Annotated in this window: 40 protein-coding genes (1 of these 40 only partly in view); 17 read left to right on the top strand and 23 right to left on the bottom strand. The window is 65.9% G+C overall.

Annotated features, from left to right (window positions below):
- Positions 1 to 271 precede the first annotated feature (271 nt).
- Positions 272 to 1,714: a short-chain fatty acyl-CoA regulator family protein gene (locus Q2M23_RS12625; RefSeq protein ID WP_316395769.1), complete on the bottom strand. Its 1,443-nt coding sequence runs from the start codon at positions 1,712 to 1,714 to the stop codon at positions 272 to 274.
- A gap of 426 nt (positions 1,715 to 2,140) precedes the next feature.
- On the opposite strand from Q2M23_RS12625, the gene Q2M23_RS12620 reads away from it, so the two are divergent.
- The 3 genes from Q2M23_RS12620 to Q2M23_RS12610 all read left to right on the top strand — a co-directional run bounded on the left by Q2M23_RS12620 (position 2,141) and on the right by Q2M23_RS12610 (position 3,904).
- Complete coding sequence (locus Q2M23_RS12620) at positions 2,141 to 2,350, top strand: hypothetical protein (RefSeq protein WP_016839740.1); 210 nt, start codon at positions 2,141 to 2,143, stop codon at positions 2,348 to 2,350.
- Between the two features lie 210 nt (positions 2,351 to 2,560).
- Positions 2,561 to 3,136, top strand: coding sequence for a hypothetical protein (locus Q2M23_RS12615; protein WP_057016972.1), 576 nt, complete (start codon positions 2,561 to 2,563; stop codon positions 3,134 to 3,136).
- Between the two features lie 21 nt (positions 3,137 to 3,157).
- On the top strand, positions 3,158 to 3,904 hold the full coding sequence (locus Q2M23_RS12610) for a glycine-rich domain-containing protein (RefSeq protein WP_141340522.1): 747 nt from the start codon (positions 3,158 to 3,160) through the stop codon (positions 3,902 to 3,904).
- Here the strand turns inward: Q2M23_RS12610 and Q2M23_RS12605 are convergent.
- Positions 3,901 to 4,788 carry a metallophosphoesterase family protein gene (locus Q2M23_RS12605; protein WP_076830260.1) on the bottom strand — a complete coding sequence of 296 codons (888 nt, stop codon included), beginning with the start codon at positions 4,786 to 4,788 and terminating at the stop codon, positions 3,901 to 3,903. The genes Q2M23_RS12610 and Q2M23_RS12605 overlap by 4 nt on opposite strands.
- Before the next feature lie 147 nt (positions 4,789 to 4,935).
- Between Q2M23_RS12605 and Q2M23_RS12600 the strand changes: the two genes are divergently transcribed.
- The 3 genes from Q2M23_RS12600 (at position 4,936) to Q2M23_RS12590 (ending at position 6,407) form a co-directional block, all read left to right on the top strand.
- A complete protein-coding gene (locus Q2M23_RS12600; RefSeq protein ID WP_016839736.1) occupies positions 4,936 to 5,424 on the top strand; it encodes an NUDIX domain-containing protein in 489 nt (162 codons plus the stop codon).
- A 39-nt stretch (positions 5,425 to 5,463) separates the two neighbouring features.
- Positions 5,464 to 5,976 (top strand): GNAT family N-acetyltransferase, encoded by a 513-nt coding sequence (locus Q2M23_RS12595; RefSeq protein WP_057016974.1) that lies wholly within the window; start codon positions 5,464 to 5,466, stop codon positions 5,974 to 5,976.
- 113 nt (positions 5,977 to 6,089) lie between these two features.
- Entirely contained in the window at positions 6,090 to 6,407 is a 318-nt protein-coding gene (locus Q2M23_RS12590) for an EthD family reductase (protein WP_016839733.1), read from the top strand.
- Between the two features lie 175 nt (positions 6,408 to 6,582).
- Here the strand turns inward: Q2M23_RS12590 and Q2M23_RS12585 are convergent, their stop codons facing one another.
- The 6 genes from Q2M23_RS12585 to Q2M23_RS12560 form a co-directional block, all read right to left on the bottom strand.
- Positions 6,583 to 8,952 (bottom strand): TonB-dependent receptor, encoded by a 2,370-nt coding sequence (locus Q2M23_RS12585; RefSeq protein WP_057016975.1) that lies wholly within the window; start codon positions 8,950 to 8,952, stop codon positions 6,583 to 6,585.
- Between the two features lie 122 nt (positions 8,953 to 9,074).
- Positions 9,075 to 9,497: a DUF2946 family protein gene (locus Q2M23_RS12580; protein ID WP_168855849.1), complete on the bottom strand. Its 423-nt coding sequence runs from the start codon at positions 9,495 to 9,497 to the stop codon at positions 9,075 to 9,077.
- Positions 9,498 to 9,660: 163 nt separating this feature from the next.
- Complete coding sequence (locus Q2M23_RS12575) at positions 9,661 to 11,724, bottom strand: hypothetical protein (RefSeq protein WP_057016977.1); 2,064 nt, start codon at positions 11,722 to 11,724, stop codon at positions 9,661 to 9,663.
- A gap of 120 nt (positions 11,725 to 11,844) precedes the next feature.
- A complete protein-coding gene (locus Q2M23_RS12570; protein WP_076830466.1) occupies positions 11,845 to 14,655 on the bottom strand; it encodes a DUF4159 domain-containing protein in 2,811 nt (936 codons plus the stop codon).
- Complete coding sequence (locus tag Q2M23_RS12565) at positions 14,655 to 15,596, bottom strand: DUF58 domain-containing protein (protein ID WP_316395768.1); 942 nt, start codon at positions 15,594 to 15,596, stop codon at positions 14,655 to 14,657. The genes Q2M23_RS12570 and Q2M23_RS12565 overlap by 1 nt, the downstream gene beginning before the upstream one ends.
- The gene (locus Q2M23_RS12560; RefSeq protein ID WP_038386028.1) at positions 15,596 to 16,600 is read right to left on the bottom strand and encodes an AAA family ATPase; all 1,005 of its coding nucleotides are present in this window, start codon (positions 16,598 to 16,600) and stop codon (positions 15,596 to 15,598) included. The genes Q2M23_RS12565 and Q2M23_RS12560 overlap by 1 nt, the downstream gene beginning before the upstream one ends.
- Before the next feature lie 241 nt (positions 16,601 to 16,841).
- Between Q2M23_RS12560 and Q2M23_RS12555 the strand changes: the two genes are divergently transcribed.
- From Q2M23_RS12555 to Q2M23_RS12540, 4 genes are read left to right on the top strand one after another with little or no spacing between them, the layout of a single operon-like run.
- Complete coding sequence (locus Q2M23_RS12555) at positions 16,842 to 17,483, top strand: DUF1285 domain-containing protein (RefSeq protein WP_057016979.1); 642 nt, start codon at positions 16,842 to 16,844, stop codon at positions 17,481 to 17,483.
- A gap of 32 nt (positions 17,484 to 17,515) precedes the next feature.
- Positions 17,516 to 18,151 (top strand): CoA pyrophosphatase, encoded by a 636-nt coding sequence (locus Q2M23_RS12550; RefSeq protein WP_371852161.1) that lies wholly within the window; start codon positions 17,516 to 17,518, stop codon positions 18,149 to 18,151.
- Positions 18,148 to 18,411 (top strand): DUF6111 family protein, encoded by a 264-nt coding sequence (locus Q2M23_RS12545; RefSeq protein WP_057016980.1) that lies wholly within the window; start codon positions 18,148 to 18,150, stop codon positions 18,409 to 18,411. Before Q2M23_RS12550 ends, Q2M23_RS12545 begins: the two co-directional genes overlap by 4 nt.
- The gene (locus Q2M23_RS12540) at positions 18,408 to 19,664 is read left to right on the top strand and encodes a CCA tRNA nucleotidyltransferase (protein WP_316395767.1); all 1,257 of its coding nucleotides are present in this window, start codon (positions 18,408 to 18,410) and stop codon (positions 19,662 to 19,664) included. The genes Q2M23_RS12545 and Q2M23_RS12540 overlap by 4 nt, the downstream gene beginning before the upstream one ends.
- A 144-nt stretch (positions 19,665 to 19,808) precedes the next feature.
- Here Q2M23_RS12540 and Q2M23_RS12535 read toward each other — a convergent pair whose 3' ends face one another.
- From Q2M23_RS12535 to Q2M23_RS12510, 6 genes are all read right to left on the bottom strand, one after another.
- On the bottom strand, positions 19,809 to 20,057 hold the full coding sequence (locus Q2M23_RS12535; protein ID WP_244558905.1) for a DUF2158 domain-containing protein: 249 nt from the start codon (positions 20,055 to 20,057) through the stop codon (positions 19,809 to 19,811).
- Positions 20,058 to 20,198: 141 nt separating this feature from the next.
- On the bottom strand, positions 20,199 to 20,939 hold the full coding sequence (locus Q2M23_RS12530; protein WP_076830275.1) for an HAD family hydrolase: 741 nt from the start codon (positions 20,937 to 20,939) through the stop codon (positions 20,199 to 20,201).
- Entirely contained in the window at positions 20,930 to 21,826 is an 897-nt protein-coding gene (hemF, locus tag Q2M23_RS12525) for an oxygen-dependent coproporphyrinogen oxidase (protein ID WP_200844447.1), read from the bottom strand. The genes Q2M23_RS12530 and hemF overlap by 10 nt, the downstream gene beginning before the upstream one ends.
- 2 nt (positions 21,827 to 21,828) lie before the next feature.
- A complete protein-coding gene (locus Q2M23_RS12520) occupies positions 21,829 to 22,194 on the bottom strand; it encodes a 6-pyruvoyl trahydropterin synthase family protein (protein WP_076830472.1) in 366 nt (121 codons plus the stop codon).
- Positions 22,195 to 22,221: 27 nt separating this feature from the next.
- Positions 22,222 to 22,854 carry a 7-carboxy-7-deazaguanine synthase gene (queE, locus tag Q2M23_RS12515; RefSeq protein ID WP_076830475.1) on the bottom strand — a complete coding sequence of 211 codons (633 nt, stop codon included), beginning with the start codon at positions 22,852 to 22,854 and terminating at the stop codon, positions 22,222 to 22,224.
- 10 nt (positions 22,855 to 22,864) lie between these two features.
- On the bottom strand, positions 22,865 to 23,335 hold the full coding sequence (locus tag Q2M23_RS12510; protein ID WP_076830277.1) for a tRNA (cytidine(34)-2'-O)-methyltransferase: 471 nt from the start codon (positions 23,333 to 23,335) through the stop codon (positions 22,865 to 22,867).
- A 277-nt stretch (positions 23,336 to 23,612) separates the two neighbouring features.
- On the opposite strand from Q2M23_RS12510, the gene petA reads away from it, so the two are divergent.
- From petA to Q2M23_RS12495, 3 genes are all read left to right on the top strand, one after another.
- Entirely contained in the window at positions 23,613 to 24,143 is a 531-nt protein-coding gene (gene petA / locus Q2M23_RS12505; RefSeq protein ID WP_016839713.1) for a ubiquinol-cytochrome c reductase iron-sulfur subunit, read from the top strand.
- 72 nt (positions 24,144 to 24,215) lie between these two features.
- Complete coding sequence (locus tag Q2M23_RS12500; protein ID WP_316395766.1) at positions 24,216 to 26,288, top strand: cytochrome c1; 2,073 nt, start codon at positions 24,216 to 24,218, stop codon at positions 26,286 to 26,288.
- A gap of 184 nt (positions 26,289 to 26,472) precedes the next feature.
- Complete coding sequence (locus tag Q2M23_RS12495) at positions 26,473 to 27,147, top strand: dienelactone hydrolase family protein (protein ID WP_253589310.1); 675 nt, start codon at positions 26,473 to 26,475, stop codon at positions 27,145 to 27,147.
- Positions 27,148 to 27,314: 167 nt separating this feature from the next.
- Here Q2M23_RS12495 and Q2M23_RS12490 read toward each other — a convergent pair whose 3' ends face one another.
- A complete protein-coding gene (locus Q2M23_RS12490; protein ID WP_316395765.1) occupies positions 27,315 to 28,313 on the bottom strand; it encodes a VOC family protein in 999 nt (332 codons plus the stop codon).
- A 355-nt stretch (positions 28,314 to 28,668) separates the two neighbouring features.
- Between Q2M23_RS12490 and Q2M23_RS12485 the strand changes: the two genes are divergently transcribed.
- Both Q2M23_RS12485 and Q2M23_RS12480 read left to right on the top strand, forming a co-directional pair.
- Positions 28,669 to 30,834: an anthranilate synthase component I gene (locus Q2M23_RS12485; protein WP_316395764.1), complete on the top strand. Its 2,166-nt coding sequence runs from the start codon at positions 28,669 to 28,671 to the stop codon at positions 30,832 to 30,834.
- A gap of 115 nt (positions 30,835 to 30,949) precedes the next feature.
- The gene (locus Q2M23_RS12480) at positions 30,950 to 31,489 is read left to right on the top strand and encodes an adenine phosphoribosyltransferase (protein WP_018273383.1); all 540 of its coding nucleotides are present in this window, start codon (positions 30,950 to 30,952) and stop codon (positions 31,487 to 31,489) included.
- A 157-nt stretch (positions 31,490 to 31,646) separates the two neighbouring features.
- Here Q2M23_RS12480 and Q2M23_RS12475 read toward each other — a convergent pair whose 3' ends face one another.
- The 8 genes from Q2M23_RS12475 to Q2M23_RS12440 all read right to left on the bottom strand — a co-directional run bounded on the left by Q2M23_RS12475 (position 31,647) and on the right by Q2M23_RS12440 (position 41,649).
- Positions 31,647 to 32,315 carry a hypothetical protein gene (locus Q2M23_RS12475; protein WP_057016987.1) on the bottom strand — a complete coding sequence of 223 codons (669 nt, stop codon included), beginning with the start codon at positions 32,313 to 32,315 and terminating at the stop codon, positions 31,647 to 31,649.
- 60 nt (positions 32,316 to 32,375) lie between these two features.
- Positions 32,376 to 33,119, bottom strand: a complete 744-nt coding sequence (locus tag Q2M23_RS12470) for a hypothetical protein (RefSeq protein WP_016839706.1) — start codon at positions 33,117 to 33,119, stop codon at positions 32,376 to 32,378.
- A gap of 163 nt (positions 33,120 to 33,282) precedes the next feature.
- A complete protein-coding gene (locus Q2M23_RS12465; RefSeq protein ID WP_168855842.1) occupies positions 33,283 to 34,500 on the bottom strand; it encodes a M48 family metalloprotease in 1,218 nt (405 codons plus the stop codon).
- 167 nt (positions 34,501 to 34,667) lie between these two features.
- Complete coding sequence (locus Q2M23_RS12460; protein ID WP_016839704.1) at positions 34,668 to 35,228, bottom strand: LemA family protein; 561 nt, start codon at positions 35,226 to 35,228, stop codon at positions 34,668 to 34,670.
- A 215-nt stretch (positions 35,229 to 35,443) separates the two neighbouring features.
- A complete protein-coding gene (locus tag Q2M23_RS12455) occupies positions 35,444 to 36,439 on the bottom strand; it encodes a small ribosomal subunit Rsm22 family protein (RefSeq protein WP_316395763.1) in 996 nt (331 codons plus the stop codon).
- Positions 36,440 to 36,591: 152 nt separating this feature from the next.
- A complete protein-coding gene (smc, locus tag Q2M23_RS12450; RefSeq protein WP_316395762.1) occupies positions 36,592 to 40,056 on the bottom strand; it encodes a chromosome segregation protein SMC in 3,465 nt (1,154 codons plus the stop codon).
- A 334-nt stretch (positions 40,057 to 40,390) separates the two neighbouring features.
- Positions 40,391 to 41,047 carry a DsbA family protein gene (locus Q2M23_RS12445; protein ID WP_076830481.1) on the bottom strand — a complete coding sequence of 219 codons (657 nt, stop codon included), beginning with the start codon at positions 41,045 to 41,047 and terminating at the stop codon, positions 40,391 to 40,393.
- A gap of 122 nt (positions 41,048 to 41,169) precedes the next feature.
- A complete protein-coding gene (locus Q2M23_RS12440) occupies positions 41,170 to 41,649 on the bottom strand; it encodes a DUF721 domain-containing protein (RefSeq protein ID WP_316395761.1) in 480 nt (159 codons plus the stop codon).
- A 142-nt stretch (positions 41,650 to 41,791) separates the two neighbouring features.
- On the opposite strand from Q2M23_RS12440, the gene mutY reads away from it, so the two are divergent.
- Both mutY and Q2M23_RS12430 read left to right on the top strand, forming a co-directional pair.
- On the top strand, positions 41,792 to 42,883 hold the full coding sequence (mutY, locus tag Q2M23_RS12435; RefSeq protein ID WP_076830294.1) for an A/G-specific adenine glycosylase: 1,092 nt from the start codon (positions 41,792 to 41,794) through the stop codon (positions 42,881 to 42,883).
- A gap of 147 nt (positions 42,884 to 43,030) precedes the next feature.
- Positions 43,031 to 43,306 carry the 5' portion of a PaaI family thioesterase gene (locus Q2M23_RS12430; RefSeq protein WP_253625576.1) on the top strand. It continues 144 nt past the right edge of the window, so 276 of the gene's 420 nt are visible here — the first part of the coding sequence; its start codon is at positions 43,031 to 43,033; its stop codon lies beyond the right edge, outside the window.

Raw genomic sequence — 43,306 nt, 5'->3', positions numbered from 1 at the left:
CCCAAGGCCGCCTCCCAAAAAGAAGCCTTGAATCTGATTTGCTCTCAAAAGGGAATCCTTAGAGTCCACACCACCTAGCGCACGTCGTCCTCGGTCGAATCCTCCTCCGTTTTCGGCGGCCAGGCGCCGCGCCGGACCAGCGCCTCGTGCAGGAGATGTGCACGCCGTTCGTCGCACCCGATGGCTGCAAGGTGGTCGAAGGTGCGATCAGCAAGGACGGCTGGTGCAAGGCCTTTGCCGCGGTGGATTGATCGGTGGATTGATCCTTGGCTCACAACTCCCGCGCATTCGAGAACGCGAACGAGGACACGCGCCGCGTGGTCTCGTCCAGGATCAGGGTGCGTGTGATCGGCGGCTCGGCGCGCTGGCTGCAATTCTCGCGCTCGCAAAGCCGGCAGTTGACGCCGATCGGGGTACCCTCGACCTTTTCCAGATCCATGCCGGTGGCATAGACGAGCTTGGCCGCATGCCGGATCTCGCAGCCGAGCCCGATCGCAAAGCGCGGCTGCGGCTGCGGGTAGGGCGCCACCGGCCGGCGCACCATCTGCGCGATCGAGAAGTAGCGCGTGCCGTCCGGCAATTCGATCACCTGGCTGAGCAGGCGATCCGGCATGTCGAAGGTCGAGTGCACGTTCCAGAGCGGGCAGGTGCCGCCGAACTTGGAGAACGGAAAGGTGCCCGAGGAGAACCGCTTCGACACGTTGCCGGCATTGTCGACGCGGAGCAGGAAGAACGGCACGCCGCGCGCGTTCGGCCGTTGCAGCGTGGTGAGGCGGTGGCAGACCTGCTCGAAGCCGGCGTTGAAGCGCTGCGCCAGCACATGGACGTCGTAGCTCAAGGCTTCGGCTGCGGAATGAAACGCCTGATAAGGCATCATCGCGGCGGCTGCGAAGTAATTGGCGAGCGTGATGCGGTAGAGCCGGCGCGCGGTGTCGTCGAGCGGACCGGCACGGCTGACGATGGCGTCGATCGAAGCGCCGCACTCGACAAAGCCGATCTGCAGCGCAAGCTGGAAGCTGCGGCCGGAGCTGTCGACCAGTTCGGAGATCAAGAGCTGCCGGCGATGCCGATCGAAACGGCGCAGCGTCTCGCGCATCACGTCGACCGGCATCACGCGAGTCAAAATCGAATGTTTTTCGCGGAGGCGCGTGGTCTGCGCCGTAAACAGGCCTTCGGTCGGCACGTTGAGCTCGTCGCGCAAATTCTCCGCGGCGGTCTCGAGCTCCGGAAAATAGTTGCGGTTGGCTTCGATCAGGTCGCGCACCCGCTCGATCGGATTGGCGTCGAATTGCGAGCCTTCGCGGTCGGCCATCTGCGCCGCCACCAGCGTCTCGCCGCGGCGCGCCTCGGTGTAGGCGGCGTAGAGCCGCTGCAGCGCGTGCGTCACGCCGGGGCAGAGTTCGGCGAGGTCCCGCAGCTCCTGCTTCGGCAGGTCGATCTGGCGGAACAGGGGATCGGAGAAGATCTCGTTGAGTTCCGCGAAGAAGCGGTCCTCGTCGGCGGTGGCGAGGTCGCGCAAGTCGAGGTCGTAGGTCTCGGCCAGCCGCAGCAGGATCTGCGCCGTCACCGGGCGCTGGTTGCGCTCGATCAGGTTGATGTAGGAGGGCGAGATGCCGAGCCCCTCGGCGATCTGGGTCTGCGACAGCCCCAATTGCTGGCGGATCCGCCGGAAGCGCGGACCGACGAACAGCTTCTTTCCGGATTCACCGGGCACGGGTTGGTCTCGCTTGCCGCAGCAAATTCTGACCGCCTCGCCCCGCGCGCGGGGAGAGGCCGGATCGCATCGCTAGATGCGAGCCGGGTGAGGGGGACCCTCCGCGAGTCTCGCTGCGGAGACAGCCCCTCACCCCAACCCTCTCCCCGTAAGAACGGGGAGAGGGAGAAGAAAAACCGGCGGGCATGGCAGGCTTCCTGACCTATTATGTGACAAAATTTACAAGTCGACATTTATTACAAGTTCAGATGTTACATGACATCACCAATAAAAAACAAGGCATCTGTACGAACTTCGCGTTTTCGCGTTTATCTCCTGACACGCAATTCGCAATGCTCTGTCAAGAATGTCGATATGAGTAGATTGCGGAGATCAAGGTGCAGGCGGCTGGGCAAAGGCAGCCCGATTTTTTGAAGGAGACTGACGATGAGCAAGGGCAGCAATTTCTGGGTGATCGGCGGAGAGTTCGGGTCGATGAACTTCCACAAGCTCGTCGAAGGCTCGGCCCAGGTCCGCGGTCCGTTCAAGACCCGCAAGGAAGCCGAAGAGTGCTGGAAGGAAGTTTCGGAAGAGAGCCGCCACAAGGCCGGCGTGCGCTTCTCCATCGTCGAGGAGCCGTCGCGGGTTTCGGCCTGAGCGCCAGAATTTTCAGAGCTAAGAAAACGTCCAAGGACGGCGGCCCCATCCGGTTCATCCGGGTGGGGTCGACCGCTTTTGGGACAGCGTCAGGTCTTTGATCTGGGGATAAGTGGCGGCCTAAGTGCTTGGGAACCAACGCCCTTTGCGGACATCTTGGTTGCTGATAGGTTAATGCGCAGGAAACCCGTCACCACGAGACCGCAAGGCATGTCCGATCCGCAGAACACCGGCAGCGAGGCGCGCGAGATGCGGCCGACGCTGCGAGAGGCGTTGCGACGGGCGCGGATCGAGGCGGCCGATCGCACCGGTGTCGTCGTCGAGTTGCGCGACGCCGAGGTGGCGCGGCTCGAGATCCTCAACGATGCGCTCGATCCGCTGTTCGCGCAGGTGCCGGACAAGGTCGATCTGTTCGACCGCGGCATCAGCCAGGGCGAGACGCCGCGGCTGTGGATCGACGTCGTCGCGCATGTGCTGATGGGGCGCGACAAGCGGATCTACCGCTTCGTGCAGGACACGAGGTTCGGCCGCATCGTGCTCGCCGAATCGCATGACGTGGCCGCGATCGTCGATGCCGTCACCGACTATGTCGCGCGCCGCCTGATCGAGCGCGAGCATGCGATGGTGGCAACGCCGCTTCCGGTTGCCGAGCCGCCGGCGCCGCCGCCCGTCCCGGTGGTGACGCCGAGGCGCCGCGGCGGGATCGGCATGTTCGTGTTCGGCTTCGTCATGGGCGCGCTCGCGCTGTTCGGTCTCGCGCTGTATGCGAGCTTGCAAAACTTCTAGCCGCTCAAGGGGCGGGGCATCGTGGTCATAACACCCGCCTCGGCATTTTTCGGCGTCCTGGCGGCGGCCGCGGTGGTCGGCAGCGCCGTGCTGTTCGGCAAGTGGCAAACGTTGCGGCGTGCCGAATACATCCGCACCTTTCACTGGCCGGCGGGCCTGTTGGCGCGGCTCGAGAAGCGTCACCCCGGCTTTACCCGCAAGGACAGCGCGCTGGTCTCGCGCGGCCTGCGGCAGTTCTTCCTCGCCTATCTGATGAGCGGCAAGCGTTACGTCTCGATGCCCTCGCAAGCGGCCGACGACCTCTGGCACGAATTCATCCTCTACACCCGCGAATACGACGCGTTCTGCCGCCGCGCCTTCGGCGGCTTCCTGCATCACACCCCCGCGGTCGTCCTGGTGAAGGAGCGGCGCAGGAGCAATGAGGGGCTGCGCCGGGTCTGGTGGTACTGCTGCAAATACGAGAACATCGATCCGGTCAGGCCGACCCGGCTGCCGCTGCTGTTCGCGCTCGACGCCAAGCTGAACATCGCGAACGGCTTCATCTATCACACCGACTGCGAGGCGCTGCGCCGCAGCGGCATCGGTGGCAGCAGTCCCTATTGCGGCGGCGATTTCTCCGACTCCTCGATCGACGGATCGTCAGCCGGCTTCGGCGATGCCGGCAGCGACGGGAGTGGCGGCGGCGATGGCGGTGACGGCGGTGGTGGTGGCGGCGACAGCGGAGGCGGCTGCGGCGGTGGGTGTGGCGGCGGCGGGGGCGGCGATTAGGAAAGTCGTGCTTGCTTCAATTCGCGAATGCCGGCGTGCTCGCCGAGCCCGCGCACGGTCTGCTCGCAGCGCCACGCATTGCCGTCACGCTCGATCGTGAACAAATTGTAGGCCGCCGCCGGATAGTGCTTGCGCGCCAGCGCCGATGCCGACGGCACGCCGATCGCCGGGATCTTCCGCTCCGGGCCGTCGAACCACATCGTCGAATGGATGTGGTCGTGGCCATGCAGCACCAGCTCGACGCCGTGGCGCCTGAGCAGCGCCAGCAGTTGATGCGAATCGGTCAGCCGCTTGGCGCGGCCGTCGGAGTGCAGCGGGTGATGCACCAGGAGGACGCGGAAGGCGTCCTCCCGCGACAGCTGCGCGAGAATCGCATCGAGCGCATCGAGCTGAGGATGGCCGAGCCAGCCGGTCGCCATCAGCGGCGGGGTCGGCACCGCCGAGGAGACGCCGATCAGCGCCAGCGGCCCGCGGCGACGCACGAACGGAAAATGCGTTGCCGCGCCGTCGGCGTCGCCGCGCAGATAGTCGCCGAAGTGACTGACGAAGCGATGCCGGGTCGCGCGCACATAGGCGTCGTGGTTGCCGGGGACCACGGTGACGTCGGCAGGCGAACCTACCCCCTCCAGCCATTGCCGGGCCGGATTGAACTCGGCATCCAGTGCCAGATTGACCAGGTCGCCGGTCACGGCAATGTGGTCCGGCTGCTGCGCCTGCATGTCCGACACCAGCGCGTCGAGCACGTCGCGGCGGTGATATTTGTGACGGTTGCGCGTCCAGTTCAGATAGCCGAAGGCGCGCTTGCCGGCGAGATCGCGCAGCCGCGCCGCCGGCAGCGGCGGCAGATGCGGGTCCGACAGATGCGCGAGGCGGAACGCCGCCATCATGCGATTCCCTTCGGATTGTCCGCGAAAAGTGGCCGGCAGCGGGTCATGTCGTGCTATCCCGAACGTCCTGCCCTGTATTGGCAAGAGCTGCGCAGGCGCGCAAGGATCAAAGCACGGATCAAACACCATGATGTCGAGGGTTCAGTGACGGTCCTGCTCGATTTACGCAAGCGCTACGAGCCGCAGATCAGATGGGTGTTTCATTTCTACTGGCGGCTCGTCCGCAGCATGACGCTCGGGGTCCGTGCCGTCGTGCTCGATGCCGACAACAGGGTGTTCCTGGTCAAGCACAGCTACGTCCATGGCTGGTATCTGCCTGGCGGCGGGGTCGAGGTCGGCGAAAGTTTTATCGAGTCGCTGCGGCGCGAATTGGAGGAGGAGGGGCGGATCGAGCTCAAGGGCGAGCCGGTGCTGCACGGCATCTTCCACAACAGCCACGTCTCGCCGCGCGATCATGTCGCGGTCTACGTCGTCAGGAACTACCGGCAGGACCGCCTGCCGGAGCCGAATCGCGAGATCGTGGCCTGCGGCTTCTTCGATCCGGCTGATCTGCCTGACGAGACCACCCCGGGCACGCGGCTGCGGATCGCGGAGGTGCTCGAGGGCAAGCCGCCGACGGCGACATGGCGGTGATGGACCGCGCCCGCGCCAGATGCTATCCCGCGCCCCACAATGACCGAATTGTCCCTGACCATCCTGCCCGAGACCCCGAAAGACGCCCAGGCGATCGAGCGTCTGCACGAGCGCACCTTCGGGCCTGGCCGCTTCGTGCTCAGTGCCTACCGGCTGCGCGAGCATGTCGATCATTTGCTCGATGTCTCCTTCACGGCGCGGATCGGCACGCTGCTGGTCGGCTCGGTGCGCCAGCTGCCGGTCACGATCGGCGATACGCCGGCCCTGATGCTTGGGCCGTTGACGGTCGAGCCGCCGTTCCGCAGCCGCGGCGTCGGCCGTGCGCTGCTCGAGCGTGCGATCAACGACGCCCGCGCCAAGGGCCATCGGCTGATCGTGCTGGTCGGCGACGAGCCGTACTACGCGCGGGTCGGCTTCAAGCCGGTCCCGAAGGGGCGGATGACCATGCCCGGCCCGGTCGATTACAGTCGCCTGCTTGTCATGGAACTGGTCGACGGCGCGGCCGAGGGCGTGTCCGGGCCAATCCTGCCGGACTGGAGCAAGGCAATCTGACATCCGCGCGAGCGGTGCCGGAACGGTTGCGCACCATCGGAAACTGAAGCACAGTTGAGGCAAGCGCCGGGACAAGACCGGCGCATGTCATATCAACAGGGAGAGTGCGCGCCATGATCAAAGTCAGTGTGATGTATCCGAACAATCCAGGCGCACGCTTTGATCACGACTATTATCGCGACAAGCACATGCCGCTGGTGAAGGCGCGCCTTGGCGACGCGTGCAAATACTACACCGTCGACAAGGGTCTCGCCGGCGGCGCACCGGGGCAACCCGCAACCTATGTCGGAATGTGCCACATCTTCTGCGACTCGGTTGAGGCCTTCGCGGCCGGCATGGGCAAGCACGCCCAGGAGATCATGGGCGATATCCCGAACTACACCGATCTGCAGCCGGTGATCCAGATCAGCGAAGTCGTCGTCGGCCACTGATCGTCCAGACCGAGCAGGTTACGCGGCTCCCCTCAGAGACGCTCGTAGCCCGGATGAAGCGAAGCGAAATCCGGGATCAGTCTCACCGCGGGAGCAGTCTCCCGGATTGCGCTGCGCTCCATCCGGGCTACGCGATAAATCCCTCTGCCGCTGGCGGCAGAGGGATGACCTTGGCTCAGAACTTCAGATTGGCGAACGCCCGTATGCCGAGGCCCGGCATCAGCACCTCGTCCTTGGTATAAGAAACGGAGTTGCGGATGTTCTGGTTGAGCAGGTTGTTGCCGACCAGACCAAGCGTCATCTCGCGTGCGCCGATCCATGACGAATTCAGCTTGGTGTTGTAGGTGATCTCCGCGTTGAGGAGATTGTAGCCCGCGGTCGGGGTCTCGCCGATGACAGCGATGTCGTTCTGCGCGAAGGCGTGCACCAGATTGATGCGGGTCAGCCAGTTGCTGTCGCGCCAATAGAAGCCGCCGCCAAGCCGCACCGGTGGAATCCGCGGCACGTTGGTGCCGTCGGTGAAGGTCGCGCGCACCACGTCGAACTGGTTCTCGATGCCCCAGATGCCGCCGTTGAGCGGGCCGATGTCGAGCTGGCTCTGGAATTCGGCGCCGCGGAAGATCGCGTCGCGCTGCGAGTAGCGCGCCTGGTTCAGTTCGAGGCCGGGGCCGAGCTGGCACGCGCTCTCGTCACACGTGTTGCCCGTCAACCGGCGGAATATGAAGCCGTCGAACCTGGTGTAGTAGCCGGTGAGTTCGAACCGCAGCGGTCCGGTCGCCCGCCGTAGTCCGATCTCGATCGATTTTGCGGTTTCGATGCCGAGATTGGGATTGCCGATGTCGAACGTGGCAGTCGCATCGTGTGGGCCGCGCGAGAAGAGCTCGGCCGGTTTCGGCGCGCGTTCGACGTATTGGGCGGTCGCGCTTGCTACCAGATCCCACGGCAGATTCTGGATCAAGCCGATGCTGCCGCTCTTGGGTGTGAAACTGGGATTTTGCGGTGTCGCTGGACCGATGCTTGCGGGGTCGGTGGCCACGTCGAACACGGGGGGAATGAAGGCCGGCGTTGTGCCGGAAAGATCGACGTGTTCGATCCGCCCGGCAATCTGTGCTTTGGTGGTGTCGGTGAACTTCAGCTCGTTGAACACGTAACCGGCGACCCTGTTGTTCTTGTTGGGGTCCCATAATCCGTTGAGCGGGCTGGTCGGATCGTCCGGACTCGGGGCGGTCAGCTCCTGGTGCCCACCCTGCAGGCCGAATGCCGTGGTCACGGTGGCGAAGCGCGCGTTGAACGGCATCATCTGCACCTCGACGCGCGCCTCCTGCTCCTTGCTGGTGAAGGTCTGTCTCACGCCGTCGCTCAATGGATCGGCCGGATCGGCAAGGCCAATCTCGTTGTGGCGATAGTCGGTCGCGCCGACCCAGAACCGCACGGCGTCGATCGCCGCGGCATCGGGCCGGTACTCGCCCTTGACCGCGATCTTGGTCTGGTGCGCGTCGATCCGGGTCTGGTGATCCGCGCCGTCGATACCGGGGATGTGGTAGAGCGAGTCGTTCTGGGTGATCGCCGCGCCGATAAAGCCGCCCTGGAAGAAATAGGAGGCGCCGACTGACGCGCCGTCCGACTGCGTCGCGGAGTTCGGCTGGCGTCCATTAAACGGCTGGCCCGGGACGAACAGATAAGGGTAGCTCGGAATGCTGTAGTCGCTGGTGGTGCGGCCATAGACGTCGGCATGCACGGCGACATTGTTGCCGCCGGCGTCCAGCAGCATGCCGCCGTCGACGCCGCGATTGACCGAGCTAACCGACGTGCGGGTCTCGACATTGAGGCAACCCGGGCCGCCGGCATCGGCCAGCGGCGCCTTCACCGGCAGCCCGTAGGATTGGAACGGCGCCGCCGTGCAGGTCGGCATCGCATCGGGGATGCGGTTGTTGGTGGCGCTCACTACGCCGCCGATCGAGGTCGAGCCGTAACGCAGCGCGGCCGGGCCGCGCACCACCTCGATCTGATTGGTCGAGAGCGGATCGATCGGCACGAAATGGTCTTCGCCAAGATCCGAGGCGCCGCCACCGCCGAGACCATTCTCGACAATGCCGACGCGGTTGACGTCGAGGCCGCGGATAATCGGCCGGCTGGATGCGCCGGGGGCGAAGCTCGAGCCGGTGATGCCGGGCTTCGAGAACAGCAGATCGCCGAGCGTGGCGGCGCCGGAGCGCCGCAGTTCCTCGTTCGGGATCACGGTGACGGTGGCGAACTGATCGGTGACGACGGGCAGCACGCCCTGCTGCGGTGCTGGCGCCGCCGCTGCGGGCGCCGGTTGTACCGCGGCGGCGCGTTCGCGGCTGCGGCTCGGCGCAGCCCGAGCAACACGGGTCGGCGTGCGCGTCGGCGCAGTCCGGTGCCGCTGGATCGGGCTCGGCGCCGTCACGGTGATGTCAGGCAGTTGCGTCGGCGTCTCCTGGGCCAGCGCGCCGCTACTCATTGCGCCCAGCAATAGCCAGCTCGCGCTCCCGATGTGGAATGCTCGTTTCTTCTGAAGTGTCATTGTCCCGATCCAAGTCCCGATCCAGGGCCCGTCGAAATGACGGATCGATCCCGATTTGCCCCGCTGGAGCAGGCCGCATGTGACGCGGCCGTCCGCTCAGGGCGTGCAGCAACCAGTCGATGTCAGGACAGGGGAGGGGCGCGGGAATGAAAGGCCGCAGGCGCCGACTTCAGATGGAGGAATTCGGCATTGGTGGTTCGGAACAGAAGCTCGACGGCTTCCGGCAGCAACAGCACCGGCGGCGCCGTGAACAGCATGCTGCTCGCGAGCGAGATGACGGCGCAGATTGCGCAATTGTCGGCCGGATGCCGGTCGTTGTCTTGCTTGGCGGGCGGCTCGGTCCCGGTCACCTGGACCGCGAGGTCCGGCGTCGCCGAGGTCCCGATATAGGCGAGATCGATCAGCGACAGCCCGGTCTGAACTGCGGGCGCCGCTTGCGCGGCCGCGATCGGATGGAAATGCCCGAACGACAGCATGAACTGGACGGCGAGCGCGAACAGCGCCAGCCGCGAGCCAGTCTTGATGTGTCGCCGGAACCACTGCATGCCGATAACGCCCGCCCAATCGGGAGCGCGTCAACACCCCAGCGCCCCGATGTTACATTATAACATCGGATGGCATCCGCGATGTCAACCGGCGTTCAGACAATCCGTGTCGATGCATTGCCTGTGTGTGCTTGATGCAACGCAGACGTGAGCCCGGCCGGACTCAGCGTCCCTCGCGCAGCCATGTTGCCGCGAATGCGCCGAGCAACAGCAGCAGGCCAACCAGGCCGGCGAACATCGGCAGCACGCCGACACCCTTCACGACGCTGGCGTCGCGCATCTTGACGCCGAGCCAGCCGTCGCCGCGGAAGATCGAGGAGGAGCGTACCGGCACGACGCGCGGCATGTCGACGCTCGAACCGTCGACGATGCGCCGGGCGTCGCCGCCGGTTGCCTGCGCCAGCGGCTTCAGCATGTCGGTGGTCGAGGTGACCTCCGAGAATTCCTTCGGGTTGGTCGGCCCGACATTGATTAGCGCCTTCAGCGTGCCGTCGGTGGCCTGCCACAGGCCGAGTTCGTTGGCGGGCAGCGTCGCGCGCCACTCGCCGGGATCGCCGGCGGTGAGCGTCAGTTCATGCGTGGTGCCGCTCGGCGACGTCACGGTGACCGGCGACACGGTGTCGGCCATGGTCTGGCGGACCACCATGAGATCCTTGCCCTGCACCTGCATGCGCAGCGCCTCTTCATCGAGGTCGGGCTGCTTCATCAGCCAGTGCGACACCCGCCGCAACAAATCGAGATGCGGGCCGCCGCCCTCGTAGCCGCGCGCCCACAGCCAGATGTGGTCCGAGAGCAGCAGCGCGACGCGGCCTTCGCCGAAGCGCGACAGCAGCAGCAGCGGCTTGCCGTCGGCTCCGGTCATGACCGGCGGATTGATCGCGTTGCGGGTATCGACGGTGCGGAAGAACCGGCTCCAATGCGGCGGCTCGGCATTCGAGCCTTCCAGCCCGCGCGTCACCGGATGGCGCTTACCGGCATCGCTCAGATGCGCGTAGAACGGCTTCTCGGTCACGCCGACCGGTTCGGCCGGCAGCACGGAGTCCAGCGGCGTGCGCCAGATGCTGGTGGTCGAGGCGTAGTCGGGACCGGCGGACACCAGCACCGCGCCGCCGGCGCGGACATAGCGCGCGATGTTGTCGAAATAGGCGATCGGCAGCACGCCCTGGCGGGCGTAGCGGTCGAAGATGATCAGCTGGAATTCGTTGATCTTCTGCTGGAACAGCTCGCGGGTCGGAAACGCGATCAGCGACAGCTCGTTGATCGGCGTGCCGTCCTGCTTCTCCGGCGGACGCAGAATGGTGAAGTGCACGAGATCGACGCTGGGGTCGGACTTCAAGAGGTTGCGCCAGGTGCGTTCACCGGAATGTGGCTCGCCGGAAACCAGCAGCACGCGCAGCTTGTCGCGCACGCCGTCGATCGCGACCACGGCGCGGTTGTTGACCGGCGTCAGCTCGTTCTCGAGCGGCGAGGCCTCGATCTCGACGATGTTGGGCCCGGCGTGCTTGATGTCGATGTCGACGCTCGAGGTCTGGCCGCTGGTCAGCGTGCGCTCGTTGATCACTTCGCCGTCGCGGCGGATCGTGACCTTGGCGCGCTCGCCGGTGACGCCCTGGTCGTCGAGCCGGAAGGTGATGGTCTGGGTCTGGCCGACGATGCCGAAGCGCGGCGCGGCGGTGATCGCGATGCGGCGGTCGCGCTCGTCCTTGCGGCCGGTGATCAGCGCGTGCACCGGCGCCTGGAAGCCGAGCGCCTGGGCGTTGGCGGGAATGTCGTGCACGCGGCCATCGGTGATCATGAAGGCGCCGGCGACGCGCTCGACCGGAACGTCCGACAGCGCCGACGTCAGCGCGCCGAACAGCTTCGTTCCGTCGGTCTCGCCATCGGCCTGACCGGCCTCGACGACGCGGACCTCGAGGCCCTTGATCTGCTTCAGGCTGTCGACCAGCGCCTGCCGCGCCTTGTCGGTCTCCTGGTTGCGCGTGCCGAAATTCTGGCTCGGGCTCTTGTCGACCACGACGGCAGCGACCGAGGACAGCGGCTCGCGGTCCTCGCGGGTGAAGGAGGGATTGGCCAGTGCCAGCAGGATCAGCGCCAGCGCCGCGACCCGCACCGCGGCGCCCCGCGCGCGCGACACAAGCAGCAGCACGGCAATGACGACGATCGCGCCGAGCGCGAGCCACAGCACGAGCGAAGGAACCAGCGGTGTGAACGCGATGCCGTAGTTCATGACGTCACTCCGTCATTCCGGGGCGATGCGAAAGCATCGAACCCGGAATCTCGAGATTCCGGGTCTGGTCCTTCGGACCATCCCGGAATGACGGTGTTGGCAGCTGAAGCACTTGCATCTCTATTGTCCCAGCCGCTCGATCAAGGCAGGCGCGTGCACCTGGTCGGCCTTGTAGTTGCCGGTCAGCGTGTACATCACGATGTTGACGCCGGCGCGGAAGGCAAATTCGCGCTGGCGCGGCTCGCCCGGCGTCAGCGGCAGCATCGGCTGGCCGTCGGGGCGGATCGCCCAGGCGCCGGCGAGGTCGTTCGACGTGATGATGATCGGCGAGACGCCGTCGCCGCCGCGCGCCGGGCGCTGCGCAGCCTCGTCGTCGTCCTCGCGCGGCAGCGCCTCGACCCAGGTCTGACCGGAGTTGAAGCGGCCGGGGAAGTCGCGCAGCAGATAGAACGTCTTGGTCAGCACGTGCTCGCGCGGCACCGGCTCGAGCTCGGGCACGTCGAGGGTCGACAGCAATTCGCGCAGCGTCTGCATGCCGGGCGTTTGCGATGAGCCGCTGTCCCCCGGCGGCGCTTCGACGGCGTCACGGGTATCGAAGATGACCGTGCCGCCCTGCTTCATGTAGGCGTCGATCTTGTTGATGGCGTCCTGCGGCGGCTTCGGCGCGCCCGGCACGATCGGCCAGTAGATCAGGGGGAAGAACGTCAGCTCGTCGCGCGCGGGATCGATGCCGACGGGATCGCCGGCTTCCAGCGCGGTGCGCTGTCCGAGGAACAGCGTCAGTCCGGACATCCCCGCCTTGACGATGGAATCGACGTCGGCATTGCCGGTCACGACGTAGGCCAGCCGCGTCTGCGACACCGCCTTGATGGCGAAGTCGTCGCTGCTGGCGTTCTGCGCGCGGCTCGGCGAGGGCACCATCGTGGTCGCAAGGATGAAGGCCAACGCGAGCACGGCCGGTGCCGCGCGCCGCCGGATCAGCGCGGCAAGGCCGCCGCCGAGCATGGCCACCACGATCGCATCGAGCAGGAACAGCGCCAGCGCCGTCGACAGCATGATGCCGCGCAAATCGCGCGGCTCGGCGTTGGTGTAGCTCGCACGCGTCGCGCGCAGAGCCGAGGTGTCGAGCGGCGCGATGCGATCGGCGGAGGCGAGCGTGTTGACCGCGATCGGGCTCTCGGCAGTGCCGTAGAAGCCGGGCGGATGGTCGGCCGTGCCGCGATCGCGATAGTCCGCCGACATCGGCTTGGCGCTCGAGGGCGGCGGGCCGAAGACGCCGAAGCCGTCGAGCGTGCGCAGCGGCGCAACCGTCTCGGCATTGGGATCGCTGGCGACGCCCGGGCCGGGCTTCGAGGTATAGCCGGACATGTCGATCAGCCGGCGCAGCATCTCGACGAAGGTGCCGGACATCGGCAGATCCGACCAGCGCATGTCAGCGCCGACATGGAACAGGCTGACAACGCCCTTGCCGCGACGCTCGCCGGTGACCAGCGGCGTGCCGTCCTCCAGCGAGGCCCAGCTCTTGGTCGAGAGCACGGCGTCGGGCTCGGCCAGCACCTGGCGGTTGACGGTGATGTCCTTCGGCACGGTGAGGCCCGAGAACGGGCCATCGGCGGCGAACGAGGCCATGTGCTGCGGCTTCTCCCAGGTCAGGCTGCCGCCGAGCGTGCGTCCGCCGCGGCGGAGCTTGACGGGAACGAGGTCGTCATCGGCCTGGGCGAGGCGCGGACCTGCGAAGCGCACCAGCACGCCGCCTTGCTCGATCCAGGCATTGAGCCGGTCGCGAATCTCTGGCGATAGCGTGCCCACGTCGGCCATCACGATCATCGGCAGCCGCTGGTCGAGGAATTGCCCGATCACCTGCTGCGGCGCGCCGCGATCGCCGAGCCTGACATCGGCGAATGGCGACAGCGCCCGGGAGAGATAGAAGGTCGACGCCAACAGCGGCTGCGCGGTGTCGTTACTCGCACCCGAGACCACGCCGATGGCGCGGCGGCGCCAGCGCCGGTCGAGCAGCTGCACGGCGCCGGCCGAATGCTCGCCGGAGATTTCGAGCCGTGCGATGTCGTTGCGCAATTCGACCGGAAGATCGAAGGCGGCTTCGGTCTCGCGATCCTGCGGTCCGAATGTGTAGCGCGCCTCGCCGATCGGCGATCCCTTGGCGTCGACCGCGCGCACCGTTCCCGCCGCGATGCCGCTCTCGGTGCGCAGCACCTTCACCGTCATCTTGGCGGCGGCGTTCTCGGCCGCGACCAGCGCCTGCGCCGACTGCGCACCGCCCGCATAGATCGTCAGATTGCGGCTCTCGATCACCTTGCCGAGCCCCTCGGTGAATTCGCTGCCGCGTCCGGTGTCGACGCCGTCGGACAGCCAGGCGATGTCGCAGTCGCCGGTCGACTTGAGGAAACGTCCAAGCGCGCCGAGAGTTTCAACCCGATCGACCGAGTAGGGCTTCGGCGCGAGCTGGCGCAGCGCGACGCGCGCGGCGCCGGCCGGCATCAGTGTGATGTCGCGCGCGGGCTCGGACAGCGGCACCAGCGCGACGCCGCGGCGGTCGCTGTCGGCGTTGGCGATCAGTTCGTCCGCGGCCCTGATCCGCGCATCCCAGCTCGAGGCCGCGCTCCAGCCGTCGTCGAGCAGGATCACCAGCGGCAATTTGCCGGCGGCAACGCCGGTCTGTGGATTCCAGATCGGGCCGGCGGCTGCGAAGATGACGAGCGCGGCGGCGGCGAGCCGCAGCAGCGTCAGCCACCATGGCGTGCGCGACGGTGTCTCCTCCCTCGGCGCGATGTCGAACAATAGCCGCGTCGGCGGGAATTCGATCCGGCGCGGCCGCGGCGGCATCACGCGCAACAGCCACCACAGCACCGGCAGGCTGACCAGCCCCAGCAGCAGCAGCGGTTCGGCAAAGGAGAGGGGGAGGCCTGCGATCATGCGCTGCGTCCCGCCTTGACTATTGAGCGGCCGCCGCCCTTGCTCACCATCATGCCGGCATGCAGGAACAACAGCAGCTCGGCAGCGGAGCGGCTGGTGGTATGGGTCGAGAACAGCCAGTCGAGCCGATTGGTCTCGCCGCGGATCTGGTCGCGATGCAGCGCGACCCGGGCGACATAATGACTCGCCCAGCTCTCGGCGCGGCCCGCGGTGATGACGCTGCCGATCTCCGGTTCGACGAATTCGACGCGCCCGGAATAGGGGAAGGTCTCTTCGGCGGGATCGACGACCTGGATCATGGTGCCGTGCGCGCCGGAGGAGGAAAGCCCGGCCAGCATCGTCGTGATCTCTGTGATTGGCGACCAGAAATCCGACAACACGACGACTTCGGCCAGCGACGACGGCACGAAGGACGGCGGCAGGCTCGCGCGCGTCTTCTCGTCGTGCAACATCGCTTCCGCCATCTTGTCGATCACGTTGAGGCTTGCCGTCGGATTCAGCAGGCCGGGAATGCCGACGCGTTCTCCGCCCGCAACGAGCAACTCGGCGAGCGCGAAGGCTACGATCAGTCCGCGCTCCAGCTTGCTGTCGCGCGCCTCGCGCGAGGCAAAGGCCATCGACGGCGAGCGGTCGGGCCAGATCCACACCGTGTGCGCGGCTTCCCACTCCTGCTCGCGGACATAGAGATGGTCGTCGCGTGCCGAGCGGCGCCAGTCGACGCGCTGCGACGGCTCGCCGGAGACGAAGCGGCGGTATTGCCAGAAATTCTCGCCCGAGCCGGCGCGGCGGCGGCCGTGCAGGCCATGGATGACGTTGGCAGCGACACGGCGGGCCTCAAGCACCAGACGCGGCAGCGATGCGGCGAGCGTTCGGCTTTCGCCATCGGCACGTCGAACCGCAAGGATCTCCTCGTTGTGGTGCCTGTTGTCTGCGGCCATCAACCGATCCGGGTCTTCAGTTGCTTGATCACGTCGGGAATGGTGCGACCCTCGGCGCGCGCCGAGAACGTCAGCGCCATGCGGTGCTTGAGCACGGGCTCGGCGAGATCGAGCACGTCGTCGATCGACGGCGCGAGTCTCCCGTCGAGCAATGCACGGGCGCGCACCGCGAGCATCAAGGCCTGGCTGGCGCGCGGACCCGGGCCCCATGCGATCAGCTTGCCGGCCTCGCCGCCCTCGGTGCCGGGACGCGCGGCGCGGACCAGCGTCAGGATCGCCTCGACCACGGAATCACCGACCGGCAGCCGCCGCACCAGGCGTTGCGCGGTGAGCAACGTCTCGGCGTCCATCGACGGCTTGGCCGCGGCCTCTTCGGCGCCGGTGGTTTCGAACAGGATGCGCCGCTCGGCGTCGCGATCGGGATAGTCGACGTCGATTTCCATCAGGAAGCGGTCGAGCTGCGCCTCGGGCAGCGGATAGGTGCCTTCCTGCTCCAGCGGGTTCTGTGTCGCGAGCACGTGGAACGGCTTTGGCAAATCATGCCGCGCGCCGGCAATGGTGATGTGCTGCTCCTGCATGGCTTGCAGCAGCGCCGACTGGGTGCGCGGGCTGGCGCGGTTGATCTCGTCGGCCATCAGCAGTTGCGCGAACACGGGACCTGCGATGAAGCGGAACGAACGCTTGCCGGCCGAGCTCTCGTCGAGCACTTCGGCGCCGAGAATGTCCGACGGCATCAGGTCGGGGGTGAACTGAATGCGCTTGGCATCGAGGCCGAGCGTGACGCCGAGGGTCTCGACCAGCTTGGTCTTGGCGAGGCCGGGCACGCCGATCAACAGCGCGTGGCCGCCCGACAGAATCGTCACCAGGGTGTTTTCGATCACCTGCTCCTGGCCGAAGATCACGGTGGAGACCGCTTCCTTGGCGGCCTTGATCTGGCCCGCGACCTGCTCGGCCGAACGGACGATCACATCCTCCAGTTTCTCGACGCTGTCTGCACCAGCCATTCGATCCGCTCCTTCTTGACGATGCGCGCACATCGGCGCGTCGTCATCATCTGTCGTCATCTCGGCCCTCATGCTAAACCTGAGCGAAGGCCATGTATTCGTTGAATTAAACTATCCCCACCTTATCGGTGTTTCAGGGTATGAACGGCATCACGATGTGGCGAGAATGACATCCCGACCACATCTCAGGATATGTGCACCAAACGTGCCAGATTGAAGGTAGGAAACTTTAAGGCAAACAATGGCGAAGCAAGGGCAGAGCGATTCCGGCAGGGAAACTACGGGCCTCGGGAGCAAGGGTCTCGAAGGGCTCACCACGGCCGCCAATCAAGCTGCGACATCGGGTTCGGCCGGACGCAAGGGTCTGCCGCCGGTTCACCTGTGGAATCCGCCATTCTGCGGCGATCTCGACATGCGAATCGCGCCTGACGGCACCTGGTTCTACATGGGAACGCCGATCGGCCGCCCCGCGCTGGTGCGGTTGTTCTCCACGATCCTGAAGCGCGAGGACGGCAAGCACTTTCTCGTGACACCGGTGGAGAAGGTCGGCATCCGCGTCGATGACGCGCCGTTCCTTGCCGTGGAAATGCAGGCCGGGGAAGACGCGCGCGGCCGCCTGCTCAGGTTCCGCACCAATGTCGACGATTGGGTCGATTGCGAGAAAGGCCACGGCCTCAGATTCGAGGCGGCCGAGGACGGCGGATTGACGCCCTATCTGCACGTCCGCGCCGATTTGTGGGCCAAGGTCACCCGCGCGCTCTATTACGATCTGGTTGACATGGGCGAGCAGCGGATGGTCGATGGTCAGGAGATGTTCGGCATCGAGTCCGGCGGCGAGTTCTTCGCGATGGCCGATGCCAGTCAGGTGAGGGACGCACTTTGAACGAGCCGTTGCTGAAGGTGGAGCCGGCGACGATCAGCTCGACGGAATTCTTCGCGCGGGCCCGCACGCGGCTCACTTTCGATGTGCCGCCGGGCCTGGTCGATCCGCATATCATTCCGCGCACCGGAGATTCCGGCAACGACCGCATGCTCGAGATCGTGGCGCAGGAGCAGCCGGTGCGGCCGGCCGCGGTGCTGATCCCGGTGGTCGATCACCCCGAGCCGACCGTGCTGTTGACGCAGCGCTCGCCCAATCTGTCGAGCCATGCCGGCCAGATCTCGTTTCCCGGCGGCAAGATCGACGCCACCGACGCCTCGCCGCTCGATGCCGCGCTGCGCGAGGCCTGCGAGGAGGTCGGACTGAAGCGGGAATTCATCGACCCGGTCGGCTATCTCGACCTTTATGGCACCGCGTTCGGCTTCCGCATCCTGCCGACGGTCGCCAAGGTGAAGCCGGGATTCACGCTTGCGATCAACGAGGCGGAGGTGGTCGATGCGTTCGAGGTGCCGCTCGCCTTCTTGATGAATCCCGAGAATCATCAGATCCACACCAAGGAATTCCGCGGCATGGACCGGTCCTATTACGCGATGCCGTTCGCCGAGCGCTACATCTGGGGCGCGACCGCGGGCATCCTGCGCGTGCTGTATGAGCGGATCTATCTGTCATGATCCGCACGGTATTGACCGAGATCGGAATCTTTCTGGTCCCCTTCGCGGTCTATGCCATCTTCCTCATCGCGACGCGGTCCGGCGTGACGCTGCCGGCGTCATGGCCGCTCGACATGATCGCAAAGCTGACGCTGGTGGCGCTGGTGATGGTCATCGTGAGCTTCGTGCTGCTGGCCGAATTGACTGGCGCGCCGCCGAATTCGATCTACGTTCCAGCCCATATCGAGAACGGCAAGCTGGTGCCGGGAGTTGAGAAATGAGCGAGGTGCGCCTGTTGTCCGACGCGCCATGGCTCGCTTCCGGGCCCGCGGCGCGCGTGCTCGACCTGCTCAATGCCGACGGCGAGGAAGCGCGGGTGATCGGCGGGGCCGTGCGCAACGCCTTGATGCAGATTCCACTCGCCGACATCGACATCGCCACCACGGCGCTACCGGAGGAGGTGATCCGCCGCGCCAAGCGGGCGGGCATCAAGAGCGTGCCGACCGGCATCGAGCACGGCACGGTGACCTTGGTCGTCGACAGCCAGCCCTTCGAGGTGACGACGCTGCGCGAGGATACCGAGACCTATGGCCGCAAGGCCAGGGTGGCGTTCGGTCGCGACTGGTTGCGTGACGCCGAGCGGCGCGACTTCACCATCAACGGCCTGTCGGTCGACGCTTCGGGCGTCGTGCACGATCACGTCGGCGGCCTCGCCGACATCGAGGCGAGGAGCGTGCGCTTTATCGGCGATCCCGCGCAGCGGATTGCCGAGGACTATCTGCGCATCCTGCGCTTCTTCCGTTTCCACGCCGCCTACGGCGCGGGCGAGGTCGATCGCGCCGGCTATCTCGCCTGCATCGGCGGGCGCGCCGGTTTGAGCGGCCTGTCGGCCGAGCGGATCCGCATGGAGATGCTCAAGCTCGTGGTCACGAACGGCGCCGCAAGTGCAATGGTCGCGATGGGTGACGGTGGTTTGCTGCAGCCGCTGTTCGGCGGCATCGCCTATACTGGACCGTTCGCGGCGATGATCGAGATCGAGCGGCTGATGAAGCTCGCGCCGAGCGCGATGCGAAGGCTCGCCGCGCTGACGGTCGCCGTGACCGAGGACGCGCGGCGTATCGCCAGCCGGCTGCGGCTCTCCAACGCCGAGGCCAAGGCGCTCGATTCGATGGGCCATCGCTGGTGGCGCTTGCCCGGCATGGACGAGGCGCATGCCAGGCGCAGGCTGTACCGGCTCGACGAGGAGCCGTATCGCGACCGGGTGCTATTGGCCTGGGCGCGCACCGGCGCGGGCCAGGATGTCGATCAATGGCGCGCGCTCGCCACGCTGCCGGAGCGCTGGCGCGCGCCGCACTTTCCGTTGCGGGCGTCGGATTTCATCGCGCGCGGCATTGCCGAGGGACCGGCACTCGGACATGTCCTGACCCTGGCGGAGGATGCCTGGTTGGCCGCGGACTTTCCGCTGGAGCCGAAGATACTGTCTGATATCGCCGACCAGACCGCGGCCCGTTTCACCCGCGACCATCGGCTTTGAATTTCCTCTGAGTTTTCTTGCCGACGTCTCGATGCCGCCGTGGTCAGCGGCGGCACGGTGACGATTGGCTGAACGACGATCGGTCGAACGTCGCATGGAGGCGATGCTGCCGGCATCTGCCAGTCAGCATCGCGCCAACTGATCTCACGCCGCCTTGCGCTTCTTCTTGCGGTCGCCGTCGTCGTCTTCGTCCTCGTCGTCCTCTTCTTCCGCGTCGTCCTCGTCTTCGTCGTCTTCCTCTTCATCGTCCTCCGGATCGAGCTCGGTCGATTCGAGTGCGACAAGCGGCAAGGTTTCGCGAAACAGGTCGCCGTCCGTACCCATCCACAGGCACTCGACCTTGTCCTCGTCGATTTCGACGACCGTGACCGGATGGCCGCCGGACTTCAGCATGACAACATCGCCTGGTTTCAGTTCCATGATTTTCCCTCCGCGCTGGATGACGCGGGCGGCAGGCTAGCGACCGGTGATGACAGCCAAATCACGGCCGGCGCCAGCTTCAATGGAATTGACGTGGAAAACGGCCGCGATGCGCTATTTGCGCGCGGCAGGAACCAGTTCGCTCAGCGAGCGGATGATGCGGTCGGGCTTGATGGTCGATCCCGGCGGCAGCCCGACACCGTGCACGTCCATCCAGATCGCATAGATGCCAAGCCGCTGTGGCGCCACGACTTCCCACTCGAGATTGTCGCCGATCATCCAGGTGTCGGATGCGGTGACGCCGAGCGCTTCCATCGCGTGCAGGTAGGCGCGCTCCTCCGGCTTGCCGAAGCCGTGCTCGCCCTCGATCTGGATGTGATCGAAGCGATGGCCGAGCGCGAAGCGTTCGACCTTGGCGCGCTGCATGTCGGCGGCGCCGTTGGTGACCAGCGCGAGCTTGATGCCGAGCGCCTTCAACGCATCGATCGCTTCATGCGCGCCGGGGAAGACGAACATCTCTTCCTCGCGATAGGCGGTGAAGCGATCGGCGATGCGGTCCGCAAGATCGTCCGGCAGCGCGCGGTGACCGGCTGCCGCGAGCGCCGCGAAGCCGCCCTTCACGGTGAGCCGCCGAGCCTCGCCGAGCTTGATCCGCCAGATCGGCTCGGCGGTCGACCAGAATTGCCGTGCATAGGCCAAGAGCGCGGTCGCGACCTGATCCGGGGGGAGGGGCGCCAGTTCCGCGGCGAACTCCGTGGTGATCGTGGTCCAGGCGATCTCGGGGCGTCCATAGGCCGACAGGATGGTGTCATCCATGTCGATCAACATCGCGCGCGGCAGGTTCATCATGGCCATTTCACCTCCGGCGGCAGCGACGACAGGATCGAATCCACATTGCCGCCGGTCTTCAGGCCGAAGATGGTGCCGCGGTCATAGAGCAGGTTGAACTCGACATAGCGGCCGCGGCGGACCAGCTGCTCGTCGCGATCCTCCGCGCTCCAGGCGGCCGCGAAATTGCGCCGCACCAGGTCGGGATAGATCTTCAGGAAGCTGCGCCCGACGTCCTGGGTGAAGGCGAGATCGGCCTCCCAGTCGCCGCTGTCGTGCCAGTCGTAGAAGATGCCGCCGATGCCGCGGGCCTCCTTGCGGTGCGGCAGGTAGAAATAGTCGTCGCACCATTTCTTGTACTTGTCGTAGTCGGCGACGCCGTTCGGTCCGCTGCACGCCTCCTTCATCGCGGCGTGGAAGGCGACCGTGTCGGGGTCCTCCTGGGTGCGCCGGCGGTTCAGCACCGGCGTCAGGTCGGCGCCGCCGCCGAACCACGCCTTCGTGGTGACGACGAAGCGGGTGTTCATGTGCACGGCGGGCACGTTCGGATTGCGCAAATGCGCGATCAGCGAAATGCCCGACGCCCAAAAGCGTGGATCGTCGGCGGCACCTGGAATCTGCGCGCGGAATTCGGGGGCGAACTCGCCGTGCACGGTCGAGCAGTGCACGCCGACTTTCTCGAACAGCCGGCCCTTCATGATCGACATCACGCCGCCGCCGCCCGGCTTGCCGGTGTGGTCGGTGCGGTCCCAGGGGGTCCGCGCGAACCGGCCGGCGGCGCCGGGATAAAGCGTGGACGGGGCGTCGTCCTCGAGCTTCTCGAAGGCGGCGCAGATGTCGTTGCGTAGCGCCTCGAACCAGCCGCGCGCACGCGCCTTGCGGTCCTCGATGATGGCGGGATCTGTTGGCAGCATGACTAACCTTGCGGGCCGAAATAGGTGCAGCTTTCGTTGCAGCTGTCGCGATGGACGCTGACGCGGGTCAGCTTGCCTGCGTGTTGCAAGCGCTCCCAGATGAAGCGCGACAGATTCTCCAGCGTCGGCACGCCGATCGCCTCAATCTTGTTCAGGAACTTATGGTCGAGCGTCTTCTGCACCTCGGCCATGGCGCGTTCGAGGAGGCCGAGATCGACCACCATACCGGTCGCGGGGTCGGGCGTGCCGCGGACGGTAACTTCGGCTCGAAAGGAGTGGCCGTGAATCTCCTCGCTGGCGGCGCCAAAGGTCGTTCCGGACAGCGCATGCGCAGCCTCGAACCGAAACGCTTTCGTCAATTCCCACATCTCGTTCAACAACCCGATTCTGTTAGTTCATCTAATGCCGAGCGACTTGTGCGTCTGCACGCTAAGGCGCCATTGCGGGTGCTTCAGGCAATAGGCGATCGCCCGCTCGGTATTCTCGATCACGTCGGGGCCGTCCATCGGCTGCAGCGAGAAGCGCTCGAAGGCGAGGCCGGCGAAATCCTCCGGTGCGTTCTCCATTTGCGGATAGACCAGTTTGAGCTCGTGCCCCTTGCGGATCACGAGCTCGGCCGCGGCCTTGGGACTGACGCAGATCCAGTCGAGCCCGTCGGGCGGGACGATGGTGCCGTTGGTCTCGATCGCGATCGCAAAGCCGTGGCCGTGCAGGGCATCGATCAAGGCCGCGTCGACCTGCAGCAGCGGCTCACCGCCGGTCAGGACCACGTAGCGGTCGGCCTCGCCTCCCGTCCACTGCGCGGCAATGGTGCCGGCCAGCTCTTCGGCGGTCGCATAGCGGCCGCCCAGCGTGCCGTCGGTGCCGACGAAATCGGTGTCGCAGAACTTGCAGACCGCGCCGGCGCGGTCCTGCTCGCGGCCGCTCCAGAGGTTGCAGCCGGCGAAGCGGCAGAACACGGAGGCGCGGCCCGCATGGGCGCCTTCGCCCTGCAGGGTGAGAAAGATCTCCTTGACCGCGTAGCTCACCAAAAATCCCTTAAGTTGCCGAACCGGCAATTCCTGTACCGGTTTGCCGCAGCGCCTCGCCGACGGCCATGGCCGCTGTGACGGCCACATTGAGCGAACGCATGGTCGGCCGGATCGGAATCACCAGCCGCGCATCCGCAGCGGCCACCACCGCGTCGGTCACCCCTGCCGTCTCGCGCCCGAACAGCAGGACATCGGAGGCCGTATACGCGAAATCAAGATAGGATTTCGCCGCCTTGGTCGTGAACAGCACCAGCCGGCATCCGGTCTCGGCCCGCCATTCCTCGAATTTCGACCATGAGTCGTGACGCTTCAACCGCACATGGTCGAGATAGTCCATACCCGCCCGGCGGAAATTCCGGTCCGAGGTGTCGAATCCCGCCGGTTCGATGATATGGGCTGCCACGTCCAGGCAAGCGCAGAGGCGCAGAATCGTCCCTGTATTCTGGGGGATGTCGGGCTGGAACAGCGCGATCTGCATGGTGCGGGCGGCCTGTGAAATCCGGATGAAATTGTCTCAATAAAACATCGCTCGGCGCGGATTTCGTGCATTGCACGTGTGCGAGCCGATAGCGGGCTTGCGCTCGTCCGGCAAGGGTGCCAATAGAACGATTCTGGACTGCTGTTCCGCCATTTGGGGTGGGGAATAGCGGTTTTCTGCCGCCGCGGGGGCCGCGGGCGCCGGCAGCCTTTCTTGGGGCGCGTCCTGCGTCTCCAGGGCGGTTCCACCGGCTGCAGAAAAGAAAGGGCTAGGAATCGTGACGACAGCGTCTTCGGCGGACCATCCGACACGCCGTGATTTTCTCTTTGTTGCAACCGGAGCTGCCGCCGCGGTCGGCGCAGCCGCCACCGTCTGGCCGCTGGTTGCGCAGATGAACCCGGATGCCGCGACGATCGCGGCCGGCGCGCCGATCGAGGTCGATCTGACGCCGATCGCCGAGGGCCAGGACATCAAGGTCTTCTGGCGCGGCAAGCCGATCTACATCAGCCATCGCACCAAGAAGCAGATCCAGGAGGCCCAGAGCGTGGCGCTCTCGAGCCTGCCCGATCCGCAGCCCGACTCGGCCCGCGTCAAGGCCGGCCACGACCAGTGGCTGGTTGTGATCGGCATCTGCACCCATCTCGGCTGCATCCCGATCGCCCATGAAGGCAATTACGACGGCTTCTTCTGCCCCTGCCACGGCTCGCAGTACGACTCCTCCGGTCGTATCCGCCAGGGGCCGGCGCCCGCCAACCTGGCGGTGCCGCCTTACGCCTTCCTTTCCGACACCAAAATCCAGATCGGCTAAGTCCCGGCCCCTCCGGGATTTCAGCTTCCACTTGGACCCATCGCGTCGTTTTTCTTCTTCAGGATCGCATCAATGAGCGGACCATCTGATTTCCAACCGAGCAACCCCGCCTTGAAGTGGATCGAACGGCGCCTTCCGATCTTCGGCCTGATCCACTCCTCGTTCGTGGCCTATCCGACGCCGCGCAACCTGAACTACTGGTGGACCTTCGGCGCCATCCTTTCGATGATGCTGGCGCTGCAGATCCTGACCGGCGTGATCCTGGCGATGCACTACACGCCGCACGCCGACCTCGCCTTCAAGTCGGTCGAACTGATCGTCCGCGACGTCAATTACGGCTGGCTGCTGCGCAACATGCATGCCTGCGGCGCGTCGATGTTCTTCTTCGCCGTCTACATCCATATGTTCCGCGGCCTCTATTACGGGTCGTACAAGGAGCCGCGCGAGGTGCTGTGGATCCTCGGCGTCATCATCTACCTCCTGATGATGGCGACGGGCTTCATGGGCTACGTGCTGCCGTGGGGCCAGATGAGCTTCTGGGGCGCCACCGTCATCACCAATCTGTTCTCGGCCGTGCCCTATTTCGGCGAGAGCATCGTGACCCTGCTGTGGGGCGGCTATTCGGTCGGCAACCCGACGCTGAACCGCTTCTTCTCGCTGCACTATCTGCTCCCGTTCGTGATCGCCGGCGTGGTCGTGCTGCACGTCTGGGCGCTGCACGTCGCGGGTCAGAACAACCCGGCCGGCGTCGAGGCCAAGACCGAGAAGGACACCGTTGCGTTCACGCCGTATGCGACGATCAAGGACATGTTCGGCGTGTCCTGCTTCCTGATCTTCTTCGCCTGGTTCATCTTCTACATGCCGAACTATCTCGGCGACGCCGACAACTACATCCCGGCGAACCCGGGCGTGACGCCGGCGCACATCGTGCCTGAATGGTACTACCTGCCGTTCTACGCGATCCTGCGTTCGATCCCGAACAAGCTCGCCGGCGTCGTGGCGATGTTCTCGGCGATCATCATCCTGTGCTTCCTGCCCTGGCTCGACAGCGCACGGACCCGTTCGTCGAAGTATCGCCCGCTGGCCAAGCAGTTCTTCTGGATCTTCGTGGTGGTCTGCATCCTGCTCGGTTACCTCGGCTCGCAGCCGCCGGAAGGCATCTATGTGATCGCCGGCCGCATCCTGACGGTCTGCTACTTCGCCTACTTCCTGATTGTGCTGCCGCTGCTCGCCCGCATCGAGACGCCGCGTCCGGTGCCGAACTCGATCGCCGACGACGTGCTGGCGAAGAGCAAGGGCAGGGCCGCGACCGCGGCCTCTGTGATGCTCGCGATGGTCGTGGCCGGCAGCCTGCTCGTCGGCGGCACCCAGAACGCCAAGGCCGAGGAGGGTGGCAACGCGCCGCCGGCCCAGAAGTGGTCGTTCTCCGGTCCTTTCGGCACCTATGACCGTGGCTCGCTGCAGCGCGGCTTGAAGGTCTACAAGGAAGTCTGTGCCGCCTGTCACGGCCTGTCCTATGTCGCGTTCCGCAACCTCGCCGATCCCGGCGGTCCCGGCTATTCGCCGGCGCAGGCGGCGGCCTTCGCGTCCGAGTACAAGATCAAGGACGGTCCGAACGACCAGGGCGAGATGTTCGAGCGTCCGGGCCGCCCGGCGGATTACTTCCCGTCGCCGTTCCCGAACGAGCAGGCCGCGCGCGCGGCCAATGGCGGCGCGGCGCCGCCCGACCTCTCGCTGATCACCAAGGCGCGGTCCTACAAGCGCGGCTTCCCGCAGTTCGCGATCGACTTCTTCACCCAGTACCAGGAGCAGGGACCCGACTACGTCGACGCCATCCTGCAGGGCTTCGAGGACAAGGCTCCGGCGGGCGTCACGATCCCGGAGGGCTCGTACTACAACAAGTACTTCCCCGGCAACGCCATCAAGATGCCGAAGCCGCTGTCCGATGGTCAGGTGACCTTCGACGACGGTTCGCCGGCGACGGTCAAGCAGTACGCGCATGACGTCACCACGTTCCTGATGTGGGCGGCCGAGCCGCACATGGAGGAGCGCAAGCGGATCGGCATGCAGGTGTTCTTCTTCCTGGTCGTCTTCGCCTTCCTGATGTACTTCACCAAGCGCAAGGTCTGGGCCAACGCCCACTGATCTCGGGTACGGTATAGCGAGTTTGAGAAAGCCCCCTTCGGGGGCTTTTTTGTTTGCAATCTCTCCGTCATTCCGGGGTGACGGGGTAGCATCGAACCCGGAATGACGGTGTCGTCAATTGCGTCGGCCGCCGAGTGCGGACAAGATGCCGGCCAATCAGCCGGCAAACATTGCGGAGGAACTCATGGGTACCAGCATCAGCTTCAAGCGTCCGGACGGCAAGGATGCGTCGGGCTATCTCGCCAATGCGGCACGCGGCAACGCACCCGGCGTCGTCGTGATCCAGGAATGGTGGGGCCTGTCGGACCAGATCAAGGGCCTGTGCGACCGCTTCGCGGTGGCAGGCTTCGATGCGCTGGCGCCCGATCTCTACAAGGGCAAGGTGGTGCCGTATCACGACACCGATGCCGCGGGCAAAGAGATGAACTCGCTCGACTTCATGGACGCCACCACGCAGACGGTGCGCGGCGCCGCGCAGTATCTCGCGAAGAACGGCGCCAAGGTCGGCCTGACCGGCTTCTGTCTCGGCGGCGCGGTGACCATCATCGGCTCGGTGCATGTGCCGGAACTAACTGCGGGCGTCGTGTTCTACGGCATTCCGCCGGAGCAGGCCGCCAAGCCCGCCGACGTCAGGATTCCGCTGCAGGCGCATTTCGCCAACAAGGACGATTGGTGCACGCCGGAGCTCGTCAGCAATTTCGAGAAGGCGATGAAGGCCGCCGGCAAATCGCTCGAGCTGTTCCGCTATGACGCCGAGCACGCCTTCCTCAACGAGCAGCGCCAGTCGGTGCACGACCGCGAGGCCGCCGAACTCGCCTGGGGCCGCGCCACGGACTTCTTCAAGAAGCACCTGGGGTAAGGCGATTGCCAAAACCACCGGCGTCGTCCCGGCGAAGGCCGGGACCCATACGCCGTGGCTTTTGCAATGGGCACGCTGGCAGTCATCTCGCCAAATAACTAGGCCCTGTGGTTATGGGTCCCTGCTCCCATGCGCAATTGCGCACTAGGCAGGGACGACGGCGAGATCTAACTCTCCGCCTTCACCCCGTCCCACCACGGGCAGGTCCCCGACATCAGCCTGAAATTGCCTTCCATCACCTGCACCGGTGCGCGCTTGCCCTCGGCGGCGGCGCGCATCCGCATCTCGCGCGCGACGGCGCGGTCCTCCGGCGACAGCCAGACCCGCTCGTGGCCCCACAGGCTCGGGCCGTCATGCATCTCGAACGGTGTCCAGTTCGCCGGATCGATCTCGCGGCCGCCCCAGCCGCACTCGACCATGAAGGCGGACGGCGACCTCGCGTAGAACGACGTCATCAGGTCGTTGGTGTGACGGCCGAGCGTGACGTTGACGCGATCTTCCTGCTGGGCGACGTCGTAGGCTTGGCCGACATCGTCGAGCGAGAACAGCTCGACCATCAGATGATGCAGGCCGTTCGTGCCGGTCTCGATCAGCGCCAGCGAGTGATGGCGGGCATTGACATGGAAGAAATAGGCGCGGAACGGTTTTTCGATGTAGTCGCTTAAGCCGAAACCGAGCACGTCGACATAGAAGCTCATCACCGGGGCGATGTGCTCGACGGTCAGCACCGCGTGGCCGAGGCCGAGCGGCCCGGTGCGGAAGCCGGAGATCGAGCGCCCCGGCCTGAACGGCGTGTCGTCGATCTCGGCGCCATGAAACGCCTCGAGGCGGTTGCCGCCGGGATCCCGAAACGAGATCAGGCCGCGCACCCGCCTGCTATCTGCGAGCGCCAGCGGCTCTGATGTCACCGCGACGCCGGCGCGCTCCAGCCGTGCCGCCAGCGCATCGAGGGCCGCACTGTCAGCCACCTCCCAGCCGAAGAACCGGGTGCCTTCGCCCTGAGCGCGGTCGATCACGATGCGCTGCTTGCGGTCGTCCATCCGGAACGCGAGCAGCGAATTGCCGCGTTCGACCGCCTGCAGCCCGACGAGGCCAGTGCCGAACCGCCGCCAGTCGTCGAGCGCGTCGGAGCCGAAGCCGGCATATCCGAGACCCAAAATCGCCATCTGCGCCTCCGCCATCTGTCTGTTTTTTGGGCGGCCGACCAGCCGCCATTTCAGCAAATCCTACGCGGATTCCTGCCCCTTCAAACCCGAAAATGCCGCCCGAAAGGGCGTCCAGGATTGGGCAGGGGTGCCGGGCCATCTCTTGACACGGCCCGCGCCGGGTGGTGAGTAACGGGCATGAGCACCGTTGCCAGTCCATCCCGTCGTTGGTGGCCCACCTTCTCATAGGTGGCCGGTGCGTTTTCTTTTTTCACAAACGTCGAAGGTCGCCATCGCAGTGCGACCGATGGTTAGTTTATTTGCCCTTCGTTTGTCCTGTGTGGCGCTCTCTCGGCAAGTCTCGTAAGAGGATCACATGAACAGGACAGTCTTCTCCCTGCCGGCTCGAAGCGAATATCTGACCAATGGCGGCCTTGCGGTCGCGCGTGTGGTCGAGCAATTCACCGGCGGCGCCAACCGTCTCGACGATTTGATCGCGCTGCTGGACCGCCGCCGCGGCGTGGTGCTGTCCTCGGGCACGACGGTACCGGGCCGCTACGAGAGCTTTGACCTCGGCTTTGCCGATCCGCCGCTGGTGCTGGAGACGTCGGGCACCAACTTCTCGTTACAGGCGCTGAACCCGCGCGGCGAGGTCCTGATCGCCTTCCTCGGCGACGTGCTGCGCGAGCCCTGCGTCGTGATCTCGGAGCGGACCCCAACGCGGCTCGCCGGCCATATCATCCGCGGCGCCGCGCCGGTCGAGGAAGACCAGCGCACGCGTCGCGCCAGCGTGATGTCATTGGTGCGCGACATGGTGGCGGCGTTCACCTCCAATGCCGATCCGCTGCTCGGCCTGTTCGGCGCCTTCGCCTACGACCTCGTGTTCCAGATCGAGGACCTCGCGCAGAAGCGCGCCCGCGAGGCCGACCAGCGCGACATCGTGCTCTACGTGCCGGACCGTCTCTTGGCCTATGACCGCGCCACCGGCCGCGGCGTGGCGCTCAGTTACGAGTTCGCGTGGAAGGGCAAATCCACCGCCGGCCTGCCGCAGGAGACCGCTCCGAGCCTCTACGCCAGGAACGGCCGGCAAGGCTTTGCCGATCACGCGCCCGGCGAATATCAGGCGACTGTCGAGGTCGCGCGCGCGGCGTTTGCCCGCGGCGACCTGTTCGAGGCGGTGCCCGGGCAGCTGGTCGCCGAGCCCTGCGAGCGCTCGCCGGCTGAAGTGTTCCAGCGGCTCTGCCGCATCAATCCGTCACCCTATGGTGCGCTGATGAATCTCGGCGACGGTGAATTCCTGGTCTCCGCGTCGCCGGAGATGTTCGTGCGCTCCGACGGCCGCCGGGTCGAGACCTGCCCGATCTCGGGCACCATCGCGCGCGGCTCGGACTCGATCGGCGATGCCGAGCAGATCCGCAAGCTCCTGAACTCGGAGAAGGACGAGTTCGAGCTCAACATGTGCACCGACGTCGATCGCAACGACAAGGCGCGCATCTGCGTGCCCGGCACCATCAAGGTGCTGGCGCGGCGTCAGATCGAGACCTACTCAAAGCTGTTCCACACCGTCGATCACGTCGAGGGCATGCTGCGGCCGGGCTTCGATTCGCTCGACGCCTTCCTGACCCATGCCTGGGCCGTGACGGTGACCGGCGCGCCGAAACTGTGGGCGATGCAGTTCGTCGAGGACCACGAGCGGTCGCCGCGGCGCTGGTATGCCGGCGCGATCGGCTGCGTCAATTTCGACGGCAGCATCAACACCGGGCTCACCATCCGCACCATCCGCATGAAGGACGGTCTCGCCGAGGTGCGCGTCGGCGCGACCTGCCTGTTCGACTCCGATCCCGCCGCCGAGGATCGCGAGTGCCAAGTCAAGGCCGCGGCGCTGTTCCAGGCGCTGCGCGGCGATCCGCCGAAGCCGCTGTCGGATTTCGCGCCCGACGCCACCGGCTCCGGCAAGAACGTGCTCTTGATCGATCACGACGACAGCTTCGTGCACATGCTGGCCGATTACTTCCGCCAGGTCGGTGCCAACGTCACCGTGGTCAGGCACGTCCATGCCCAGGACATGCTCAAGAAGAAGGGCTGGGACCTCCTGGTGCTGTCGCCCGGGCCGGGTCGGCCGGAGGATTTCGGCATCGCGAAAACCATCGATACCGCGCTCGAGAAGCAGCTGCCGATCTTCGGCGTCTGCCTCGGCGTGCAGGCGATCGGCGAATATTTCGGCGGCCAGCTCGGCCAGCTCGGTCAGCCCGCGCATGGCCGTCCGTCGCGCGTCCAGGTGCGCGGTGGCCGGCTGATGCGGAACCTGCCCAATGAGATCGTGATCGGCCGCTACCACTCGCTGTTTGTCGAGCGCGACAGCGTGCCCGAGGTGCTGGCGGTGACCGCGACCACCGAAGACGGCGTCGCGATGGTGATCGAGCACAAGACCCTGCCGGTCGGCGGCGTGCAATTCCACCCGGAATCGCTGATGTCGCTCGGCAACGAGGTCGGCCTGCGCATTGTCGAGAATGCATTCCGGCTTAATGTGAGTAGCAAGTGAAGGCTAAGTTTAACCATCGTCATTCCGGGATGGTGCGTTAGCACCAGACCCGGAATGACGAGATTCCAGGTTCGATGCTTCGCATCGCCCCGGAATGACCCTCAGAGCGAGACCAATGACCTTCGACCACGACATCAAGGCGACCGTTCGCACCATCCCGGACTACCCGAAGAAGGGCATCCTATTTCGCGACATCACGACGCTGCTGGCGGATGCCCGCGCCTTCCGCCGGGCCGTCGATGAGCTGGTGCATCCCTGGGCGGGGGCGAAGGTCGACAAGGTCGCCGGCATCGAGGCCCGCGGCTTCATCCTCGGTGGCGCGGTGGCGCATCAGCTCTCCGCCGGCTTCGTGCCGATCCGCAAGAAGGGCAAGCTGCCGCACACCACGGTGCGGATTGCCTACTCACTTGAATACGGCATCGACGAGATGGAGATGCATGCCGACGCCGTGCAGCCCGGCGAGCGCGTGATCCTGGTCGACGATCTGATCGCGACCGGCGGCACCGCGGAGGGCGCGGTGAAGCTGCTGCGCCAGATCGGCGCCAATGTGGTCGCCGCCTGCTTCATCGTCGACCTGCCCGACCTCGGCGGCGCGGCCAAGCTGCGCGCGATGGACGTTCCGGTGCGCACGCTGATGGCGTTCGAGGGGCATTGATCTCTTAGCCTCGCCCCGCGTGCGGGGAGAGGCCGGATCGCATCGAAGATGCGATCCGGGTGAGGGGACTCTCCGCGCACTCCAATCTCGGTCGAATTTGCGGAACCAGCCCCTCACCCTGACCCTCTCCCCGCAAGAGCGGGGCGAGGGAGCAGAGTCATCCCCGCTGCAGCAGCATGCTCAATTCGAGATCGCGGAACGTCGTGTAATTCCGCCGGATCCATTGATGCAGCTCGGTCGATGAATCCTTTTCCTGGCGCAGATAGCCGGTGAAGGAGAAGTTCAGCCGGTCGATATAGGTCTTCAGGAACACAGGCAGCGCGCGGAAGCGCAACACCCGGCTGGCGGTCATGACCGGCGGCAGCTCGCCGCGCACCACGAATTCGTTGTCGATGACGATCAGCGCGTTCGGCGGGATCGTGCCGAGCAGCGTCTGGTAGCCACGCACCGAGGCGCGGTCGGTATCGGCGACGTACAGGATGACCGGCGCGACGCGACGGCGCAGCGCCTCCTTCATCAGCCCGATCTCGTCGCACATTTTGAAGAATTCGTCGAAGGCGTGGTAGCCGAGGTCGATCACTTTGCCGATGCCATCATTGACGATGACGCGGTCCATCAGCTGCATCTTGCCGTAGGTGTCGATCACGTCCGCGGTTTCGGTGATCCGCGGCAGGTAGTCGAGCAGCGACGGCTCCTTCAGATTGATGTCGTAGCAGACCACGTCGCCGTTCTTGAGCAGCAGGAATTCGCCGAGCAGCCGCGCGATCAGCGTCTTGCCGACCTGCGGGCGGGGCGAGCAGATGATGTAAACGGGCGTGGACGACATCGCCCGCTATATCAGGCCAAATTTTCGCCTAATCCAGCCCCATCAAGGTCGAAGGTCCGACTATTTTTCGCCTTTGGCCGACTTGGCGCCGACCAGGTCGGTCAGCTTGATCCGGTCGTACTCGCTCCAGACATTGGCGAGCCAGTGCCGGACATAGCCGCGCAGCACGAAGGAGTAGTTGGCGGCGTCGTCGTTGATGCCCTTGTTGGCGACGAATTTCAGGAACGGAACCGAGGAGACCTCGACCTGCTCATAGGCCATTTCGTTGAGCTTCGGGATGGTCAGGTCCACGGCATCCTTGATGCGGTGGAAGTAGGAATTGTAGGTCGCCTGGTCCCACTGGAAGAACTGGGTGTCGTTGATGAAGTTCTTCACCAGGAAATATTTCGCGCCGCTCATGAAGTTGGCGGTTTCGGCGATCTCGTCCAGCGAAGCGATCGACGGGCCGAGGATATGGAACACGGCGAAGGTGATCTGGCCGGAACGCGCCGCGTCGAGGAAGCCGATATCGCGCAGCGAGGCCAGCGCGGGCGACAACAGGCCGGCGCGGACGTCGATCACGGTAACCGAGGGCCCCGAGTTCAGCGTGTCGAAGATCTTCATCTGGTCCGCGGTCGTCGTCATGTCGACGATCTCGGTGATGTCAGGATGGAAGCGCTTCAGCGTGCCGCGCGGCGATTCAGTGTCGAACGCCCGGGTCTGCACGTTATTGGCACTGAAATAGTCTAGGAGCGTCCGCGAGACGGTGGTCTTGCCGACCCCGCCCTTGTCGGCGCCCACCACGATCACAACCGGCTTTGCCATGGAAGTCCCTTAAAGCGCGCTCCCGATCGCGATGGCGATCGGCAAGTCCCCACACTGCTTTGGGCGCGAACATGGCAGAAACGAGGGAGAATTCAATTCCTTAAGGCGCCCACGATGGGTTTGGTGGGAATTTCCTTAATGGACTGAGTAGGCTAGGGCGCGATTAGCGGTGTCGTCCCCAAGGGCCCTGGAGAGGACCCAATGGTCCCTGCGTGGGGTTGTTGCCCGGCAGCGCTGGCGGATTGCTCTTCTGTGTCGGCGGCACATCGCCCCATGGGCCATGGGTCGCCGGCGGAGGCTGGTCGCCCGCCGCGGGCGGCTCATCCTGCGGCTCCGTCTCGTCCGACAGCGCCAGCGGTCCGGGATCGTGGCCGCCGGCGTATTTCACCAGGGCATCGACCCGGGACTTCACCGAAGGATGGGTGGCGAACAGGTCGGCAAACCCCTCGCGCGGATTGTCGACGCAGAGTTCCATCACCGCCGAGGTGGCGTCCGGCAGCTCGCCGCGGTTCTCGATCTTGCGCAGCGCCGAGATCATCGCGTCGGGGTTCTTGGTCAGCTCAACCGATCCGGCATCGGCGAGGAATTCGCGCGAGCGCGACAGTGCGAGCTTGACCACCTGCGACAGCAGCCAGGCCAGCAAGATCAGCGCGACCGCGATGATGATCACGATGATCGCGCCGCCGCCCGAGCCCTTGCTGTCGCGGTCCGAGGAGGATGACGAGGAGCGAGAGGATGAAGACGACCAGCCGCCTCCGCCGCCGCTCGAGTTCCACGACAGGTTCGTGAACAGGCGGAAGAACAGCTCGCCGAAGAAGCCGACCACGCCGGCGATGATCACCGCGATCACCATCAGCTGCACGTCGCCGTTTTTGATATGGGTGAGCTCGTGGCCGAGCACGGCCTCGATCTCCTTATCGTTCAGCGCCTTCAACAGGCCGGTGGTGACGGTGATAGCGTATTGACTCCGGTTCAGTCCGGTCGCGAACGCATTCAGCGCCGGGCTGTCCATCACCTTCAGCTTCGGCATCGGGATGCCGCGCGAGATGCAGAGATTTTCCAGGAGATTGTAGAGCCGCGGCTCTTGCTGCCGCGTCACGCTCTCGCCGCCGGTGACGGCATCGATCATCTTCTGGTGGAAGAAATAGGCGATCACGATCCAGGTCGCTGCCGCGATCGTCGCCCAGGGGAAGGCCGAGACCAGGTCGCGCGAGGCCCGCGTTAGGTAGTAGTCGACGGTGCGGCCGCTATCGATCATCACCTCCGCGACCAGCGCGCCGGCATAGACCAGCACGTAGATCAGCAGGAACAGGCCGGCAAGCAGCAGCATCGAACGAAACTTGTTCGATGCGATATGCGTGTAGAGACCATAGGCGGCCATGGTGCGCGTCCGCTCTCACCGTCATTCCGGGGCGCGCGGCACGCGCGAACCCCAATGCGCAATTGCGCTTTGTGGAATCTCGAGATTAGTGAGTGAGATGAGATTCCGGGTTCGATGCGTTGCATCGCCCCGGAATGACCGAAGGGGCGTCATCTCGAAGGAAGTAATCAGAACTTCACGCTCGGCGCCGCCTCGACCTCCGTGCGGCTGGCGCCGAGGTCGAAGAAATCCTTGCGGGTGAAGCCGAACATGCCGGCGAACAGCGCGGCCGGCATCTGCTGGATGCCGGTGTTGTATTCCTGGACCGCGTTGTTGAAGAAGCGGCGGCTGGCGGCGATCTTGTTCTCGAGATCGGAGAGCTCGGAGGCGAGCTGCTGGAAATTGGCGTTGGCCTTGAGGTCCGGATAGGCCTCCGACAGCGCGATCAGCCGGCCGAGCGCGCCGGAGAGCTGGTTTTCCGCCGCCGAGACCTGGGCCGGGCCCTGCGCCGACATCGCCGAATTGCGCGCCTTGATGACGTCGTCGAGCGTGCCGCGCTCATGTGCGGCATAACCCTTCACCGTCTCGACTAGGTTCGGGATCAGGTCGTGACGCTGCTTGAGCTGCACGTCGATGTCGGCAAAGGCCTGTCCGACCCGCTGGCTGAGCGCCACGAGGCGGTTGTAGGCGCCGAATGCAAACAGCACGAGAAGCACGATGACGCCGATAACGATCCAGCTGGTCGACATGACGGGGCAGCTCCTGATGGACGAGACGGCGGCACCGTAGCCCAAGATCGGGGCGCAGGGCAGCCCGCCGCGGAAAGGTGGGCAAGCGTTAGTCGAAGGTTGGCCGACATCGGTTCAACATATTCCGTCGTCGCGGCGAAGGCCGGGACCCATGCGCCGCGGCCCGTGGTAGGGGCACAAGCGGCGACGGCTTCACTCACAACAAACTTCGGTGGTTATGGGTCCCGGCGAAGGCCGGGACGACGAGATACCGCATCGCCCCAGCGCCAGCGCCGGGCGCTTGCGTATTCGGCTCTGGCGCGGCGCGGGATCCGCGCAACCGATACGCCCTCGGGCGTGCACAGTTTCGCCGCGATCTCGACCTTGCCGACGTCCGGCTGCAGCAGCACGCGCGATGGCCTGTTCTCAACGCGCGCGCGGCTCAGCGCGACATAGGCGAAGCGCTCGTCCTCGAACGGGACGTCGGCGCCCTTGAGCTGCTTGTGCGCGCGCGAGCGCTGCAGGCGCTGCGAGAAGTGGCACCAATCGGGCGCGACCAGCGGACAGCCGCTGTCATGCGGGCAGGGGGCCACGACATGCGCGCCGGCAGCGATCAATCGCGCGCGGAGTGCGATGATCCGCGCGTAGCCGGCGGGCGTACCGGGCTCGACGACCAGTAGCGTATCGCTGGTCTTCGACCACAGCGCATCGGCCAGCGCCCCGCGCTCGGCATCGCCGAGTTCGCCGATCATGTAGCTGGCGACGACGAGGTCGGCGGGCTCGGCCTTGTCGAGCAGGGCGCGCGCCTCGCCGAGTTGATAGCTGGCGTCGTGCAGGCGAATGCTGCCGTGAAACAGCTCCTCGGCGAGCGTCCGCAACGCGCCGTTGGCATCAAGTAGGGTGAAGTCCCGCAGCGACGTTAACGCTTCCGCGGCGGCCCAGGTCACGGTCCCCGGACCGGCACCGACATCGAGCAGGCGCGCCGGCGCGAGGTCCGGCCTGATCTCCGTCAGGGCGTTGAGGCTCGCTGCGACGGCGGCATAGGTCGCCGGCATCCGCGCCAGCGCATAGGCCAGCGCATCGGTCTCCGTCCTGATCGTCGAGGAGCCGCCGCCCTCGCGATAGGTCTGCGAGATCACCGCCGCGCGGCCGGCGGCGTCGCTGCGCGACAGGCCTTCGAGCCTGGCGTTGAGGGCTGCGCGCAGTTCGGCGGGGAGATCGGGTGAGGTCATGTGACGGACTATCCCACGTCATTGCGAGCGGAGCGAAGCAATCCATAGCGCCGCGTGCTGAGGCATGGATTGCTTCGTCGCTATCGCTCCTCGCAATGACGATGCGGAGGCGCGGGTATCCAGAAAATGACGTCGACGCGTAGGTGCTACGCCTAAGCCACGTTCTGGTCGAGGATGTCCACCGCGCCCTGCAGGTCGACCGACACCAGCTGCGACACGCCGCGCTCGGCCATGGTGACACCGAACAGCCGGTTCATCCGCGCCATCGTGATCGGATTGTGCGTGATGATGATGAAGCGTGTCTCGGTCGAGCCGGTCATCTCGTTCAGCAGGGTGCAGAACCGTTCGACGTTGTGGTCGTCGAGCGGCGCGTCGACCTCGTCCAGCACGCAGATCGGCGACGGGTTGGTCAGAAACACCGCGAAGATCAGCGCGAGCGCCGTCAGCGCCTGCTCACCGCCCGAGAGCAGCGAGAGCGTCTGCGGCTTCTTGCCGGGCGGCTTGGCGATGATCTCGAGGCCGGCCTCGAGCGGATCGTCGCTCTCGATCAGATGCAGCGCGGCTTCGCCGCCGCCGAACAGCTCGGTGAACAGCCGCTTGAAGTGGTTGTTAACGGTCTCGAACGAGGTCAGCAGGCGCTCGCGCGCCTCGCGGTTGAGGCTCTGGATGCCCTGGCGCAGCCGCTTGATCGCTTCGACCAGATCGTCGCGTTCGGTGGTCAGCGCGGTGTGCTGGGTCTCGACTTCCTTGAGCTCTTCCTCGGCACGCAAATTGACGGCGCCGAGCCGCTCGCGGTCGCGGCGCAGCTTTTCGAGCTCTTCCTCGACCTGCGTGACCGGCGGCAGCTCCTGGCCGGGTTCGATCTCGGCCATGCCGACGACCGCGCTGGGCTCGACCTCGAGCATGTCGTGGATCTCGCGCTCGATGTCGGCGAGGCGGCGGCGGGTGCCTTCCATACGCTCCTCGGCGCGCGCGGTAGCTTCGCGGGATGAGGACAGCGCTTCGAGCGAGGCCTTGGCGAGGCGATCGGTTTCCGCCATCGCGGCTTCCGCGGTCGCCAGCGCGTCGGCGGCGATGCGGCGATCGCCCTCGGCGTGCTCGATCTCCGTGATCAGCGCGCTGCGCTTCTCGGCGAAGACTTCGGGCGCATTGGCGAGCTCCTCGCGCTCGGCCGACACTTCGGCGATGCGCGCCTCGACGGTCTCGACCTGCGAAGCGGCGCTGGTCTTGCGGTTCTGCCACTCGTTGCGCTCGGCAACGATCGCCTGCACGCGGCGGTCGGCGAGCTCGGCCTCGCGGGCCAGCGCCTGCGCCTCGGCGCGGACTTGTGCCGCGGCCCGGCGCTGGTTGTCGATCTCGGCGCGAACCGCGGCGAGCTGGGCCTCGGTCTCGACACCCGGCGGCAGTTCGGCGAGCGCGGCAGCCGCGCTCTCATATGCGGCTTCGGCCTCGGCGCGGTCGGCGGCGACGCGGCTGTGCGCCTCGGTCAGCGCCGATTTGCGTGCGGCGTGGCGGTTGATCTCGCGCTCGGTGGCGGCATGACGTTCGCGCGCGGCGTCGGCCTCGCGGCGGGCGGCGCGGACGGCTTCGCGCGAGGCACCCTCGGCGGCGGACGCCGAGCGCAATTCCTCTTCAGCCGTCTCCAGCGCCTGGCGCTTGTTGGAGGCATCGATGCGGGCCTGTTCCAGCTCGTGCTCGATGTCGACAAGACGGGCGCGCTCGGCAAGACGGCGGGCGGCGCCGGTCGGGGCATGCGCGTCGGCGACGAAGCCGTCCCAGCGCCAGACGTCGCCTTCGAGCGACACCAGCCGCTGGCCGGTCTTCAGCTGCGACACCAGCGCCGCGCCGCGTTCCTTGGCGACGACGCCGATCTGGGCCAGGCGGCGCGCCAGTTCCGGCGGCGCCTGGACATGGTCGGCCAGCCGCTCGACGCCATCCGGCAGCGCCGGATCTTCGCCGGCCACGCCTATATTGGTCCAGCGCATCGGCGCCGAGGAATCCACCGGCGCATCGAGGTCGTCGCCAAGCACGGCGCCGATCGCCTTTTCATAGCCCTTGGCGACGGTGATGCCGTCGATGATCGGCGGCCACAGATTCTTGGTCTCGCTGGTGACGAGCTTGGAGATGGTGCGGGCTTCCGTCTCGAGCCGCTGCACGCGCTTCTCGGCTTCGGTGAGCGGATTGCGCGAGGCTTCCAGCGTCTGCCGCGCGGCGGCGTGATGCGCCTCGCTGGTCTGCACGGCGGCCTCGGACTCGGCAAGGGTCTGCTGCGCCATCTCCATGGCGGCGGCCAGCGCGTCGATGTCGCCGAGATTGCCGGTCTCCTGCGCGAGCTTGGATTCCTCGGCCTGGACGTTGGCGATCTCCTGATCGAGCCGCGCCAAGCGGTCGCGATGCGTGCGCACGCCGGCTTCGAGCTGATTGCGCTTGGCGGTGAGATCGGCGAGCTGCGTGGTCAGCTCGGAGAACTGGCGCTCGGTCGCGGCCAGGATCTCCTCGGCCTCAGCGACGCGCTCGTCGACGCCGGAGCGCTTCTCGACGCGCGACTTGATCTCTTCCTTCAGCTCTGCGTCTTCGGTGTCGAGCCGCTGCAGCGCGATGTCGGCATCGGAGGTCTGCTGCTGCTCGCGCGCGATGTCCTGGGCGAATTGGGTGAGACGGCGATCGAGCTCGCCGACGCGCTCCTTGGCGCGCTGCTCCTCGCGGTCGAGCATCTCGCGCGTGTTGGTCAGGCGCTGCAGGCCGGCGGCGGCGCGCGCTTCGGCATCGCGCAGCGCCGGCAATTCGGCGGCGCGGATCGCCTGGATGCGGGCGGATTCGGCCTGCTCGCGGGTGCGCTCGGCCATCTCGCGCACGGAGATATCATGGGTCTGCGCGGCGTCGTTGACGTCGGCATTGGCCTCGATCCAGCGCAGATGGAACAGCATGGCTTCGGACTTGCGCACCTTGGCCGCGACCTCGCGGTAGCGGATCGCCTGGCGCGCCTGCTTCTTCAGGCCTTCCATCTGGCCTGTGAGCTGGCCGATCACGTCCTCGACGCGGGTGAGGTTGGTTTCGGCCGCCTTCAGCCGCAGTTCCGCCTCGTGGCGGCGGGCATGCAGGCCGGCCACGCCGGCGGCGTCTTCCAGCACGCGGCGGCGCTGCTCGGGCTTGGCCTGGATGATCTCGCCGATCTTGCCCTGGTGGACCAGCGCCGGCGACCGCGCGCCGGTGGCGGCGTCGGCGAACAGGATCTGCACATCTCTTGCACGGACATCGCGGCCGTTGATGCGGTAGACTGAGCCGGCTTCGCGCTCGATGCGGCGGGAGATTTCCAAGAGCTGGCTGTCGTTCACCGCGGCCGGCGCCGAGCGATCGGAATTGTCGATCGTCATCACGACTTCGGCGTGATTGCGTGCCGGACGGTTGCCGGAACCGGCGAAGATCACCGCGTCCATGTCGGCGGCGCGCAGCGACTTGTGCGAGGTCTCGCCCATCGCCCAGCGCAGCGCTTCGACGAGATTGGATTTGCCGCAGCCATTCGGTCCGACGACGCCGGTCAGGCCCGGCTCGATCATGAAATCGGTGGGTTCAACGAACGACTTGAAACCGTGCAGGCGGAGGCGCGTGAGCTTCATGTACACAAATCTCGTTTGGCCGGGCGCGAATCTCCCTGCCGTGACAATACCATGGAAGGCAATGTCGGTGTGTGGGTGAGTTGCTGCGTGCAGCTCTCATGAGCGGCGACAATGGCGATGCGAGCGCGTCAGGGCAACCGCTTGAGCAAGCTTTTCCCAAGGGATTTGCAGGGTTTTATGGCCCTTGCATGTCCTCGATGATTCGCATCGCGCGAATCAGGTTTTCAACAACCAAATGATGCGACGGCTGCGTGCCGTGATCGCAAATCATCCACAATTATCGTGCCTCGACTCGAAAGCGAGCCACGAAGACGTCAGGTTCGCGGGCTCCCGATCAGCTCTTCAGCAGCGGATCGATGTGCTTGCTGAATTCCTCGAACGAGGTCTCGCCCTTTAGCATCTCGCCGTTGACGAAGAAGGTCGGCGTCGAGTTCACCTTCAGCACCTCGTTGGCGTATTTCTGGTCGGCCGCGATCTTGTCGAGCAGCTTCTGATCCTTCAGGCAGTCCTCGACCTGCTGCTGGGTGAGGCCGGCCTGCTTGCCGATCCGGGTCAGTGTCTCGGTGGTGTTCTTCACCACCCAGTCGTTCTGCTGGCGGAACAACAGGTCGATCACGGCAAAATACTTCGGCGCGTCGTCCTTGGCGATACAGCGCGCCAGCATCGAGCCGGCGGCGGCCTTGATGTCGAGCGGGAATTCGCGGAACACGTAGCGGACCTTGCCGGGGTCGATGTAGGTCGACTTGATCTTCGGGAACACGGTCTCGTTGAAATTGGCGCAGTGCGGGCAGGTCATCGAGGCGTATTCGATGATGGTTACCTTGGCGTCCTGCGGGCCGAGCCCCATGTCCGGCAGCGACTGCGGCTTGGCGACCTCGGCGGCGGTCTGCGCGAACGCGTCGGTGATCAGGCGCAGCGGCGACAGGCCGGCGAGGGCGGCAAGCCCGGTCAGCGAGAGAGCGGTGGTGAAGGCGCGGCGCGTGATGATCAAGGTCAGCTCCCGGATTGGCGCATTCACGCCACAATGAAGGGGTCCCGAAAAAGAAGCCTTCGCTAGCTTGAAACGGCCATTGTGGCAATGCCGCGGTCTTGCGGCGGGCCTGCCGAAAAGCGTCAATTTCGCTTGATCGAGGCACCCAAACGGGCCAGCGCCGCGCGCAGATCGTCGTCCTCGACGGCCGCAAGGTTGGCCGCCTCCCGGGCCACGGTTTTGGCGTCCGGCGGGCGCGGCCGTACCGGGCGGCTGCGGCGCGAGAGCGGCGCCTGTCGGATGGTCAGGCGGCCGACCGCATGCCAGCCGAAGAAGCGGTTCACCCGTTCCAGGATGACTTCGGAGGAGTGCTGGATCTCCAGCGCCATCGGCCCTTCGACCCGCAGCACCAGCGTCGCCGGCTCCTGCGGCTGTCCCTCCACCGGCCGCGGCCACTGCATCTTCAGCGGCTCGCAATAGGCCGCGATCCGCTCGCCCGCGATCTCGGTCCAGCGCGTCACCAATTCGCGCGCGGCAAAGCCCTGCTTGGCATAGGCGTCGGTGAAGACATCGCTGAGCAGGATCGACAGGGGCTTGGCGCTGATCGGGCCGGGTCTGGACATGGGAGGGTTATAGCAGTGGTGGTGATGTGGCTGAAACCGTGTTCATCATTGTGGCGGCGTTTTTCGTGCCGGGCGAAGAAAGACGTGGATGCCCGGGTCAAGCGCGGGCATGACATGGCGAGATGTGGCTTAAGATGCGTTCATGAGTTCTCGCGCTGCCGCCAAAATCAAATCGACCGATCAGCAGGCCGACCGCCCGGCGCGTCTGCTCGCCTGGTATGACCGGCATCGCCGGACGTTGCCGTGGCGCGCGGTGGCGGGGGAGCGGGCCGATCCGTATCGCGTCTGGCTGTCGGAGATCATGCTGCAGCAGACCACGGTACGGGCGGTCGGGCCCTATTTCGAGAAATTCGTGTCGCGCTGGCCCGACGTGACCGCGCTTGGGCGTGCCTCGCTCGACGACGTCCTGAGGATGTGGGCCGGGCTCGGCTATTATTCGCGGGCGCGCAATTTGCACGCCTGCGCGGTCGCGGTGATGGGCGACCACGGCGGGGTGTTTCCGGACACCGAGGAGGGCCTGCGCGCGCTGCCCGGCATCGGGCCGTACACCGCGGCCGCGATCGCCGCCATCGCCTTCGACCGCCGCACCATGCCGGTGGACGGCAACATCGAGCGCGTGGTCAGTCGGCTCTACGCCATCGAGGAGGCGCTGCCGCAGGCCAAGCCGCTGATCAAAGAGATGGCGGCGACATTGCTCGGCCCGTCCCGCGCCGGCGACAGTGCTCAGGCGCTGATGGATTTGGGCGCGACGATCTGCACGCCGAAGAAGCCGGCCTGCGCATTGTGTCCGCTGAATGACGACTGCGCGGCGCGCACGCGCGGCGATCAGGAAACGTTCCCGCGCAAGGCACCGAAGAAGAGCGGCATCTTGCGCCGCGGCGCGGCCTTCGTGGTGACGCGCGGCGGCGAGCTTCTGGTGCGCTCGCGCGCGGAGAAAGGCCTGCTCGGCGGCATGACCGAGGTGCCGGGATCGCAATGGCTGGCCGAGCAGGAGGACGCGGCGGCGCTGGCGCAGGCGCCGGACCTGAAGGGCGTCACGCGCTGGCACCGCAAGGCGGGCGTTGTCACCCACGTGTTCACGCACTTCCCGCTGGAGCTCGTCGTCTACACTGCCAGCGTGCCGCCGCGGAGCCGCGCGCCGGATGGCATGCGCTGGGTGCCGGTGGCGACGCTGGACGGCGAGGCGTTTCCGAACGTGATGCGCAAGGTCATCGCGCATGGGCTCGATCTCTGACGATGCGATGAATCACATCATCGGCTCATTTTTTTGAGCATGATTTTTTCGGAAAACCGGTTCCCACTTTTCCGGATCATGCTCTGACCTGCTGACACCATGCTGGCAGCAGGGCTTCGCTATCACCTCCGGAAACCGGAGGCCGCCATGATCGTAACCGCACTCGACCGCATTCCGATGCCGCCCGTCGCAAAGCTACTGGGTTGGCACGTGGTCGACGCCCGTCCGCAGGAGGGCTGGATCAGGATCGTGTTCGACGGCAAGCCGGAGTTTTGCAATCCGGCCGGCTTTATCCAGGGCGGCATGCTCTCGGCGATGCTCGACGATACGATGGGGCCGGCGGTGTTCGTGATGACCGAGGGCCGGCTCTTCACCACGACCATCACGATGACCGTGAATTTCCTGGCGCCGGCAAAACCCGGG

The sequence above is a fragment of the Bradyrhizobium sp. 33ap4 genome, assembly GCF_032654765.1.
GTDB classification, from domain to species: Bacteria; Pseudomonadota; Alphaproteobacteria; order Rhizobiales; family Xanthobacteraceae; genus Bradyrhizobium; species Bradyrhizobium australafricanum.
Note: the sequence above shows the minus strand (reverse complement) of the source record. Positions and strands in the feature narration are given on the sequence as shown.

Bases quoted from the DNA above. Each gene is read 5' to 3' on its own strand.
- Q2M23_RS12620 (WP_016839740.1), top strand. From the start codon at position 2,141: ATGAGCAAGGGCAGCAATTTCTGGGTGATCGGCGGAGAGTTCGGGTCG.
- Q2M23_RS12615 (WP_057016972.1), top strand. From the start codon at position 2,561: ATGTCCGATCCGCAGAACACCGGCAGCGAGGCGCGCGAGATGCGGCCG.
- Q2M23_RS12605 (WP_076830260.1), bottom strand. From the start codon at position 4,788: ATGGCGGCGTTCCGCCTCGCGCATCTGTCGGACCCGCATCTGCCGCCG.
- Q2M23_RS12595 (WP_057016974.1), top strand. From the start codon at position 5,464: ATGACCGAATTGTCCCTGACCATCCTGCCCGAGACCCCGAAAGACGCC.
- Q2M23_RS12590 (WP_016839733.1), top strand. From the start codon at position 6,090: ATGATCAAAGTCAGTGTGATGTATCCGAACAATCCAGGCGCACGCTTT.
- Q2M23_RS12585 (WP_057016975.1), bottom strand. From the start codon at position 8,952: ATGACACTTCAGAAGAAACGAGCATTCCACATCGGGAGCGCGAGCTGG.
- Q2M23_RS12580 (WP_168855849.1), bottom strand. From the start codon at position 9,497: ATGCAGTGGTTCCGGCGACACATCAAGACTGGCTCGCGGCTGGCGCTG.
- Q2M23_RS12575 (WP_057016977.1), bottom strand. From the start codon at position 11,724: ATGAACTACGGCATCGCGTTCACACCGCTGGTTCCTTCGCTCGTGCTG.
- Q2M23_RS12565 (WP_316395768.1), bottom strand. From the start codon at position 15,596: ATGGCCGCAGACAACAGGCACCACAACGAGGAGATCCTTGCGGTTCGA.
- Q2M23_RS12560 (WP_038386028.1), bottom strand. From the start codon at position 16,600: ATGGCTGGTGCAGACAGCGTCGAGAAACTGGAGGATGTGATCGTCCGT.
- Q2M23_RS12555 (WP_057016979.1), top strand. From the start codon at position 16,842: ATGGCGAAGCAAGGGCAGAGCGATTCCGGCAGGGAAACTACGGGCCTC.
- Q2M23_RS12545 (WP_057016980.1), top strand. From the start codon at position 18,148: ATGATCCGCACGGTATTGACCGAGATCGGAATCTTTCTGGTCCCCTTC.
- Q2M23_RS12540 (WP_316395767.1), top strand. From the start codon at position 18,408: ATGAGCGAGGTGCGCCTGTTGTCCGACGCGCCATGGCTCGCTTCCGGG.
- Q2M23_RS12535 (WP_244558905.1), bottom strand. From the start codon at position 20,057: ATGCTGAAGTCCGGCGGCCATCCGGTCACGGTCGTCGAAATCGACGAG.
- Q2M23_RS12530 (WP_076830275.1), bottom strand. From the start codon at position 20,939: ATGGCCATGATGAACCTGCCGCGCGCGATGTTGATCGACATGGATGAC.
- hemF (WP_200844447.1), bottom strand. From the start codon at position 21,826: ATGCTGCCAACAGATCCCGCCATCATCGAGGACCGCAAGGCGCGTGCG.
- Q2M23_RS12520 (WP_076830472.1), bottom strand. From the start codon at position 22,194: ATGTGGGAATTGACGAAAGCGTTTCGGTTCGAGGCTGCGCATGCGCTG.
- Q2M23_RS12510 (WP_076830277.1), bottom strand. From the start codon at position 23,335: ATGCAGATCGCGCTGTTCCAGCCCGACATCCCCCAGAATACAGGGACG.
- Q2M23_RS12500 (WP_316395766.1), top strand. From the start codon at position 24,216: ATGAGCGGACCATCTGATTTCCAACCGAGCAACCCCGCCTTGAAGTGG.
- Q2M23_RS12495 (WP_253589310.1), top strand. From the start codon at position 26,473: ATGGGTACCAGCATCAGCTTCAAGCGTCCGGACGGCAAGGATGCGTCG.
- Q2M23_RS12490 (WP_316395765.1), bottom strand. From the start codon at position 28,313: ATGGCGATTTTGGGTCTCGGATATGCCGGCTTCGGCTCCGACGCGCTC.
- Q2M23_RS12485 (WP_316395764.1), top strand. From the start codon at position 28,669: ATGAACAGGACAGTCTTCTCCCTGCCGGCTCGAAGCGAATATCTGACC.
- Q2M23_RS12480 (WP_018273383.1), top strand. From the start codon at position 30,950: ATGACCTTCGACCACGACATCAAGGCGACCGTTCGCACCATCCCGGAC.
- Q2M23_RS12475 (WP_057016987.1), bottom strand. From the start codon at position 32,315: ATGTCGTCCACGCCCGTTTACATCATCTGCTCGCCCCGCCCGCAGGTC.
- Q2M23_RS12470 (WP_016839706.1), bottom strand. From the start codon at position 33,119: ATGGCAAAGCCGGTTGTGATCGTGGTGGGCGCCGACAAGGGCGGGGTC.
- Q2M23_RS12465 (WP_168855842.1), bottom strand. From the start codon at position 34,500: ATGGCCGCCTATGGTCTCTACACGCATATCGCATCGAACAAGTTTCGT.
- Q2M23_RS12460 (WP_016839704.1), bottom strand. From the start codon at position 35,228: ATGTCGACCAGCTGGATCGTTATCGGCGTCATCGTGCTTCTCGTGCTG.
- Q2M23_RS12455 (WP_316395763.1), bottom strand. From the start codon at position 36,439: ATGACCTCACCCGATCTCCCCGCCGAACTGCGCGCAGCCCTCAACGCC.
- smc (WP_316395762.1), bottom strand. From the start codon at position 40,056: ATGAAGCTCACGCGCCTCCGCCTGCACGGTTTCAAGTCGTTCGTTGAA.
- Q2M23_RS12440 (WP_316395761.1), bottom strand. From the start codon at position 41,649: ATGTCCAGACCCGGCCCGATCAGCGCCAAGCCCCTGTCGATCCTGCTC.
- mutY (WP_076830294.1), top strand. From the start codon at position 41,792: ATGAGTTCTCGCGCTGCCGCCAAAATCAAATCGACCGATCAGCAGGCC.